54 protein-coding genes and 1 riboswitch (2 of these 55 only partly in view) are annotated in these 57,671 nt (G+C 42.2%); of the genes, 38 read left to right on the top strand and 16 right to left on the bottom strand.

All coding sequences use genetic code 11. The annotated features are described in order from the left end of the window. The 7 genes from J7E35_RS05280 to J7E35_RS05250 form a co-directional block, all read left to right on the top strand. Positions 1-2,848 carry the 3' portion of an efflux RND transporter permease subunit gene (locus J7E35_RS05280; RefSeq protein ID WP_214777606.1) on the top strand. It extends 422 nt beyond the left edge of the window, so only the last 2,848 of its 3,270 coding nucleotides appear in the window; its start codon lies beyond the left edge, outside the window; it ends in the stop codon at positions 2,846-2,848. A 241-nt stretch (positions 2,849-3,089) separates the two neighbouring features. Continuing rightward, entirely contained in the window at positions 3,090-4,187 is a 1,098-nt protein-coding gene (locus tag J7E35_RS05275) for an SDR family oxidoreductase (protein ID WP_214777604.1), read from the top strand. 25 nt (positions 4,188-4,212) lie between these two features. Further along, entirely contained in the window at positions 4,213-5,766 is a 1,554-nt protein-coding gene (locus J7E35_RS05270; protein WP_214777602.1) for an aldehyde dehydrogenase family protein, read from the top strand. A gap of 281 nt (positions 5,767-6,047) precedes the next feature. Next, on the top strand, positions 6,048-6,533 hold the full coding sequence (locus tag J7E35_RS05265) for a hypothetical protein (protein WP_214777595.1): 486 nt from the start codon (positions 6,048-6,050) through the stop codon (positions 6,531-6,533). Positions 6,534-6,881: 348 nt separating this feature from the next. Further along, positions 6,882-8,015: a DUF5667 domain-containing protein gene (locus J7E35_RS05260; protein WP_214777593.1), complete on the top strand. Its 1,134-nt coding sequence runs from the start codon at positions 6,882-6,884 to the stop codon at positions 8,013-8,015. A 108-nt stretch (positions 8,016-8,123) separates the two neighbouring features. Further along, positions 8,124-8,879 (top strand): RNA polymerase sigma factor SigI, encoded by a 756-nt coding sequence (gene sigI / locus J7E35_RS05255; RefSeq protein ID WP_483297649.1) that lies wholly within the window; start codon positions 8,124-8,126, stop codon positions 8,877-8,879. Continuing rightward, the gene (locus tag J7E35_RS05250) at positions 8,876-9,928 is read left to right on the top strand and encodes an anti-sigma factor domain-containing protein (protein WP_214777591.1); all 1,053 of its coding nucleotides are present in this window, start codon (positions 8,876-8,878) and stop codon (positions 9,926-9,928) included. Before sigI ends, J7E35_RS05250 begins: the two co-directional genes overlap by 4 nt. 98 nt (positions 9,929-10,026) lie before the next feature. On the opposite strand, the gene J7E35_RS05245 is transcribed toward J7E35_RS05250, so the two are convergent. Next, positions 10,027-10,227, bottom strand: coding sequence for an alpha/beta-type small acid-soluble spore protein (locus J7E35_RS05245; RefSeq protein ID WP_214777589.1), 201 nt, complete (start codon positions 10,225-10,227; stop codon positions 10,027-10,029). A gap of 297 nt (positions 10,228-10,524) precedes the next feature. On the opposite strand from J7E35_RS05245, the gene J7E35_RS05240 reads away from it, so the two are divergent. Then, a complete protein-coding gene (locus J7E35_RS05240) occupies positions 10,525-11,880 on the top strand; it encodes a TrkH family potassium uptake protein (RefSeq protein ID WP_214777587.1) in 1,356 nt (451 codons plus the stop codon). A 26-nt stretch (positions 11,881-11,906) separates the two neighbouring features. Here the strand turns inward: J7E35_RS05240 and J7E35_RS05235 are convergent, their stop codons facing one another. After that, complete coding sequence (locus tag J7E35_RS05235) at positions 11,907-12,254, bottom strand: DUF3905 domain-containing protein (RefSeq protein WP_214777585.1); 348 nt, start codon at positions 12,252-12,254, stop codon at positions 11,907-11,909. Positions 12,255-12,391: 137 nt separating this feature from the next. Between J7E35_RS05235 and J7E35_RS05230 the strand changes: the two genes are divergently transcribed. Next, a complete protein-coding gene (locus J7E35_RS05230) occupies positions 12,392-12,553 on the top strand; it encodes a hypothetical protein (RefSeq protein WP_214777583.1) in 162 nt (53 codons plus the stop codon). Then, complete coding sequence (locus J7E35_RS05225; protein ID WP_214777581.1) at positions 12,553-12,696, top strand: hypothetical protein; 144 nt, start codon at positions 12,553-12,555, stop codon at positions 12,694-12,696. Before J7E35_RS05230 ends, J7E35_RS05225 begins: the two co-directional genes overlap by 1 nt. Before the next feature lie 31 nt (positions 12,697-12,727). Here J7E35_RS05225 and J7E35_RS05220 read toward each other — a convergent pair whose 3' ends face one another. Further along, positions 12,728-14,488 (bottom strand): B12-binding domain-containing radical SAM protein, encoded by a 1,761-nt coding sequence (locus tag J7E35_RS05220; protein WP_214777579.1) that lies wholly within the window; start codon positions 14,486-14,488, stop codon positions 12,728-12,730. Between the two features lie 145 nt (positions 14,489-14,633). On the opposite strand from J7E35_RS05220, the gene J7E35_RS05215 reads away from it, so the two are divergent. Continuing rightward, complete coding sequence (locus J7E35_RS05215) at positions 14,634-14,897, top strand: hypothetical protein (protein WP_214777577.1); 264 nt, start codon at positions 14,634-14,636, stop codon at positions 14,895-14,897. A gap of 136 nt (positions 14,898-15,033) precedes the next feature. Here the strand turns inward: J7E35_RS05215 and J7E35_RS05210 are convergent, their stop codons facing one another. After that, the gene (locus J7E35_RS05210) at positions 15,034-16,080 is read right to left on the bottom strand and encodes an acyltransferase family protein (protein ID WP_214777574.1); all 1,047 of its coding nucleotides are present in this window, start codon (positions 16,078-16,080) and stop codon (positions 15,034-15,036) included. A 328-nt stretch (positions 16,081-16,408) separates the two neighbouring features. Between J7E35_RS05210 and J7E35_RS05205 the strand changes: the two genes are divergently transcribed. From J7E35_RS05205 to J7E35_RS05190, 4 genes are all read left to right on the top strand, one after another. Then, positions 16,409-17,422: a 2-oxoacid:acceptor oxidoreductase family protein gene (locus tag J7E35_RS05205; RefSeq protein ID WP_214777572.1), complete on the top strand. Its 1,014-nt coding sequence runs from the start codon at positions 16,409-16,411 to the stop codon at positions 17,420-17,422. Further along, the gene (locus tag J7E35_RS05200) at positions 17,422-19,716 is read left to right on the top strand and encodes a thiamine pyrophosphate-dependent enzyme (protein ID WP_214777570.1); all 2,295 of its coding nucleotides are present in this window, start codon (positions 17,422-17,424) and stop codon (positions 19,714-19,716) included. Before J7E35_RS05205 ends, J7E35_RS05200 begins: the two co-directional genes overlap by 1 nt. 168 nt (positions 19,717-19,884) lie before the next feature. Then, positions 19,885-21,468, top strand: coding sequence for a PAS domain-containing sensor histidine kinase (locus J7E35_RS05195; RefSeq protein ID WP_353049983.1), 1,584 nt, complete (start codon positions 19,885-19,887; stop codon positions 21,466-21,468). Positions 21,469-21,629: 161 nt separating this feature from the next. Beyond that, on the top strand, positions 21,630-22,214 hold the full coding sequence (locus J7E35_RS05190) for a DUF2087 domain-containing protein (protein ID WP_214777568.1): 585 nt from the start codon (positions 21,630-21,632) through the stop codon (positions 22,212-22,214). Between the two features lie 68 nt (positions 22,215-22,282). Here J7E35_RS05190 and J7E35_RS05185 read toward each other — a convergent pair whose 3' ends face one another. Then, positions 22,283-23,065 (bottom strand): carbon-nitrogen family hydrolase, encoded by a 783-nt coding sequence (locus J7E35_RS05185; protein ID WP_214777566.1) that lies wholly within the window; start codon positions 23,063-23,065, stop codon positions 22,283-22,285. Positions 23,066-23,191: 126 nt separating this feature from the next. Between J7E35_RS05185 and J7E35_RS05180 the strand changes: the two genes are divergently transcribed. From J7E35_RS05180 to J7E35_RS05135, 10 genes are all read left to right on the top strand, one after another. After that, positions 23,192-24,373 (top strand): pyridoxal phosphate-dependent aminotransferase, encoded by a 1,182-nt coding sequence (locus J7E35_RS05180; protein ID WP_214777564.1) that lies wholly within the window; start codon positions 23,192-23,194, stop codon positions 24,371-24,373. Between the two features lie 75 nt (positions 24,374-24,448). Beyond that, a riboswitch (SAM riboswitch) is annotated at positions 24,449-24,556 on the top strand. A gap of 94 nt (positions 24,557-24,650) precedes the next feature. Beyond that, positions 24,651-25,874, top strand: coding sequence for a 2,3-diketo-5-methylthiopentyl-1-phosphate enolase (mtnW, locus tag J7E35_RS05175; protein WP_214777749.1), 1,224 nt, complete (start codon positions 24,651-24,653; stop codon positions 25,872-25,874). Continuing rightward, positions 25,871-26,533 carry a 2-hydroxy-3-keto-5-methylthiopentenyl-1-phosphate phosphatase gene (locus J7E35_RS05170; protein ID WP_214777562.1) on the top strand — a complete coding sequence of 221 codons (663 nt, stop codon included), beginning with the start codon at positions 25,871-25,873 and terminating at the stop codon, positions 26,531-26,533. The genes mtnW and J7E35_RS05170 overlap by 4 nt, the downstream gene beginning before the upstream one ends. Next, positions 26,530-27,165, top strand: a complete 636-nt coding sequence (locus J7E35_RS05165; protein WP_214777560.1) for a methylthioribulose 1-phosphate dehydratase — start codon at positions 26,530-26,532, stop codon at positions 27,163-27,165. The genes J7E35_RS05170 and J7E35_RS05165 overlap by 4 nt, the downstream gene beginning before the upstream one ends. A gap of 63 nt (positions 27,166-27,228) precedes the next feature. Further along, entirely contained in the window at positions 27,229-27,762 is a 534-nt protein-coding gene (locus tag J7E35_RS05160) for a 1,2-dihydroxy-3-keto-5-methylthiopentene dioxygenase (RefSeq protein ID WP_214777558.1), read from the top strand. A 157-nt stretch (positions 27,763-27,919) separates the two neighbouring features. Further along, a complete protein-coding gene (locus tag J7E35_RS05155) occupies positions 27,920-28,165 on the top strand; it encodes an aspartyl-phosphate phosphatase Spo0E family protein (protein ID WP_353049982.1) in 246 nt (81 codons plus the stop codon). 694 nt (positions 28,166-28,859) lie between these two features. Next, entirely contained in the window at positions 28,860-29,687 is an 828-nt protein-coding gene (locus J7E35_RS05150) for an electron transfer flavoprotein subunit beta/FixA family protein (RefSeq protein ID WP_214777557.1), read from the top strand. Between the two features lie 26 nt (positions 29,688-29,713). Next, the gene (locus J7E35_RS05145) at positions 29,714-30,739 is read left to right on the top strand and encodes an electron transfer flavoprotein subunit alpha/FixB family protein (protein WP_214777555.1); all 1,026 of its coding nucleotides are present in this window, start codon (positions 29,714-29,716) and stop codon (positions 30,737-30,739) included. Further along, a complete protein-coding gene (locus J7E35_RS05140; RefSeq protein WP_214777553.1) occupies positions 30,732-32,027 on the top strand; it encodes an FAD-dependent oxidoreductase in 1,296 nt (431 codons plus the stop codon). The genes J7E35_RS05145 and J7E35_RS05140 overlap by 8 nt, the downstream gene beginning before the upstream one ends. Continuing rightward, positions 32,027-32,311 carry a ferredoxin family protein gene (locus J7E35_RS05135; protein ID WP_023615122.1) on the top strand — a complete coding sequence of 95 codons (285 nt, stop codon included), beginning with the start codon at positions 32,027-32,029 and terminating at the stop codon, positions 32,309-32,311. Before J7E35_RS05140 ends, J7E35_RS05135 begins: the two co-directional genes overlap by 1 nt. 465 nt (positions 32,312-32,776) lie before the next feature. Here J7E35_RS05135 and J7E35_RS05130 read toward each other — a convergent pair whose 3' ends face one another. Beyond that, positions 32,777-33,112 (bottom strand): hypothetical protein, encoded by a 336-nt coding sequence (locus J7E35_RS05130; protein ID WP_214777551.1) that lies wholly within the window; start codon positions 33,110-33,112, stop codon positions 32,777-32,779. Positions 33,113-33,327: 215 nt separating this feature from the next. Here J7E35_RS05130 and J7E35_RS05125 point away from each other — a divergent pair, with 215 nt between their 5' ends. Next, positions 33,328-33,855 (top strand): hemerythrin domain-containing protein, encoded by a 528-nt coding sequence (locus tag J7E35_RS05125; RefSeq protein ID WP_214777550.1) that lies wholly within the window; start codon positions 33,328-33,330, stop codon positions 33,853-33,855. A 101-nt stretch (positions 33,856-33,956) separates the two neighbouring features. Here J7E35_RS05125 and J7E35_RS05120 read toward each other — a convergent pair whose 3' ends face one another. After that, entirely contained in the window at positions 33,957-34,151 is a 195-nt protein-coding gene (locus J7E35_RS05120; protein WP_214777548.1) for a hypothetical protein, read from the bottom strand. A 103-nt stretch (positions 34,152-34,254) separates the two neighbouring features. Further along, positions 34,255-35,487: an MFS transporter gene (locus J7E35_RS05115; protein ID WP_214777546.1), complete on the bottom strand. Its 1,233-nt coding sequence runs from the start codon at positions 35,485-35,487 to the stop codon at positions 34,255-34,257. A 145-nt stretch (positions 35,488-35,632) separates the two neighbouring features. Between J7E35_RS05115 and J7E35_RS05110 the strand changes: the two genes are divergently transcribed. Beyond that, positions 35,633-36,625 carry a phosphotransferase enzyme family protein gene (locus tag J7E35_RS05110; RefSeq protein ID WP_214777544.1) on the top strand — a complete coding sequence of 331 codons (993 nt, stop codon included), beginning with the start codon at positions 35,633-35,635 and terminating at the stop codon, positions 36,623-36,625. Positions 36,626-36,686: 61 nt separating this feature from the next. Here the strand turns inward: J7E35_RS05110 and J7E35_RS05105 are convergent, their stop codons facing one another. Both J7E35_RS05105 and J7E35_RS05100 read right to left on the bottom strand, forming a co-directional pair. After that, entirely contained in the window at positions 36,687-37,418 is a 732-nt protein-coding gene (locus J7E35_RS05105; RefSeq protein WP_214777542.1) for a TPM domain-containing protein, read from the bottom strand. A gap of 2 nt (positions 37,419-37,420) precedes the next feature. Next, positions 37,421-37,990, bottom strand: coding sequence for a LemA family protein (locus tag J7E35_RS05100; protein ID WP_214777540.1), 570 nt, complete (start codon positions 37,988-37,990; stop codon positions 37,421-37,423). Positions 37,991-38,424: 434 nt separating this feature from the next. Between J7E35_RS05100 and J7E35_RS05095 the strand changes: the two genes are divergently transcribed. Further along, complete coding sequence (locus J7E35_RS05095; RefSeq protein WP_214777538.1) at positions 38,425-38,862, top strand: MarR family winged helix-turn-helix transcriptional regulator; 438 nt, start codon at positions 38,425-38,427, stop codon at positions 38,860-38,862. 144 nt (positions 38,863-39,006) lie between these two features. Continuing rightward, on the top strand, positions 39,007-40,701 hold the full coding sequence (locus J7E35_RS05090) for a M3 family oligoendopeptidase (protein ID WP_214777536.1): 1,695 nt from the start codon (positions 39,007-39,009) through the stop codon (positions 40,699-40,701). Positions 40,702-41,014: 313 nt separating this feature from the next. Here the strand turns inward: J7E35_RS05090 and J7E35_RS05085 are convergent, their stop codons facing one another. Next, a complete protein-coding gene (locus tag J7E35_RS05085; protein ID WP_214777534.1) occupies positions 41,015-44,041 on the bottom strand; it encodes an efflux RND transporter permease subunit in 3,027 nt (1,008 codons plus the stop codon). A 335-nt stretch (positions 44,042-44,376) separates the two neighbouring features. Then, complete coding sequence (locus J7E35_RS05080) at positions 44,377-46,533, bottom strand: ATP-dependent Clp protease ATP-binding subunit (RefSeq protein WP_214777532.1); 2,157 nt, start codon at positions 46,531-46,533, stop codon at positions 44,377-44,379. 228 nt (positions 46,534-46,761) lie between these two features. Here J7E35_RS05080 and J7E35_RS05075 point away from each other — a divergent pair, with 228 nt between their 5' ends. After that, positions 46,762-47,805 carry a YkvI family membrane protein gene (locus J7E35_RS05075; protein ID WP_214777530.1) on the top strand — a complete coding sequence of 348 codons (1,044 nt, stop codon included), beginning with the start codon at positions 46,762-46,764 and terminating at the stop codon, positions 47,803-47,805. A 260-nt stretch (positions 47,806-48,065) separates the two neighbouring features. On the opposite strand, the gene J7E35_RS05070 is transcribed toward J7E35_RS05075, so the two are convergent. After that, positions 48,066-48,725, bottom strand: coding sequence for a hypothetical protein (locus J7E35_RS05070; RefSeq protein ID WP_214777528.1), 660 nt, complete (start codon positions 48,723-48,725; stop codon positions 48,066-48,068). A gap of 188 nt (positions 48,726-48,913) precedes the next feature. Then, complete coding sequence (locus J7E35_RS05065; RefSeq protein WP_214777526.1) at positions 48,914-49,525, bottom strand: CPBP family intramembrane glutamic endopeptidase; 612 nt, start codon at positions 49,523-49,525, stop codon at positions 48,914-48,916. 126 nt (positions 49,526-49,651) lie between these two features. On the opposite strand from J7E35_RS05065, the gene J7E35_RS23190 reads away from it, so the two are divergent. Beyond that, positions 49,652-49,768, top strand: coding sequence for a DUF6254 family protein (locus tag J7E35_RS23190; RefSeq protein ID WP_251009445.1), 117 nt, complete (start codon positions 49,652-49,654; stop codon positions 49,766-49,768). 427 nt (positions 49,769-50,195) lie between these two features. Here the strand turns inward: J7E35_RS23190 and J7E35_RS05060 are convergent, their stop codons facing one another. Continuing rightward, the gene (locus tag J7E35_RS05060) at positions 50,196-50,384 is read right to left on the bottom strand and encodes a YkvS family protein (protein WP_192473581.1); all 189 of its coding nucleotides are present in this window, start codon (positions 50,382-50,384) and stop codon (positions 50,196-50,198) included. A gap of 295 nt (positions 50,385-50,679) precedes the next feature. Between J7E35_RS05060 and J7E35_RS05055 the strand changes: the two genes are divergently transcribed. The 7 genes from J7E35_RS05055 to ptsP all read left to right on the top strand — a co-directional run bounded on the left by J7E35_RS05055 (position 50,680) and on the right by ptsP (position 56,984). Further along, a complete protein-coding gene (locus tag J7E35_RS05055; RefSeq protein ID WP_192473582.1) occupies positions 50,680-50,874 on the top strand; it encodes a hypothetical protein in 195 nt (64 codons plus the stop codon). Between the two features lie 96 nt (positions 50,875-50,970). Continuing rightward, complete coding sequence (locus J7E35_RS05050) at positions 50,971-51,144, top strand: aspartyl-phosphate phosphatase Spo0E family protein (protein WP_251009444.1); 174 nt, start codon at positions 50,971-50,973, stop codon at positions 51,142-51,144. 146 nt (positions 51,145-51,290) lie between these two features. Beyond that, the gene (locus tag J7E35_RS05045; RefSeq protein WP_483297196.1) at positions 51,291-52,235 is read left to right on the top strand and encodes an AAA family ATPase; all 945 of its coding nucleotides are present in this window, start codon (positions 51,291-51,293) and stop codon (positions 52,233-52,235) included. Positions 52,236-52,239: 4 nt separating this feature from the next. After that, positions 52,240-53,436, top strand: a complete 1,197-nt coding sequence (locus J7E35_RS05040) for a DUF58 domain-containing protein (RefSeq protein ID WP_214777525.1) — start codon at positions 52,240-52,242, stop codon at positions 53,434-53,436. 95 nt (positions 53,437-53,531) lie between these two features. After that, positions 53,532-54,686: a hypothetical protein gene (locus J7E35_RS05035; protein ID WP_214777523.1), complete on the top strand. Its 1,155-nt coding sequence runs from the start codon at positions 53,532-53,534 to the stop codon at positions 54,684-54,686. A 316-nt stretch (positions 54,687-55,002) separates the two neighbouring features. Next, positions 55,003-55,269: a phosphocarrier protein HPr gene (locus tag J7E35_RS05030; protein WP_214777520.1), complete on the top strand. Its 267-nt coding sequence runs from the start codon at positions 55,003-55,005 to the stop codon at positions 55,267-55,269. Then, positions 55,269-56,984 (top strand): phosphoenolpyruvate--protein phosphotransferase, encoded by a 1,716-nt coding sequence (gene ptsP, locus J7E35_RS05025; protein ID WP_214777518.1) that lies wholly within the window; start codon positions 55,269-55,271, stop codon positions 56,982-56,984. The genes J7E35_RS05030 and ptsP overlap by 1 nt, the downstream gene beginning before the upstream one ends. A gap of 301 nt (positions 56,985-57,285) precedes the next feature. On the opposite strand, the gene J7E35_RS05020 is transcribed toward ptsP, so the two are convergent. Next, a protein-coding gene (locus J7E35_RS05020) for a GNAT family N-acetyltransferase (RefSeq protein ID WP_214777516.1) crosses the window boundary here: on the bottom strand, positions 57,286-57,671 show its 3' portion. Its footprint extends 280 nt past the window's final position; 386 of the gene's 666 nt are visible here — the last part of the coding sequence; its start codon lies beyond the right edge, outside the window; its stop codon occupies positions 57,286-57,288.

The following is a 57,671-nucleotide window of genomic DNA, read 5'->3' as shown; positions in this document are numbered from 1 at the left end:
AAGCTCTGACCAGGATGAAACTGCGCTGAGGGAGCTGGCGGAAGAGCTAGAACTGGAGCTAACCAAGGTAGACGGAGTCGCAAGCGTCAATTTATCCGGTACCTCAGTACGTGAAGTAAGGGTGGAGCTCGACCAGGATAAACTTAGAAACTATAAACTAAGCCAGTCTGATATTGTGGACCTGATCAGGGCTAACGATGTATCAATGCCTGGTGATACGATTTTGACAGACGGCAAAGAACTGACGACAAGAATCATCAGTAACCTGGATTCTTTAGATACATTAAAGAACCTGACAGTATTTAATAATCCCGTAACAAAGCAAAAGATCAAATTGGAGGATGTCGGAAAAGTTGAACTGAAGAAACAGGATGATAATACAATCACAAGGACGAACCAGTCTCCATCCGTCCTGCTGAGTGTCCTGCAGCAATCCGATGCCAATACTGCAGAAGTTTCTGAAGCTTTTCTAAAAGAGTTGGAGACCTTGCTTGAAAGGGATAAATACTCCGGGATAGAGTCGGAGGTACTCTTTGACCAGGGTGATTATATTAAAATGGCGATCGGCAATATTTCCAATTCCCTGATAGTCGGGGGATTGCTTGCGATGGCTGTCCTGTTTTTCTTCCTTAGAAATGTGAAGAGTCCGCTTATCATCGGCATTGCTATTCCGTATTCCGTTATCTTCACCTTCGTATTGATGTTCTTTGCAGATTTTACTTTGAATATCATGACGCTTGGAGGGCTTGCACTTGGAATAGGGATGCTCGTTGATAATGCCATCGTCGTCATCGAGAATATATACCGCCATCTTTCAATGGGCAAGGATCCTAAAACAGCGGCAAGGGATGGAGCTAAGGAAGTAGGAGCTGCCATTACTGCATCAACTTTGACGACTGTAGCAGTATTTTTGCCAGTTGTATTCATTTCAGGCATCATCGGAGAACTGTTCACTGAGTTCGCATTGACGATTTCATTCAGCTTGTTTGCATCGTTGGTGGTTGCGTTGACTGTTGTGCCAATGCTGGCAAGCAGGCTGTTGAAGGCTCCCAAGAAAAATCTTGAAGCGAGAAGACAGCGTTCAGGCTCAATGAGAGGGTTGGAAAAGTCGATCAGATGGGCGCTTCGCCATCGATTCATCGTCATTTTGGTAACTTTACTGATGCTTGCCGGAGGCGGTTATGGGGTGACAACTGTTGGTACCCAGTTTATTCCTCCTACGGATGAAGGGTTCTTCAGCATAAGGGTGAATCTTGAAAATGGAGCGGCTCTTTCCGAAACTCAAAAAGTCATGGCTGCACTTGAAGATAAATTGAAGGATGAAGAAGATGTCGATGTATATGTGAGTTTGGCAGGCACGACTCAAGAGGCTTCATTCAGAGGTACTACTAATGCAAATGTCGGTGAGCTGTATGTAAAGATGGATGAGCTTGAAGATCGGGAAATCAGTACCTTCCAGTTTGTCGATGATGTTAAAAAAGGGCTGGAACAGGCTGCGGAGAATGCAAACAGCAGTGCTGAACTGAGTTTTAATATGCAGTCCACTTCCGGGTCCGCTCCAAATACCCTGACCTTCAATGTTCGCGATTCCAGTAAAGAACGACTGAATGAGTCAGTCGAACGAATTTATGATTCCTTGAGAGAACTTGATGATGTCAATGAGCTCACTACAAGCCAGAATGACACAGTCGAGGAAATCCAGATTACTGTGGATAGGGAAAAGGCACTGGCACAGGGACTCGCACCAGCGCAAATTGCCATGATTGTCAATAACGTAACCCGGGGGGATATGGCGACACAAATGCCTGGAGAAGATGGTGAAATTCTTGGTGTGTATGTAGAGTATGATAGTGAAGTAACCAGGAATATCGATCAGCTGAAACAGTTGTTGATCAAGAAGCCAGATGGTAACTATGTCACTCTCGGCCAGGTTGCAAATATTGAAACTGGCAGCGGTCCTGTAAAAGTTCAGCGGATCAATCAACAGGGTGCAGTTGAATTCACGATGAAATACAAATCCTCAACGAATCTTGGTGATATATCCAAGAAGGTGGATGAGAAGATAGACGAGCTTGATTTACCAGAAGAAACAGAAGTCGTATTCAGCGGGGACAGAGAACTGCTCGAATCATCAATAGATGATCTTGTACTGGCTTTCGTTCTGGCTATAATCCTGATCTATCTCGTTATGGCTGCCCAGTTCGAGTCATTGAAGTATCCATTTGTCATCATGTTCACGGTTCCGCTGATGGTCATTGGTGTCGCACTGGCGCTGACGGCAACGAGAACACCAGTGAGCTTGACGGTGGTTATCGGAATCATTGTGCTTGCAGGTATCGTGGTTAATAATGCAATTGTAATCGTCGACTATATCAATCAGAAGAAAGAACGTGGTTTGATACCGCACGAAGCCATTGTCCTGTCGGTAAAAGATAGGGCACGTCCTATCCTGATGACGGCGCTGACGACGATTCTTGGGCTTCTCCCGCTTGCGCTCGGCGTCGGAGAAGGGACTGAAATCAATCAGCCAATGGGAATCACCGTCATTGGCGGCTTGATCAGCAGTACCTTCCTAACCCTGTTTGTCATTCCGGTAGTCTATAGTTTCTTTGACAAGGATTATCGGAGAAGAAATAAAATGTATGCTACCCCGGATGGGCACCTCGTCCCTGCCTATCTGCTGAAAGAACATACTGAATCAGATTATGAATCGGGAACGGAAGAGAGGCCGGCCACCTTCCAAAGGGGAAAATACACTAAAGAAGAAATGGCCGGTATGTTAGAAGAGCTCCTTCAACTCGTTAAAGAAGAAGAAGATTCAAATCAAGATTATAGAAGAAGAAGATAATCAAAGATGCCTGGCAGCTATTAGTCAGGCATCTTTTTATTGTACAAAAAACTAAAAATAATTTGGTTGTGGATCACCATATCTATTTCACATGAGGGAGAGAACTCTACGATAAACTGGGGAGCTTCCTAGATAGGCTGACCCCGTTAACCGTCGTATTTTTCAGAATAGTCAGCAAAGTCATTGCGGATGCCAGTGCTTATCGTTAAAATATAGCTAATGAACGTTGAGGAGGATACTCATGAAGTACGGTTACTTTTTTACAGGATTTCCTGGATTCATCAGTAATCAATTGATTCGAGAAATTTTGCGTCAAAATGATGGCAAAGGAAAATTTTATGTTTTAGTACTGCCAAATATGGTTGATAAGGCATTGATTGAGAGAACGGCAATCATTCGGGATTTTAGCCTGTCTGAAAGTCAGTTTGAGATTATCGAAGGGGACATCACGGCTTCTGGCCTGGCTATTGACCCAGACAAACAAGCTCAACTCGAGTTAGAAGGAACACATGTGTTCCACCTGGCAGCAATTTACGATCTCGCGGTCCCGAAGGAAATTGCCTATCGTGTGAATGTAGATGGAACAAGGAACGTAAATGATTGGGCGAAGACATTGAAAAATATCAAGCGATATACGTACTTCAGCACCGCTTTTGTTGCTAGCAAACGGGAAGGTATACTCTACGAGGATGAATTAATTAGGCCACCTGGTTTCAAAAACTATTATGAAGAGACAAAATATGAAGCAGAAGTGCTTGTAGATGCATTGAAATCTGAAATTCCGGTCACGATCATCCGGCCAGGGATTGTTAAGGGCCATTCAACAACAGGTGAGACCATCAAGTTTGATGGGCCGTATTTTATCATGAATTTTATCGATCGCCTTAGCTTCATGCCATTCTTGCCAAAGCTCGGCAGAGGCGATACTGTTGTCAATCTTGTACCCGTGGATTATATTATTGAGGCGACAACCTATTTGACATTTTCCGATAAAGGAGCAGGGAAAACCTATCATCTTACAGACCCTAAACCATATAAGGTCTCTGAGCTTTATGAAATGATGATGTTCGAATTATTGAAGAAGCAGCCAAAAGGTTCTGTACCATTGGCACTGGCAAAGGGAGGTCTCAACTTCCGGGTGCTCAGGAGGTATCTGGGAGTCGAAAAAGAAGCGCTTGACTATTTTACATGGAGGGGCAATTTCGACTCAACCCAGGCACAGGACGACCTGAAGGATTCCGGAATCAAATGCCCGGACTTCAAGGAAGGGATTGCCGCAATGGCGAACTTTTATCGAGAAAACAAACATAACCCTCAATATCAAATCAACATAGTGTAAAAACTCTATTTTTTTTGGCAGGTGAATGAACGTGCATTCAGTTGAAGAAGTACGAAAGATGTCTGTTGTGGCACCAGCGACAGGAAAGATTATTGCCGAAATTGAAGAGACGCCTGTCCATGAAGTTCCGTTTTTTTACCAGAAGGCGAAGGAGGGCTTTGGAAATTGGAGCGGCCTTACGATTTCTGAACGGACCCAATATTTAAGGAACCTGAAGCAGCTGATGGTTGATGAAATGGACCAGATTGCCAAAATCATTTCTGATGATACAGGCAAGGTGTTGACCGAGTCAATTGTGGCCGATATTATGCCGACACTTGACGCAATCGACCATATTATCAGGCATGCTGAAAAAGTTCTCAGCAGGAAGAGAGTGAAAACACCTTTATTGCTAATTGGCAAAAAGTCATTTATAGAATATATGCCCCGTGGTGTGGTGCTGGTAATATCTCCCTGGAATTACCCATTGCAGCTGGCGATGGTTCCGATGATCAGCGCCCTGGCTGGAGGCAATTCTGTCATTTTAAAACCTTCAGAAGTTACTCCGCTTGTTGGAAAATGCATAGAGGACTTGTTTCGTCGTTCAGGCTTTCTTGAAGGAGCAGTTCAGGTTGCTCATGGCGGCAAAGAGGTAGGTGCTGCTTTTACTGCGGGCAAACCAGACTATATCTTTTTTACAGGCTCTGTTCGTACAGGAAAAATCATCCAGCAGCAGGCTGCGAAGGATTTAATCCCAACAACTCTTGAGCTTGGCGGCAAGGACCCGATGATCGTATTTGAAGATGCTAACCTAGACAGGGCCGTGAAAGCAGCTGCCTGGGGTGCTTTTACAAACAGCGGCCAGGTTTGCATGAGTGCTGAGCGATTATATGCGCAAAAGTCTATATATGGCAAGTTTCTCGAAAAGTTGAAAAAAGAAGTTAATTCACTTCAGCAGGGGACAGATCTAGATTCTGATGTCGGGTCTATGACTTTTCCAGGCCAGAAAGAAGTGGTGAAGGCTCAACTGGACGAAGCGGTTGAAAGGGGGGCGAAATTGGAGACTGGGCTGAAGCCTTCTGATTGGGAGGGAGGCATGTTCCTCCCGCTGACAGTCATTACTGAAGTGAAGCAAGATATGAAGGTCATCCAGGAAGAATCTTTCGGTCCGTTGCTTCCGGTTGTCCCTTTTGATACGGAAGAAGAAGCGATTGACTATGCCAATGGAACCGTGTTTGGCCTGAATGCCAGTGTCTGGACCAGTGATAAAGCCAAGGCTCGCCGTGTCGCATCCAGACTGGTGTCTGGAGCTGTCGTCATCAATGATGTAATCATTACTGTGGCAAACCATGGCCTTCCTTTTGGAGGAACCAAGGAAAGCGGCATTGGCAGATACCATTCGGAGGCCGGATTGAGAATCTTTTGTCATGAAAAAGCAATCATGGAAGACATGGGTTTCATGAACTCGGAAATTCAATGGTACCCCTATAAAGGCAAATATCCTTTGTTCCTGAATTTATTCAAAAGCTATTTTGCCGACAAAAGAGATTGGCTTAATTTTGCTAAAAACTATATTGCCCTTTTAAAACGCAACAAATAATTTTCAGCCGTCCCGATTTTAGGGGCGGCTTTTTTTATGTTTTTGAAGTTTAACATAGGAGAAGTCAGGTTAACTTCTCCAAAAGTTTAGTTTCTGTGTTGGTATTGGATTGCGAAATAAATTTAACAAATAACTGGGAAAATGATAATTAGAAGAGCAATTTGGACAATATAAAACAAGTAGCAAGATGCGCAAGATGATGGAAGCGCGGATTTCTAAGTTGTCCTTTTACACCTTGGAAACATCAGCATTCATAATAGCACCAATAATATGACTAAAGGATGAAACATAACGTGGCGATAAAAAAGAAATTAACCAAACTAGAAGCGGTAATGTGGAGCATCGCACTTCCAGGGTTTGCCCAGCTGCTGAATGGAAACCTCATTAAGGGGATCTTCTTTGTCATACTTGAGTTCCTTGTTAACGTGAATAGTAATTTTAATAAAGGAATAATGTACAGCTTCCTTGGGGAGACAGAAAAGGCCATGTATGTCATCGACTATCAGTGGCTGATGTTTTACCCATGTTTATATATGTTCGCCATGTGGGATGCGTATAGGAGCGTTATGCCGGAAGACGAAAAAATAACCTTTTTGCCATTTGTATTTTCTGCCTATTTCGTAACTGTAGGTTTGATGATCTCACCAAAGGTTAAACTATTTGGTTTGTTTCCAGGACCTGTTTTCCTTCCAATGCTATTTGTGATCCCCGGAGTGCTCACCGGGTTTCTGATCAGGAGTTTATTACTTAAGCTTTATTACAACTAGAATTGATGGTTTCCTGATTACATACAAAAACCACTACTTGCCTGCGGTGATCATCTTTCTTTGTTGTAAACGGTCCATCAGATTGCCTATCATCCCCCATTTCCATTAACAGGTCATTGAGATTGAATGCGATAGGCTGTTGAGCCATCTATATTTGCCTCAGTTATATTTTTCAAACCTAAAATTCTTAGCAAATCCTCATATAACCATAATATTTTAATCCTTCAGTCAAGTTTTGGCTGAAGCTTTTTTATTTTTTTCTAAAAAACCCCCATACCATAGTAAGCGTAAACGTAACTTTGTAGTGATTAATGCGGCCGCTCCAAAAACTTATGAGGTGGATGACGAATGAAGAAACTTTCAAACCAAGAGATGAAAAAAATCGCTAAGAGTACATTGGCTCTGGTGCTTGCTGGAACATTTACATTTTCGCCAATTGCAATGGCGGAAGAGAACAATTCTGAGGTTGAGACTGTTGAACTGCAAAATGTCAGCCCGGAAGAGATTGAAGAATCAAAAACACAGGTCGATGAGCTTGAAGAGACGAATCCATCTTTGATTCCTGGGGACTTCTTCTATTTTGCAAAAGTTGCATTGGAGAAAATAAGGCTCGCTTTTACAATTGATAATGCTAAAGAAGCAGAATTGCTTGCTACATACGCAGCAGAACGTCTTCAAGAAGCAAGTGCGTTATTCGCTGAGGGAAAAGAAGAAGAAGCCCTTAAAGTGATCGAAGCTGCTGTAGAATACATGGAATCTTCACAGGAAATTGTAGATGAGGAAGGATCAAAGGAAGTTGCTGACTCAGAAGAAACCGGCACGGAAGATGGAGTTAGCTCTGATGAAGAAACAGAATCTGAAGAATTAACTGAAGATGGCGAAGAGCCTGCAGATGAAGTAATCGCTGAAGAGCCAAGTGACGAAGATGCAGAAGAAGGTTCAGAGATAGAAGAAGTTGTAAGCGAAGACCCTTTCGAAGAGATTGAAGGAATGCTCAGACAGAATATCGTAGCATTGAAAGCCGCTATGGAACATGTTGGCAATGACAATGCAAGAGCACAGCTTCAAAAGAACATTGACAAGACATACGCTAAGATGGCAAAGAAATTAGCTAAATTAGAAGATAAATATGCAGAGAAGCCTGTTGAGGAAGAAGAAGATACCCAAACAGCTGAGCCAGTAGAATTAGAACCAATAGCAGAGCCAGATCTTTTGCCTGCTGATGAAACACCTGCTGATGAGACAATGCCTGTAAATGACGACACAACTGTAGTACCAGTAGTATCGCCAAAAGCTGAAAAAGAAAAAGCTAAACAAGAGCGTAAAGCAGAAAAAGCTGCTGAAAAACAAGAGCGCAAGGAAGCTAAACAGCAAAAGAAAGAAGAAAAACAACAGGCAAAGCAGGACAAGAAAGTAGAAAAGAAGTCTAATCACCAGGGAAATAAGGGCAATGGCAACGGAAAAGGCAATGATCAAAACTAATGCAAATGAACAATAGACTCGAAAAGGTAGCCATGAGCGGCTATCTTTTCACTGCCTAACCACAAAAGCGTAATTGACAGACTGTGATATAATGTGGGGAGAAAAGAGGTGAGTCTATTGCTAAGTTTATTGTTCATGGCAAAGAAAAAGCGCAGGCCGCTGGAAGAAACCGTAGAAAAGATCCACCAGGGGGATGCTGCTTTAAGAGAAGAATTGATTGATTCTTACAAGCCATTTATCGCAAAGACTGTTTCGTCTGTCTGCAAGAGATACATACATGAGTCGGACGATGAATTTAGCATTGGCCTCATCGCTTTTAATGAGGCAATCCAGAAATATTCATCTGAAAAAGGCAATTCATTATTAAGCTTTGCAGAAGTCATGATCAAGCGCAGGGTAATTGATTACATCCGCCAGCAGAGCCGGAATCAAAACCTAAGTTTCCATATATCGAATGATCCGACTGAGGAAGAACAACAGAGGTCGACTATTGAAGATGAGCTTTCTCTCGATGATTTCAGGAAAAAGACAGAACAGGAACTGAGAAGAGAAGAGATCATCCAATTCCAAGGAGTATTAAAAGACTTTGATTTGTCTTTCCAGGATTTGCTCGAGCAGTCTCCTAAGCATGCAGATGCCCGTAAGAATGCTATGCTTGTTGCAAAATCAATGGTTGAGAACGAGGAACTAAAGAATTTGCTTTTAGATAAAAAACGGCTGCCAATCAAGCAATTGGAGGACATAGTCAACGTCAGCAGAAAAACCATAGAGAGAAACAGAAAATATATTATAGCAATTGCACTTATTTTAATTGGGGATTATGTATATTTAAAGGATTATATTAAAGGGGTGTTAGAGACATGAGAAAAGGGGTTATCCTTGAAATCAATGATCTTTACCTAACATTGTTGACCCCCGAAGGCGAGTTCTTACGGGCCCGAAAGCTTCAACAAGATTATCAGGTAGGAGAAGAAATTCATTTTTTTCCAGACACGCAAACCGTTAAACAGAAAAAATTTAATTTATCATTTTTAAATAGCTTTAAGACAAGGAGTATTGCGCTTGCAGCAGTATTTATGCTTGCGATGACTGCGCTTGTTCCTGCGTATCAAAACGGACAGGTTTACGCCTATATGTCCATCGATGTGAATCCAAGTATTGAACTGGCAGTCAATGATGATTTAAAGGTCCTTCGTTTGAAAGGGTATAATCCTGAAGGGGAAGAAATCATTGGGGAAATAAAAGACTGGAAAAAGAAGGATGCAGCGGTTGTTGCAGAAATGATCCTTGAGGAAATCGAGGAAGAGGGATTCTTTAAAGAAAAGAATGATGTTGTCATCGCAACGGTCCATAATCAAAAGGCAAATGAATCTGTTGATCAAAAATTAGAAAAAAAGATATCCGAAATAAAAAAATCAACACAAGATGAAGACCTGAATTTCAAGGTGATGGAAGCCACAAGTGAAGACAGGGAAAAGGCCCAAAAACAGGGTGTTACAACTGGTGTATACAAAGAAAAGCTAAAAGATGCACCAAAGCCTGCAGCAAAGCCGGTTGAAAAGGTTAAGAAAGCCACCCCAGAGCATGGAAAGAACAATCCTGCTCCAACAGTTGTTCCACAACCTGAAAAGAAGCACCCACCAGGTCAGGAAAAGAAGAAAGATCCTGAGTTTCCAAAAGAAAAACCAAACAATAAGGAAACACCTGCAACTGAGAAAAGCAAAGGGAATAAAAATTCTGGGTTGAACAGTAATGGCAAGGGCAGCAGCAAACAGGTTTATAAAGGCAATAGTAATGGTCAAGACCGACAACAACATAAAAATGAAAAAAGGTTTAACACACAGCAAGGCCCCAAGAGTGACAACAGGGGACAAGCAGGAAAAAGCAAAGACAATCCTGGCAGCAAAAAATAGTTAACAGTAAAAGTCCGGAATCCAATCCGGACTTTTTTCCATGTTCATATTCAATTATTTGAGTAGATAATGGATATCCAAACGTATCTTACAGTCATTTATTGCTGGTTTTGACCAGAGAGCTGTGACTGTGCTTGCTGAACAAGGCGTTTAGTGATTTCTCCTCCGACAGAGCCATTTGCTCTTGAAACTGTATCGGACCCAAGATTCACTCCGAATTCCTGAGCAATCTCATATTTAACCTGGTCCATGAACTGTTCAACGCCAGGAACCAGCAATTTATTTGAATTACGAGCCATCGTTATCAACTCCTCTGATAGTATGCAGAGAAAAATTTCTCTGTATAGATAGTTTGAACATTGCGGGTAAAATCATAAGTGGTAATCTTTTATCCTTTTGGATAATGTTTGCCGTGATTTTTTAACGGTCATCTCCTCTTTAGGTTTCTAATAACCAATTAGGAGTACTTGCAATAAATTAGAGTACAATTCTAAAGAAAGTAAGTTCCGGGAATAACTGTAGGGAAAGTACTTTATTAATCAGGTGATATTCTATATCATAAGTATGTAAACGAATCAGGCTGAAAGGAATCAATTATGTGGCAAAATTTTAGAAAGAACCTTGACAAACTAACACCTGCTCAAATAATTGTATCTTATTATTTAATTGCGGTGGCTGTATCAATGGGCCTGTTAAGTCTTCCAATTGCAATTCAACCCGATGCGAAATGGTCCTTGTTGGATGCGCTGTTCACCGCTGCAAGTGCAGTAAGTGTAACAGGCTTGACTGTCGTAACAACAAGTGAAACATTCACTGTACCAGGAATTTTTATTTTAATGTTTGTTTTGCAATTTGGCGGTATTGGAATAATGACGCTTGGCACATTTTTCTGGCTGATCCTAAGAAAAAAAATAGGATTAAGGGAACGCCAGTTGATAATGACGGACCAAAACCAAACGAGTATGGCTGGGCTTGTCAAATTGTTAAAAGAAATTTTATTTATTATCATATTGATTGAAATTATTGGATCATTAGTATTGGGAGTATACTTTCTTAAGTATTTCCCAACCTGGCAGGAAGCTTTCCTACAAGGGATGTTCGCTGCTGTAAGTGCAACAACCAATGCAGGATTTGATATAACGGGATCGTCTTTGATGCCCTTCGCTAATGACTATTTCATCCAAACCATCAATATTCTATTATTGACCTTAGGAGCAATAGGGTTCCCTGTATTAATTGAACTAAAGGGATACCTGCTAAGAAAGAATAAGAAAACTCCTTATTCTTTTTCGCTATATACAAAATTGACGTCCATTACGTTCTTCGGTTTGCTGTTCTTTGGGACTATTGCAATATTTGTATTAGAATATAATCATTTCTTTTCAAATAAGACGTGGCATGAATCATTCTTTTACTCATTATTCCAGTCAGCAACTACGAGGAATGGTGGCCTGGCTACTATGGATATAAATGATTTCTCCGAGCCAACGTTACTGTTACTGGTGGCATTGATGTTTATCGGCGCCTCTCCAAGTTCAGTGGGAGGCGGAATCAGGACAACTACTTTTGCACTTAATTTGCTGTTCCTTTATCACTTTGCTAGAGGACGAAGGTCTGTAAAGATATTTAACAGGGAAGTACACCAGGAAGATATCATAAAATCATTGGTTGTTTCTATTCTTGCCGTTTTTATTTGTTTTTTTGCCGTTGTCCTTTTGATGGTCACTGAAAATCAGCCTATTCTGGCAATTGTATTTGAAGTGGCATCTGCCTTTGGAACAACTGGGTTATCAATGGGAATTACCCCTGAGTTAACCTCAATAGGCAAAATCGTTATAATTGCCCTAATGTTCATTGGAAGGGTAGGTGTTATTTCTTTCCTATTCATAATAGGGGGAAAGGCTGAGAAGGAAAGCATCCGCTATCCGAAAGAACGGGTGATAATAGGATAAAAAAATCCGGGGAATCCCGGATTTTTTTAGTCCTGACCTTTGCTAACATCTTTTGTAGGGTGCATAAATGGATAGGCCTGCGGCTTTTTCTTTTCCTCAAGAAGCTCCCTGTTTTCAGCTGTGTTCCACCCTATATCATTCGTAGGGTGAACCCATTCATTGCCGGCCATGACTGCTGGATCGGTCTCGTCAGTCCAATTTTCAAGCGGTGAGTTTTCGGATGAGTAAAGACTGTCTCCAATGATAACTCCATGCTCATTCTTGAATGGAGCTTTCATTTCGATGCCTGTATCTTTAAAGCTAGGAGCATTTATTTGATGAGGCATGGTTTCGTCGATATCCAGTGGTTTTAACTCCCGGTCTTTTTTTGTCATAGCAGCTCCTCCTTTTTGAGCTTATTTTTTGCCTTATGCCGTATTTTATTAGATAGTTCCTTTTGTAAAATTAGGTAATCAAATCGGTACATAGCAAATCGCCGATTGAAAAAAATAGTAGCATGGAGGTGGTTAGAATGGCTAAACGGAAGGCAGAAAGAAATGCTTTGGCTAAATATACGAATACACCTAAGAAAAATCTTCAGGAAAGCGAATTTTCTGCAGAGTTTTCCCACGGGGAAGATCCAGGCAAATTTGCCAACAGAAATTCAAAGCAGGGCAGGAAAGGAAGATCGTGATGAAAAAGCATGAAGGTCGGCACCAAAAGCCAATGAACGTTGAGTTTGGCATGGAGTTTGGCGATATTAATGCTGGTAAGCTTTATGAGCTCCCTTTTAATAGCAAAAAGTTGAAAAATAAAGCAGATAAAGAATGTAAATAAAACTCTAGGTAAAGTAAAAAAGCCGGCTGTGTTAAGCCGGCTTTACATCTTTCATCTTAAAAGTGAAGAATTGAGGATGCTCCATTTTAGAATCAAAATAAACAAGCATGTAGGAAGAAGAAGGCTCAATTTCTCCATCTTCAATAAACTTCTCGAGATCTATGGTAATATCCTCAAGCAGTGTATGCTTATATAAATCTTTTTCACTAATGTTCAATTCGGAGTACTGATGACCAAGGGATTCAGGCTTATGGATAATGCCGCGGTATAATTCGGAACGCTCCTGTTTGTCCAGACTCAGTTCCCACCATGGCTTTCTAGGCTTGTATTTCATGCTGGCAAGATAATCATACTTCATCAGGCTTTCGATTGCTTCAAGATTATCTACACCTTTTTCCTGAAGAAAGCGGACCAGTCTTTTGAATAAGTCTTCGAGCTGATGGCCAATCCGGGACCAGCCTTTTGTCTCCCAATAAGAACCGAAATCCTGGAAGAAGTCAAATGGCGATGGGAATACTTTTGTAACCAGATATTCAATGGTACGATCCATCCGGTGGTCATTCCAATATTTCTCGAGTACATCTTCAACCTGCTTGATCTTGATGATGTCATTGAAATTAAGGACATTATTCCCAAGGATTTCATACGGTGAATGATCCATATACACGTAATCATGCTGTTCAGCTCTCAGTCTCAAACCCGTCCCTCTGAGCATCTTCAGGAAGCCAAGCTGTAATTCTTCAGGCCGCATGGCAAACACATCATTAAACGTTTTTTTGAACGAATGATAATCTTCTTCTGGCAAACCTGCAATTAAATCAAGGTGCTGGTCTATCTTGCCCCCTTCCTTGACCATTGTTACAGTACGCTTCAGCTTTTCAAAATTCTGTTTTCTCATGACCAGCTCATTTGTATAGTCATTAGTGGACTGGACGCCGATTTCGAAGCGGAACAACCCGGGAGGCGCATCCTCGTTCAGGAATTGAATGACCTCTGGGCGCATGATATCAGCAGTGATTTCAAATTGGAACACCGTCCCAGGAAGGTGCTCGTCAATCAGGAAACGGAACATTTCCATTGCGTAGCTGCGGCTGATATTGAACGTTCTGTCGACGAATTTGATTGTCTTCGCACCATTCGCCATTAAATAACGGATATCCTCCTTGACCTTCTCCCTGTCGAAGTAACGGACCCCAACTTCAATCGAGGAAAGACAAAACTGGCAGCTGAACGGGCATCCGCGGCTTGTTTCCAGATAAGTGACCCTTTTAGATAGATGGGGAAGGTCAGCTTCAAAACGATATGGAGAAGGAAGCTCTTTCAAATCCAGCTTATTGCGTTGGGGATTCATTTGGATGCTTTCGTGTTTTCGATAAGCTATGCCCGGTACTTCTGAAAAGTCAGCTCCAGAAGCTAGTGCAGAAAGAAGCTGCTTGAATGTCTGCTCACCTTCACCGATGACGATGAAATCAAACTCCGGCACTTCCTTCATCCATTCCTGTACGTCGTAAGTAACCTCTGGTCCCCCTGCAATGATTTTTATTTCAGGATTGATTTTTTTAATCATCTTGATGACTTTAATGGTTTCTTCAATATTCCAAATATAGCAGCTGAACCCAATAACATCAGGCTGCTTTTGAACTAAATCCGAGACAATATTGATTGCAGGGTCTTTGATTGTATATTCAACGAGCGTCACGTCAAACTCCGGCTGAGCATATGCCTTAAGGTACCTTATGGCGAGGTTTGTGTGTATATATTTCGCGTTAAGCGTTGTTAAAACTATTTTCATTGAAATAATCTCCTTTGTAAAAATCCAGCAGCAAATCAACTTTAAATTATATCTCAGTTTGGACAAAAAAGACAGGTGGAATGCAGTTGAAGAATAAGGAAAAGAGCCATTCTTGATGAATGGCTCTCAGGCGGTGACAAACTCGATGAAAATCGTGTTTGTTTACCGTCTTATTTTGGTTGGTGCTGAAATGGAGCTGTTGATTTCAGTTCCAGGCACTTCGCTTTCCGCGGGGAAGAATTTTGTAAAAGCCCAATTGCCGGCTTTTACAAAAAGCGAATTCTTCCTAGGGCTGCCGGTGAGCCTCCTCGGCGCTATACGCGCCTATGGGGTCTCCCGTTGCCCCATACTCCCACATGACTTTGAAGAGCTTCCTCGAACCTTCCCACGCACGATGGAAATGCGTTAGCATTTTCGGAGGAGTCTTCGTGCCTTGCGCATCAATCAACATGGAGAGAGCGATCTAAAAAAGGGCATAGAAAAAGAGACTGTTTGGTAATTTTATATACCTTTTAACAGTCTCTTTTTTCTACAATGCTATTTGTCTAATTACTCATCAGCTTCCTTCTATAGAACCTGAGGATGGCTGTTAACCGGGTTTTGAGTCGGTTGATCCCTGAGGTTTTGAATTCGATCAGCGGCTGTGCGATGGCTGCAGCGTACTTGCTGGACAACAGGAAGGTCAGCAGCAGTGCGATGACTGCCAGCAAAAGGATACGTTCAGGACTATGGAAGAAGTTCTGAACTTCGCTTTCACGGAAGGTTCGTACAAAAAATCCGTGCAGCAAGTAGACGTAAAGTGTATTCTTGCCAAGGTTTGTAAAGAAATATTGTTTCTTGGGAACGATGGTCAAGAAGCTGAACACCATCAGCAGACTTAATAGATAAAAGCCTAATCGAGTAAACATGCTTGATATTGAAGCTGCTTCCATTATTGAATAGGGCTTTGAGCCAAGGAGCCATTTGTAATCTACTTCCGGGTTGAACAAAAATCCTAAAAACACTACAGTGAAGGCCGCCAGTGCTCCAACTTTGAAGGCGGGCCTTGTCAATGTTTTTATGTGGTCCTTCGTTAAATGGTACCCGAGCAGGAACAATGGAAAGAAGACAAAAGTCCTCGAAAGGCTTAGATAGTTGGATATCCAGTCTACATACCCGACACCCAATCCCAATCCAAAAGCAATCAACAGTCCAACGGGTGCCTTAAGTTTTGAAAAACCAATCAGCATAAGGTTCCAGCAGAATAAGCTGATCAAAAACCATAGAGACCAATGAGGGTTCAATGGATCCATCGTAAAAGTAGACTTGCTGTAAAGGAAATAATAAAAAATAGAATAGATCAGCTGAAAAATAAAATATGGCAATATTAACTTTTTGGCAATTTTCATTACATAGCCTTTTTTATTGAAGCCTCTTGCAAAAAATCCCGAAACAAGGATAAAGGCCGGCATATGGAATGTATAAATGACTTTATAGATATTGTAAATCATTTCATTGTCTTCAATGAACGAGCGCAAAAGATGGCCAAATACGACGAAAAAAATCAAGATGAACTTGGCATTGTCAAAGTAGTAATCTCGCTGTTGTTTCATATTTCCTCCCTTAATTAGAGACCCCCAAAATACTAACCCTTTTTTACCCCTGTAAGGATAAAAACAAACCAGGCTATTTGCTCAAAATTAAGGAACAAGCTCCTAAAAAAGGAAAAAGTATTTCTGTACTATTACAATTCTATTTCTGTTATATAAAAGGTTTTTCATTATAGCATACGGCTTAAGTCTAATATTTTTGGGTGTGTTTCAAAAAAAAGTTCAAATGTTTGATATATGTCACAGCTTAATGATTGTAAAGTCTATAAAATTATTAATGGGGAATGTTTTAAAGTCAATTACCTTTATAACTAAATTGGGGAGGGAGATTATGTCTATCTTACCGAAAAAGAATGAATTGGGTTTTTATGAGATAAGGCTAGAGTCGATTGGAGGGCTAGGTGCAAACCTTGCTGGAAAGATGCTTGCGGAAGCAGGTGTTCTGGGCCTTGGATTAAACGGTTCTAACTTTTCTTCATATGGATCGGAGAAAAAAGGGTCGCCGGTGAAAAGCTTTGTCCGTTTCTGTGAACCAGATACTGAGATCCGGGTCCATAGTCCAATAGAAGAGCCGCATGTTGTCGGTGTATTCCATGAGGCACTTTATAAAATGGTCGATGTTGTCAGCGGCTTGCGCCCAGACGGGATCCTGCTGGTGAATTCGACGAGAGACTTTGACGAGATCAAAAAAGATCTTCATCTAGAGCATGGAACACTTGCGATTGTTGATGCACTTTCCATCGCCGTCGAGGAGAAAACGAAAGTAAATACTGCAATGCTTGGAGCGTTGTACCGCATTATTGATTTCCTGGATCCCGAAGCGATGAAAAATGTAATCCGCAAAACTTTTGAAAAGAAATATCCTCATTTAGTTGAGCCGAATATCAGAACGTTCGAGAGAGGCTACAATGACGTTCAATTTAAAACATACGCACCTGAAGAAGGAGCACTGGGCAAAGAATTTAAACGTCCAATGCCGCTGCTTGGATATGAAACACAGGAAATCGGCGGTGTGATTACGGCGCAGGCAAACAGCGTCCTCAAGGATTTAAGCGGTTCCAGACAGGGATTCCTGCCTCAATTCAATCAGCAGGAATGCATCAACTGCGCTGCATGTGATACTGCATGTCCTGATTATTGCTTTGTTTGGGAAGAAGGAGAGGACAAACGCGGCAGAAAGCAAATGTTCCTAAAGGGAATCGATTATCAATATTGCAAAGGCTGCCTGAAGTGTGTTGAGGCATGTCCTACTGCTGCGTTAAGCGAGCTGAGGGAAATGATTGGCTATGCTGAGGAGAATCAAGTGAAACATAATTATCCTTATGTGACTGGAGGGGTTTCTTAATGTCCGTTCTTGAAGAAAATGTGAAGGCAATGAGTACAGCAGAACAGGTGACAACCTTTGAATCCGGAAATGAAATGGCAGCAATGGCTGCAGCTCAGATCAATTATCATATCATGGGCTATTTCCCGATCACCCCTTCTACAGAAGTTGCACAGTATCTGGATATGATGAAATCCAGGGGAGAACATGATATCAAATTGATCCCTGCAGATGGAGAACATGGTTCAGCAGGCATCTGTTATGGAGCTGCAGCAACCGGAGCCCGCGTGTTCAACGCAACAAGCGCGAACGGTTTGATGTATATGCTTGAGCAGCTCCCGGTCCAATCCGGTACACGTTATCCGATGGTCTTGAACCTGGTGACTCGTTCAATCAGCGGTCCGCTTGATATCCGTGGTGACCATTCAGATTTGTATTTTGCGTTAAATACAGGATGGGTGATCCTGACCGCCAGGACACCACAGGCTGTCTACGATATGAACATCATGGCCCTGAAAATCGCAGAACACTCTGATGTGCGCCTGCCAGTCATGGTGGCTTATGATGGCTTCTTTACATCCCACCAAAAGCGCAAAGTGAACTATTTCAAGGATCGGGCTGTAGTCCAGCGATTTGTTGGCGAAGCACCGACTGAATATAATTTTGCCAGAGATCCAAAGAAGCCGTTGACAATCGGAGCCCACATGAATGGCGACGATTTGATCAACAACCACTTCCAGCAGTCAGAAGCAATGTACAGAGCGAAAGGTGTTTATAAAGAAGTGGCGGCAGAATATGCCAAACTATCAGGACGCAACTATGATATTCTAGACCTTTATCAAATGGAAGATGCAGACGTAGCGTTGTTCCTGTTGAACTCTGCGGCTGAATCTGCTAAGGATGTTGTAGACAGGCTTCGTGAGAAGGGAATCAAGGCTGGTGTCATCAGCCCTAATATCATCCGGCCATTCCCTGCACAGGAAATCAGGGAAGCTTTGAAGAATGTCAAATCACTTCTTGTTGGTGAGCGCGCAGATTCCTACGGCGGACATGGGCCAAACCTGACGCACGAAATTAAGTCCGCACTGCAGGAAGACAGGGAAAATGCGACAATCGTCCAGAGCAGGGTGTTTGGACTTGGCGGCAAAGACTTCTATGCAGATGATGCTGAAGCATTTTTCTCTATGGCAATTGACGCTATGGAAATAGGATATGCAGAAAGGCCGTTCGACTATTACGGACATGTTGCTGGCGATCCTGAAAAAGCGTTGAAGCAGGTCATTGAACCGCAGCATGGCGATGTCTATAATTCAGGACTGATCCAGGTAACAAGAGATGAAGAAAAGAATAAACTGAATGTCAAAATTTCGCCTTTAAGAGCCTTGACTACAAAGCCGAAACGAATTGCATCAGGTCACGGCGCGTGTCCAGGCTGCGGCATCTTCGGCGGACTGGAGCTATTCTTTAAAGGAATTGAAGGAGACCTGGTCATACTATTCCAAACGGGCTGTGCTTATGTTGTCACAACAGCGTATCCTCACACATCCCATAAGCAGACGACAATCCATAACCTGTTCCAGAATGGTGCAGCAACGTTATCAGGTACTCTCGAAGCATTCCTTGAACTGAAGCGCCGCGGTGAAATCGAAGTGTCTGCAGATGCAACCTTCGTAATGGTAACCGGCGATGGCGGTATGGATATCGGCATGGGGTCTGCTATCGGTACGGCACTACGCGGACACAAACTGATCATGCTTGAGTATGATAACGAAGGGTATATGAATACCGGCTCCCAGCTATCATACTCAACTCCTTTTGGCCACATGACGAGCACATCAAACGTCGGCAAGGCACAAAAGGGTAAAGCATTCCATCATAAGGATACTGCCCAGATCATGGCATCTACCAATATACCTTATGTGTTCACTGGAACGGAGGCCTTCCCGCAGGACCTTGTCAAGAAGGCTGCGAAGGCACAGTGGTATGCGCAAAATGTAGGTACAGTTTACGGTAAGCTTTTGATAACATGCCCGCTCAACTGGAAATCGGAAGACCGCTTTGGCCAGACAATTGTCGAAGCAGCTGTGAACTCGAACTTCTTCCCGTTATACGAAGTGGAACAAGGTATCACAAACATAACCTATGATCCTGAAGCAAAAAACAAGAAGATTCCATTAGCTGATTGGTTGAAATATATGGGGAAAACCAAGCATTTATTAAAAGAAGAAAATAAAAATATGCTTGTAGAATTTGAAGAAGAAGTCGAAAAAAGATGGCAGCGTCTGAAGGCTAAACATGAGAACGAATACCTATAAGAAACGAAGAGAAGCCATTAATTTGGCTTCTCTTTTTGTGTTACAAACTACTAAACGATGGTTGAAAAGAAAGCAGAATATCCAGGAAATAATCACGATTTTAAAGGGATTTTTACCATCCTTGTAGAAATTACTAGAAAAATGGGAATCCGACAAGGAGGCTTTCTGGTGAGTAGTGCTAACAAGGCAGATGAGATTAAAGCACTGAAGGAAAAAATAGCCGCTTTAGAACAAGAAAATTCCTCATTAATAGAGAGGATCAATAGCGATCAGAGAAAAGCATCCGACTCTTTTGTACATAAGGTCCCTGCAGAAGGCCCGGCAACAAATTTCGCTGATAGATTCAGTACGGACGAGGGTTTGCTGAAAAGCTTTTTCATGGATACATTGGATGGGATTGTGTTCTGGGGGAAATGTGGTCAAATCATTGCAGCTAATGAAGCAACCTGTAAGATTTTCGGGCTCACACAAGATGAATTGTTAAAACATAAAATAACGGACTTTATCTATAAAAAAGACGAGAAATATAGAGAGATGAAACAAACGATCAATGAAAAAGGTGCATTGCGTGAGGAAACTCTCTTTTTGCTCCCGAATGGGGAGAAAAGGATGCTTGAATTTACTGTAAAGCTCAATGCTGGCGATGGCTATCATATGACCATTGTCCGTGATGCAAGTGAGCGCTATTATATGGAACAGCGGCTGCGGAAAAGTGAAGAGCGCTTCAGGAATATTTTTGAAGGATCAATTGAGGGGATGATTCTTTGGGAGGAGGATTGCAAGCACTACGAGATTAATCCTTCAGGAAGGGCAAAACTCGAATTGAAGCCGGAAGACCTGAAAGAGGAAAACTTCCAGAAGCTGTTCATGAATCTCGGACTTTCCGAAGAATTGATCGATGAAAAAATCGAGGCATTGCTTCGTAAAGGGAGGCTGGACGGCAGGATTACCATTCCATATGAAGATGGCCGGATGAAGCATTTTGAATACAGTATCAAACGTCACTTGGTCGACAATTTGAATCTCATTGTGTTCAGGAACATCACTGAAAAAATAGAGATGGAAGCCCAGCTGCATAAGTCAGATACGCTTAATATGCTAGGGGAACTGGCAGCAGGCATTGCCCATGAAATCCGTAATCCAATGACCGCGCTAAAAGGGTTCATCCAGCTGCTCGAGAGCAGCTCGGGTGATGCTTATTCGCTATATTTCCAGGTAATCAAGACCGAACTGCAGAGGATTGATTCAATCATCAATGAGTTCCTGGTCTTGGCCAAACCGCAATCAATTAAATTTGAATATACCGATATTTCAAGAATCATGGATGAGACTGTGGCCCTTCTTAGCGCACAGGCGGTGCTCCATGATGTGCAAATCAAAACCGTTTATGACGATGATTTGCCGGAACTTATGTGTGAGCCTAATCAATTAAAAAAGGTCTTTATCAATATCATAAAAAACGCACTAGAAGTCATGTCAAAAGGGGGTTTTGTGACTGTGACTGTCAGTCAGGCTCCAGGGAACAGAATACATATCTGCATCAAGGATGAAGGCGAAGGAATCCCGGCCGATCAGATCAAAAAGCTTGGGAAACCTTTTTACACCACAAAGGAAAGAGGAACAGGGCTCGGTCTGATGGTGAGTTTCAAAATCATTGAAGAACACGGGGGTACAATCGAAATAGAGAGCGAAGTGGGGCACGGAACTATTTTTCATATTTATTTGCCAATAACCAAGGAAGCGTCTGATTGAAATCAATCAGGCGTTTTTCCATGGGTGGATGCGGTGCCATAAAAGGGGTCCATCCAGGAGAAATAAAAAATTCTCCAAATCCCCTTTAAATTTCGCAAAGAATGCTTTAATATTAGATGTATACCTAATTAGATGAATATTAAATTAAATGGAGTGTTTTTATGCAATTGGACAAAATTGTCGCCTTCCATAAAGCGATGGGAGACCCTACAAGGATCAGGATTGTGGCATTACTAGCGAACGGGCCGCTTCATGGCCAGGCGATTGCCGGAAAGCTGGGCCTTACTCCGCCAACAATCACACATCATATCAAGAAACTGCGGGATATCAATGTCATTGTTGAGCGCAGAGACAAAAATACAATTTATTTTCACCTTAATGAATCAGTAATCAAGCAACAGGCAAGGACGCTAGGCAGGTTAATCGAGAAAAAAGAAGGGAAGGTGGAAGCTATGATTGAACAAAATATCGAAAGGCAAAAGGTGATCGATAATTTCTTTACGAAAGACGGTAAATTAAAAAATATACCGGCACAACGGAAGAAGAGACTGATGGTATTTGAATACATGGTCCGAGGTTTGAAAGCCGGAAAAAAATATCCGGAAAAGGATCTGAACGAATATATCACGAAGTTCCACGAGGATTATGCGACAATCAGAAGAGAGTTCATCATCAATCATTACATGTATCGTGAAAATGGGATTTATGAATTGAACCCTGAAGAAATGTGGGCAAAACCTGAGTGATTTCCCTCTAGAACAGCATTAAAACCGCCCTAGGCATTGTCCCTGGGCGGTTTTTTAATTGATTGAATTTAATATAGTTCTGGCCTGCGATCCGTAAAGATAGGAATCTTGCTCCTTGCTTCCTTAACCTCGTCAAGCTCGATTTCCGCCAGGAGGATTTCCTCGCCTTCTCCACCTTCAGCGATCACTTCACCCCATGGGTTAATGACCAATGAATGGCCGGCGAAAGTATTGTTAGGGTCTGAACCAGCACGGTTGCAGGCTACTACAAAGCATTGGTTCTCGATTGCACGGGCGATGAGCAATGCCCGCCAGTGTTCCAACCTCTGGATTGGCCATTCAGCGACAACAAACATCGCTTCGACATCATGGAGTGCATGGGCACGGACCCATTCCGGGAACCGGATATCATAGCAGATCAGGCCGGCAAATTTGTGGCCATCCAAAGAGAACAACCCCTTTTCCTTCCCGGCAGCCAGATACAAATGCTCATCCATTAGCTTGAACAAGTGAAGCTTGCTGTAGGTTCCCGCATGTACTCCATTTTTATCAAATACAAGCAATGTATTTTCAATGCCTGATTCTGTTTTATTGGCAACAGAACCGCCTATGAAATGGGAGTTGTATTCCAAGGCAGCATCCTTGAAAAACGCTTTGGCTGCTTGTGCATCCTCTTCCGCAGTGTTTTTTAAATTATTCAGGTCATACCCTGTAGTCCAGAGCTCCGGAAGGATTATGATATCAGGTTTTTGAGAGTTTGCCTCTGCAATCAGTTTAGATGCGTTTTTGTAGTTTTGTGCAGGATCCCCAAAGGCAATATCCATTTGCAGGCATGCAATTTTAAATTTCATCCTTCATCACCGCCATACTTTCTGAAAATTATATCTTTACAAGTTACTCTTTACGTTATATCATTTGTGACTAGAATTTCAATTAAAATTTTGAAATAATAACATATTTTCTAAGCAGGTGAGAAGATGGAATTTCCACAATCAGATTTACTGAAAAGCCTGCCCAAGCAATTTTTTGCTTCACTGGTGCAAAAGGTGGGCGCTTATACAAAAAAAGGGGCAGACATAATAAATCTGGGGCAGGGGAACCCTGACCAGCCGACTCCACAGCACATTGTTGAAAGGTTGAAGCAAGCTGCGGATAATCCGGTTAACCATAAGTATTCGCCTTTCAGGGGTTTTCGCTCGTTAAAAGAAGCAGCAGCAGCGTTTTATAAAAGAGAATATGGGGTCGATCTTAATCCGGAAGAGGAAATTGCCATCCTATTCGGGGGTAAAGCCGGTCTCGTAGAAATACCTCAATGCCTGTTGAATCCTGGGGACACAATTCTCGTTCCAGATCCCGGCTATCCTGACTACTGGTCTGGAGTCGAGATTGCCAGGGCAAAGATGGTGACCATGCCACTCCGTGAAGAAAATGACTTTCTGCCTGATTATGATGAGTTAAGCTCAGATCAATTGGATAAAGCAAAGCTGATGTTCCTCAACTACCCAAATAATCCTACAGGTGCAGTGGCTGATAAAGAATTTTTTGATCAGACAATCGAGCTGGCACGTAAAAATGAAATTTGTGTAGTACACGATTTTGCTTATGGAGCGATTGGCTTTGACGGGAACCGCCCGCAAAGCTTTTTACAGTCCGAGGATGCAAGGGAAGTGGGGATCGAGATCTATACATTGTCAAAAACATATAATATGGCTGGATGGCGTGTTGGCTTTGCGGCAGGGAACAAGAGTGTAATAGCCGCAATCAACTTGCTCCAGGACCATATGTATGTCAGCTTGTTTGGTGCTGTGCAGGAAGCTGCAGCAGAAGCTTTGCTGGGATCGCAAGAATGCGTTGCTGAACTGAATGATTTATATGAATCTAGAAGAAACGTACTTATTGACGGTCTTACAAAAATTGGCTGGGAGGTGACTGCTCCAAAAGGCTCATTTTTTGCCTGGCTGAAGGTTCCAGAACCATTCACTTCAGTTGAATTCGCGGATTTCTTGCTGGAAAAAGCACACATAGCAGTTGCGCCAGGTGTAGGGTTTGGTGAGCATGGCGAGGGTTTTGTGAGGGTTGGCTTGCTGACTTCGGAAGAAAGATTGCATGAAGCAGTTGGCAGGATTGAAAGCTTGGAAATATTCAAAAAAAATAGTTGACATTGATTTACGAACCTGACATAATCCTAATTAACAAATTCACTTTAACCAATTAAATAACTTGATTAAATTATTTTCTTATCAAGAGCAGGCGGAGGGACGAGCCCGATGAAGCCCGGCAACCGATCCAGCATTTAGCTGGGCACGGTGCTAATTCTTGCAGCGAAAGCTGAAAGATGAGAAGAGTTTAGTGTATTTTCTAACCTCTTCTTTGTGAAGAGGTTTTTTTATGCCCAAAATAATAATGGGTCCACAAGTAATGAAAGGATTGATCCTCATGAGTGAAATTACAGCGACATATATAATCCATGATGCTAAACATAACCCGGAGATAAAAGCAGAGGGAATCGCGCTTGGGCTGACGGTAGGGTCCTGGACTGATTTGCCGGAACTGGATCAAAAACAATTGAGAAAACATAAGGGGAGAGTGGTTTCTGTTGAAGGTTCAAGTAAGGACAACAATTCAGAGACAGTGGCATCAATCAAAATCGCTTACCCTGCTCTCAATTTTTCTCCAGACCTGCCAGCCATTCTTACAACAGTTTTTGGAAAACTATCGCTTGATGGCAAGGTAAAACTTATCGATCTGGAATTTGGAGATGAATTAAAGAAAGACTTTCCGGGTCCGCGTTTTGGAATTGAAGGAATCAGGAGCAAGCTTGGTGTTTATGATCGTCCATTGCTAATGAGCATCTTCAAAGGTGTCATCGGACGTGATATGGACTTTCTGCTAAAACAGCTTAAAGAACAAAGCCTTGGTGGTGTTGATCTGATCAAGGACGATGAAATACTGTTTGAAAATGAGCTTACACCTTTTGAAAAAAGGATCGCTCTTGGTAAAGAGGTCCTTGAAGAAGTATATGAATCTACTGGGCACAGAACCTTATATGCTGCCAATCTAACAGGAAGAACCTTACAGTTGAAGGACAAAGCAAGAAAAGCGGCTGAACTTGGAGCCGACGCACTGTTGTTCAATGTGTTTGCCTATGGCCTGGATGTTTTACAGGAACTAAGGGAAGATGATGAAATCGGCATCCCAATCATGGCTCACCCTGCAGTAAGCGGTGCGCTGACATCGGCTGATGAATATGGTTTTTCACATTCTTTGCTTCTGGGAAAATTACTCCGCTATGCCGGGGCTGACTTCTCGCTGTTCCCGTCACCTTATGGAAGTGTGGCACTCGAAAAGCAGCAGGCGTTATCAATAGCCGAGGCACTGACTGCTGAGGATCAATTCACAAGGACATTCCCGGTTCCATCAGCAGGCATTCATCCTGGAATGGTACCGCTGCTTATAAAAGATTTCGGTGTGGATTCAATCATAAATGCTGGTGGAGGGGTCCATGGACATCCTCGTGGAGCACAGGGCGGCGGGAAGGCATTCAGACAGGCAATTGATACCGTACTTCAAGGAAAAACACTTGAAGAAGGCGCACTTGAGCATGATGAGTTGAAAGCTGCTATTGCTCTTTGGGGTTCGTCAGAGGCGGTGGCAAAGTGAGTCAGCCAGTGATTTTTTGTGACTTTGACGGAACAGTAACCGAAAAGGATAATATCATAGCGATCATGAAGGAATTCGCGCCTGATGGCTGGGATGAAATAAAAGAAGCGGTGCTTGACCGCAGTATTTCAATCAGGGAAGGAGTAGGGAAAATGTTTTCCCTCCTTCCGGTCTCCAAGAAGGAAGAAATTATTCAGTTTGCTAAAGAGAAGGCTAGGATCCGTCCGGGTTTTCAGGAGTTTCTTGATTTTGCCCATGAAGAAGGAATTCCTGTTTACATCGTCAGCGGCGGTATTGACTTTTTTCTCGAACCAATCATTGAACCATTCGGACCGATAACAGGCATCTACTGCAACGGTTCAGATTTTTCCGGCGAAACAATAAAAATTGAATGGCCAAACAGCTGCGATGATCAGTGTTCAAATGATTGCGGCTGCTGCAAACCAACAATCATGAGAAGATTAGAACAAAGCGATGCTTATAAAATCGTCATCGGGGATTCCGTAACAGATTTGGAAGCTGCCAAAAAAGCAGATCTTGTACTGGCTAGAGATTACTTGAAGGATAAATGCGAAGAGTGGGAAATCGCATATAGACCATTTGAAACGTTTTATGACTGTATTGAAGCTCTTAAAACTGAGACAGGGGTGAGAGGATGAGCATTTTAGAAGGTAAGTGGGAAGAATTGGCGGATGTAAAGACTGAACTGGCAGAGCGTGACTGGTTTATGGGAACGAGCGGCAACCTGGCGATCAAAGTGAACAACGAGCCGGTACAATTCCTTGTAACGGCAAGCGGGAAAGATAAGAGGAAAAGAACGGACGAGGACTTTTTGCTGGTTGACCAATTTGGCCGGCCGGTTGAGGATACCCATTTAAAGCCATCAGCTGAGACGCTGCTCCATGTTGAGGTATACAAAAGGACAAATGCTGGCTGCAGCCTCCATGTCCATACAATTGATAATAATGTCATCTCCGAGGTCTATGGAGACAGGGGCGAGGTGCAATTCCAGGGGCAGGAATTGATCAAGGCTTTCGATATTTGGGAGGAAGATGCTGTCCTTAAGATTCCGATAATTCCGAATTATGCACATATACCAACCCTGGCTAAAGCATTTTCAGAGCACGTTAAAGGGGATACAGGTGCGGTCTTGATCCGTAACCATGGAATCACTGTGTGGGGAAGGAACGCTTTTGAAGCAAAGAAAATTCTTGAGGCCACTGAATTTTTATTCCGCTACCAGTTAAGGCTGCTCGAACACAAACCATTCCAATTGTTCAAGGTGGTTTAACTCAGGATCATTAAAGCAGATTTCATTAAAAGATAAAAGACATTATAAAAGGGAGAGATTCACATGGCATATATTGTAAAACAAAGTACAAAGGAAAGAATCGTTGATGAGCAGCAGCTAGAAGCATTTCTGAACGCACAGGAAGTTATCTATGAAAAGTGGGATATCAATAAGCTGCCATCAAACCTTCAGGAGAAGTTCCTGTTGACCGACGAGGAAAAACAGCAAATCCTCGGCGCATTCCAAGCTGAGATTGAAGACATTTCAGAACGCAGAGGCTACAAGGCACAGGATGTCATTTCACTGTCAGACAATACACCGAATCTTGACCAGCTGCTTGCGAATTTTAAGCAGGAACATCATCATACAGATGATGAAGTAAGATTCATCGTAAGCGGTCATGGAGTGTTTGTCATCCAGGGTAATGACGGAGAATTTTTTGAAGTGTTCCTGAATCCTGGAGACTTGATTTCAGTCCCTGAAAATACACGTCATTATTTCACTCTTCAGGATGATCGCCAGGTAGTTGCGGTAAGAATTTTCGTGACAACTGAAGGCTGGGTGCCAATTTACGAAGAGGAAAAAGTCAGCCAGTAATCATAACGAACTGCAAACTTTGTCGAAGTAAATTTTTTTGGCCGTGAATATTGTCTTATTTTGCGAATCTATTTACATTGATCCTAGCATTTGCCATAATTCTTCAAGTAATCTATTTATTTTATTAAGCAATTAAAGTAGTAGAGGAGATATAGAAGTGTATCAATCGCAAAATGCTTTGTTGAAGGAAATTGATCGCGTTAGGGAATTGATGGTGGCTTCTGCACTGGAAACTGGATATACAAGTGCTGAAACAGTACGTCGCAGCCAGGAACTTGACACTCTGATTTACGAATATCAATCATTGTGCAGGGAGACGGAGCTGCAGCGGAAAAAAACAAGAATCCTTTTCAGACAGATGATCCTGCTTACAAAGAAACAATATATTTTATCACATGCATGATAACATTCAGACATATGGGGAAAATTAGCCACTGCCAATAAACCGGCGGTGGCTAAAATATTTTTATAAGAAAATCATGATAAAAATACAGATGATAAATGGATTACTCGAGGACAATTCATCTGGCAATTCTTGTAGGCGTTTGTGAAAAAATTTAACAATTTGCTCAAATTTTCACGATAATATATATTTGTGTGATTTTTATCATATTTTTATAGGCTTATTTTATATATTTTTAACATAGATAGCTTCTTATCATCAATCTGCTAACGCACCTCATCATTAACTTTCATTCATTTTACAGTTGACTCGATTATGTTTTTAATTGTTTTACCTCATTTTTCACCAAAGAATATTACCTATGTTATCTACTTTTTTAATTGTTGGTACTATGCATGTAATACGATTCATATATCGTACTACATAGCATTTTATTTATATAAGGCTGTGTGAAAAGTGACTAACATGTTTCGTCATAAAATAATGCACATAAGCCTTTATTACAGCTGTTTTCATCATACTCGTTTTCTGCAGGGTCTATAGCCAGCTGAACAGGAGGATTTTTCTTGGTATCAAAAATTCCTTCCTTATTAAATTTCCCTCATTTTAAAGAAAACGATTTTAAAACGAAAACAGCTAAAAGTAACCGCTTACAAATTAATAGTTTTACATTTTGAGGAGGGGAATAGAGAGAATGCACATTGTCGTATGTGTCAAGCAAGTGCCCGATACAAAAATCATCAAAATCAATCCTAAGACCAATACTCTGGACAGGCGAAGCGCACCAGCCATTTTGAATCCATATGATGCTCACGCTGTACAGGAAGCAGTCAAAATCAGGAATAAAACGGGAGGAACAATTTCGGTTCTTTCAATGGGACCGCCACAGGCTGTCGCTGTTATTAAAAAAAGTGTTGAAATTGGCGCAGACCGTGGATACCTGATCTCAGACAGAGCATTTGCTGGAGCAGATACCCTTGCTACAAGCTATGCACTCTCTAAAGCGCTTGAAAAAATTTCGAAGGATAATCCGATAGACTTGGTCATCTGTGGAAAGCATGCGATTGATGGTGATACAGGACAAGTAGGACCAGGGATTGCACGCAGGCTTGATATACCGCCAATCACGAATGTTATTGAAGTTTCCGAGGTTAATAAGGAAAAAAAATATGTTCACATCAAGCGTAAGCAAATCGATGGCTACGAGGTACTTGAATCGCAGCTTCCTTGCCTGCTGACTGTTGAAAAAGAGATTAATGACATAGAGTATGCACCGCTGCCAAATATGATCAATGCAGCTCGATATGAACCGGTCATCTGGTCAGTGAATGATCTTGAGGATGTTGACAAGACCCAATTGGGTTTAAAAGGATCTCCAACGATTGTCGGCAAGATGTTCAGCCCGCCAAAACTTGAAGGCGGAAAAAGGATTGAAGGCAATCCTGATTCTCAAGTTGAGCAGCTTATGGGCGTTTTAATGGAAAGAAAAGATTTATTGAAATTAAAAACAGCCAACTCTTGATTCGATTTTAAAGGGGGAATAGCAGGATGGAAGAAAACCAGGGAGTCTGGGTATTCATTGAAGTAAATGATGGGAAAATCGAAGGAGTTTCACTGGAATTGCTGGGTGCGGGAAGGAAGCTTGCAGACAAGCTGGAAGTTCCGCTTGCCGGAGTCATGCTAGGGGAAGGAGTCATGCCTTTAGCAAATGAAGTGATTTATGCTGGTGCAGATCAAGTGTATGTCGTGGACCATCCGGTTCTTAAAGATTATCGGACTGAGTCATATATGAAGGGTGTCTGTATACTGGCTGAAAAATATAAGCCGGAAATCTTCCTATATGGAGCAACACCAAATGGAAAAGACCTGGCGAGTGCAGTTGCAACGGATTTAAGTACCGGTTTGACAGCTGATACAACGATGCTCGATGTCGATGTTGAAAAAAGGCTGCTAGAAGCAAGCCGCCCTGCATTCGGCGGAAATATAATGGCCACGATCCTTTGTAAAAATCACAGGCCGCAAATGGCTACAGTACGCCCTAAGGTGATGAAAGCCCTCGAACTGGATGAAGACAGGAAGGGAGTCATCATCGAAGAAGTGTTAGAACTTCGCGAAGAGGATATGCGCACAAAAGTGCTTAAAATTGTGAAGGATGTAACAAAAAAAGCAAGCCTTGCCGAAGCCCATGTTATCGTGGCTGGCGGAAAAGGTTTAGGCGATATCCAGGGTTTCCAGCTAATTCATGAGTTAGCGGAAGTGATTGGTGCAAGTGTGGGAGGTACAAGAGATGTCGTTGAGGCAGGATGGCTGAAGCATGAGCAGCAAATTGGCCAGACTGGCGAGACCGTGACTCCGAAAATCTATTTTGCAATCGGTATTTCAGGGGCAATCCAGCATGTCGAGGGAATGAAAAACTCTGAGCTGATCATTGCCATCAATAAGGATCCGAACGCTCCTATATTCGATGTGGCCACATATGGCATTGTCGGGGATGCTATGGAAATTGTACCGAAACTGATCAAGCAGTTCAAAGAGCTCAGCAAAGAGAAGGGCGGGGAAATGAGCTATGTCTGAAAAATTTGATGTAATCGTCGTAGGAGCCGGCCCTGCTGGAACGTCATGTGCCTACAACTGTGCCAAAAACGGACTGAAAGTATTGTTGATAGAGCGCGGTGAATACCCAGGATCAAAGAACGTCATGGGCGGTGTTCTCTACCGTAAACAAATGGAGGATATCATTCCGGAGTTCTGGAAAGAAGCTCCTCTCGAAAGGCCGGTTGTTGAGCAGCGATTTTGGATGATGGATAAAGAATCGGTTGTCCAGTTTGGCTACAAAGGTCTCGAATGGGCGGCTGAACCATATAATAACTTTACAGTACTGCGTGCACAGTTTGACCAATGGTTCGCACAGAAAGCTGTCGAACAGGGTGCATTGTTGATTAATGAAACAGTTGTTACTGAATGCATCGTAGAAAATGGCAAGGTTATAGGGGTTCGTACCGATCGCCCTGATGGAGAGGCATTTGCGGATGTTGTCGTGCTTGCAGACGGCGTAAACTCCCTGCTTTCCAAGCAACTTGGCTTCCACAGGGAATTCCGCCCTGATGAAGTTGCCCTGACGGTTATGGAGGTCATCAATCTGCCGAAAGATAAAATCAATGATCGCTTCAATCTTGAAGGAAATCACGGAACTACGATTGAGATTTTCGGTGATTCAACACAAGGCAATCTTGGCACCGCCTTCCTTTATACAAACAAGGAAAGCTTGAACATCGGGGTAGGAACTACACTGTCAAGCATGATCAAAGCCAAATTGAAGCCATATGAGCTGCTTGATTATCTGAAAAAACATCCAATGGTTCGTCCTTATCTAGAGGGAGGGGAGTCAGCAGAGTACCTGGCCCACTTAATCCCTGAAGGAGGATTCAATTCCGTGCCAAGGGTTGCCGGAAACGGTGTGCTTGTAGTCGGGGATGCTGCCCAGCTGGTTAATGCCATTCACCGTGAGGGCTCGAACATGGCGATGGCTTCAGGCCAAATGGCTGCAGAAGCCATCGTTGAAGCCAAAAAAGACGGCGACTTCAGTGAGAGCAGCCTGAATCGCTATAAGGAAGCCTTGTTCGGAAGCTTCATCATTAAAGACCTTGAAAAATATAAGGATGCAGCACATACCTTTGAGACATACCCGCAGTATTTCAAGGAATATCTGCCAATGATGAACAAAGCAATGAGCAAATTCTTCACAGTAGATGGAACACCTAAGAGAGAGAAACAAAAGGAAATAATGCGAAGCGTTACGGCTGAAAAAGGAACCTTTAAGGTCATGCAAGACATCTATCGTGCCTGGAAGGCGGTGAAATAATGTCAACGACAAACATCGAGGAAAAACAATTTCTTTTAAGGTTTAAGTGTGACACAAAATCACATCTGACAGTTTTGGACCATGACGTCTGCATGACGCAGTGCCCTGACAAACTTTGTACCGTATTCTGCCCGGCTGAAGTGTACAAGTGGGAAGGGAAAAGGATGCAGGTAGGATATGAGGGCTGTCATGAATGCGGCAGCTGCCGGATCGGGTGCCCTTACCAGAATATCAAATGGGAATATCCAAAAGGCGGACACGGAATCGTATTCAGGCTTGCCTGATGATTAAGAAAAAAAAGCGCAAGCGCCAGGTTCAACCCCGACAAGCGCTGCCCGCCTATAACGCCACGTCCCCCTAAAACGCTAACGCTTCTCGCAAGATACTCGAGAAGCATATTCATGGATGAAAGCTGGCTAGGCGCTGGAGCTGGATTAAGACACCCAGATGCAGTTATCCACAGAAAAATGCTTTTAAAATTTCCTACACAACAGAAAGAGACAGGCGGATAGATTATCGCCGGTCTTTTTGTTGTTTTAGTATGCCTAATAATGAGTGAGAATGGAAGGGTAAATGAATGAAGCGGACTGGGAGAAGGAAAAGGAATATAAACAAACTGATGCGGATAAAAGAGAAATTACTCAACAAGCTAACCATCAACAATTGTTCTATATTCATCATATGTAAGTTAATTCACAAATGGGTTCAAAAAAAGGTGAAGCTCTCAAGAGAGGGATAAATGAGGGGGGTTAACTGATTTTTTCTTGCTGGCGCAATGCGTGAAGCTGATCACGGAGGATCTCTTTTTCTATATTTCGCGATGCCTCCACAGCATCATCAAAACGGTCATACAGAGTTGACGCATAAACTGGTTTGCCTGCATCATAAATTCCAGAGGAATCTGATTTGTATATAGCCACATTCCAATTGTAGAATTCACTGCCATCTTTCTGGTGCCCTTGAAGCCCAATCAGTAAATGGGTATGCAGCATGTCAGGATGGATGTCGAGGAAAGCCTTCCTGTCGCTAAGCCCTGCTGGCACAAGTGACTTTTGATAAAAATCCCGGTAAAAATTATTCTGCAAGGTAAAATCACTCCTTTTCCATTAAGCTATAACTTTATTATATGTAAGGGTTGATAATATTTGAAGGAGAATTGTTAAAATTTTTCGAAGTTTTAACAAAGTGTCATTTTTCCTTCACATTTTCTTAAATAAATCAAAATTGTGATGCCTATCACAACCGGGAATCCGATTGCTTTCTATAATCAAATTATAAAAGATATAGGAGGCCGATTGATATGACAGGTTGTATAAGCGGTATAAACCAAGATTCAAGTTTTACATTAAGTGCAGGTCTTCAGCAATTGAAAAATGAACATCCGCCATTATTGGAGAAGCTTGCGAATCTCTTGGATATTTCACTGAAAATTGAAGAAGGGGAGCAAATGGCGGAGAATTTCTCAAGGCTGAGAGAAAGGGTCATTGAGTTCCTTGCTGAGCTGGAGCCGCATTCGGATCGAGAGGAAGGCGTACTGTTTGAGATGATGGCAGCTTATATTGGAAGAGAAATGGGACCCATTGCGGTTATGGAATATGAACATGATCAGGCAAAACGATTCATTGGAACCTTCCTCCATAACACAAAGGATGGCACGACAGGTTTTACAAATGAGAAAATGATTGAAAATGCCCAGTTGATAAAAAATGCAAACTACACTTTAGTGAGCCATTTTGCTAAAGAAGAAAGCATTCTGTTCCCAATGGCGGAGAATATGTTCAGCGATGAAGAAAAGCAGGAGCTGGCAGAGCGTATTAAATTGATTTAATAGCATGCAACGTCTCTGTCCGCTCGGTAAGCAGACAATTCCGGTGAAATACAGCCTAAAAAAGGGTGAAGCCCTCAAAGCTTCACCCTTTCTGTATATAATTAAGCTTCTGTAATCGTAACAAGCTTAATGTCTTTTGTATCGAATTTATAAAAAACATTATCTTCTCCAGTGAACTCGATCAGCCCCTCTTGATCTTTCGCATCCTGGATGGCTTCTGAAATGTTTTCTACCTCGATTGGACGTGAAACTTTAAAATCTTTTTCAAAAAAATAGTTAATCTTAAATTTAGACATGTCGATCTCCCTTCTTTTTATCCTCACTTTCTTTTTTTCCTTAACAGAAGTATGTCTAAACATAAAAATGTAAATGGAATATTTTAATTTTCACTTCTGATGCTTAGTTGTTCCATTCAGCCAGCTTTTCATCTGTTGGAAGGAACATGGTCAGAATTCCAAGCAAGGGAAGGAATCCGACACAGATGATCATCAAGGACAATCCAATCAAGTCGGCAAGGTATCCTAGTCCGACAGAACCAATGGCACCCATACCGAATGCGAGACCTACTGTAAGGCCAGCCATCGTACCGATTTTACCCGGAACGAGCTCCTGGGCATATACAACAGTAACTGAAAAGCTCGACATCAGAATAAAACCGCTTACCGTCAGCAGAACAAACGCAATTGTATATGGCATAAATGGGATAATTGCGGACAATGGAGCAGTTGCAATCATAGAAAGAAATATGATGTTTTTCTTTCCAAAACGGTCTGCCAGCGGGCCTCCGAAAAAAGTACCGAACGCACCGGCAACAAGGAAAGCAAACAGGAATATTTGTGCCTCCGTAATCGAAAGGCCATATTTATCGATTGCATAAAACGCGTAAAAATTCGTCATGCCCGAAATATACCAGGACCGGGCAAAAATCAGAAATAGTATCAGAACGAGCGCCATTTTAATATTTTTTGAGATTCCCTTGCCGACTTGTACGCTTGCTTTCCTGGCTTTGGCGGCCAATTTTTCATAATCCAATCTACGGCTGTACCAGGCTGCGATATATAAGAGCAGACCAACGGCTATGGCCGCTACTAATGTAAACCAAACTGCTCCGAATTGACCGAGCGGTACGAGGATAAGTGCTGTAATCAGCGGGGCAAGTGCCTGCCCGGAATTGCCGCCGACCTGGTATATGGACTGTGCCAATCCCCTGCGCGGACCGGCTGCCATATAGGCTACACGGGAACCTTCAGGATGGAAAACAGCTGACCCAAGTCCAATGAATAAAACGGAAAGAATAACAAACTCAAAACTCGAAGCAAATGCAAGGCCAAGAACCCCAAACATTGTCGAGGTCAAACCCAGCGGCAGGGCATAAGGCACTGGCTTTTTGTCTGTTGCCATTCCAATCAAAGGCTGGAGGATGGAAGAGACAATATTCAAAGAAAAAGCGATCATCCCTAATTGGGTAAATGAAAGACCCATCGATTTTTCAAGGATCGGGAACATCGCGGGAATGACGGATTGAATAGAATCATTCAGTAAATGTACTAATCCAATGATGAAGAGTATTTTATACGCTGTATCATTTTGGTTCTGCGGTTTTGCTCTGACGGCGGCAGCTGATTGGCTCATGAGTGTCTCCTTCTGAAAAAAAATATTTCGGTTTCCTACATATCATTTTACAAAAAAAGTCACGAGATAAAAATAGCTTTTCTGCTGAAAAATATGTTCTAATATAATTTAGAAAATACAGATTATTACCGAGGGGGAAATTTGAATGGAAAAAGCCGTGAGTTCATTGATGAACCAGGAGATTTTAAATGATTTTCTGGATCGGTTTGGCTTGGAGAGGGAAGTGAAAAAACTTGGTGATTTTGAGAATTATGTTTTTGAAACATATAGAAATGGTCATCCATATATCATGCGGCTCACACACAGTTCCCACCGGAGCAAGGATGAGGTTTTATCCGAATTGGACTGGATAAGACATCTAAACAACCAAGGTCTGTCTGTTCCGGAAGTTTTCCCCTCCAAAAACGGACTTTTGGCAGAAGAAATTCTGGCAGAAGATAGAAGCGAATTTTATGGTTGTTTATTTGCTAAAGCGCCAGGTGCTGCAGTCAGTGTGCGGTCAGAAAAATTCAATGAAGAGTTGTTCGAAAAATGGGGAGAAACGACAGGAAGGATGCATCAAGCCACAAAATCTTATAAGCCATCTGAAGACATAAAAGCACGCAGCAGCTGGGATGAGGACGAACTTTTATCAGTTGAAAAATATTACCCTTCTGACGAGAGGGTATTAGTAGAAAACGCCAAAGAAGTGATTGCCGCAATTTCCGTGCTTCCGATAAATATGAATAATTACGGTATCATCCATACTGACATCCACTCAGGGAATTTTTTTTATGATGGAGAACAAATTCATGTTTTTGATTTTGATGATGCGAGTTACCACTGGTTCGCCTCAGATATCGCAATCCCTCTGTACTATTCTATCCTTTACCGGATCCCTGCCAGCGAGGAAGAAGAGCGAAACCGTTTTGGGAAAGTATTTCTGAATGCTTTTATCGAAGGGTATCAAAAAGCGAACCTGCTGCCAGACGGCTGGAAGAAACAAGTCCCATTGTTCCTGATGCTTCGTGATATTGTACTGTACGCAGTTCTCCATAAAAAAATCGCCCCAGAGGATAGGGACGAAAAATTGAAGGGTATGATGGATGAAATCGCAGTTAGGATTAGGAGCAAGCAGCCGATTGTGAATATTGGTTAACTAGAGTATCTTAGTATAGACAAAAAACACCAGAGCAATCGCGCTCTGGTATTTTGTCAATTTACCAACCACGGCTGGCACCGCCGCCTCCGGATGAACCGCCGCCGCCTCCTCGAGGTCCGCCGCCACCGCCGCCTCTCGATATAATCGAAAGCAGCAGGTAGGTTAGGGTCCCGCCGAAGAACATAAAATCGAGGACAATGACGCCAATTACGATGATGACGAGCAGCCATGATGGTATTGGCAGGTCTTGCTGCTGAACATCACGGGGTCCACTGCCGAATTCATTTGTACCTGATACCTCGTTGGCAAGCGCCTGATACGTATTCATGACAGCAAGGTTAGGCTGGCCATTTTGTAAATGTGGAATGGCATATTCATCAAGGATGCGTCCAGCTTTGCCATCAGGGACGATTCCTTCAAGTCCATATCCGACTTCAATCCTGATTTTCTTTTCCTGCATGGCTATCACTAGCAGAACGCCGTTATCATTTTCCTTCGTTCCAAGCCCGAATTTACGGTAAGCTTCGACAGAGTATTCCTCAATGCTTGACTCGCCGATTGAGTCTACAGTAAGGACAGCAATCTGAGAAGTAGTCTGATCGTCAATCGACCTTCCAATATTTTTTAACTGTATTTTCTCGTTTTCGCTTAAAACATTGGCGAAGTCCTGGACATATATATCCCCAACTGGTGCAGGTATCTCATTTTGTGCGGCGATTGCCCCGGTGGGAAGCAGCAATAGGAGGAAGCCAAGTATTGCCGCCAGGCCAGGGAACCTACTTATGCTCATCTTCAGCCTCCAAAGTCAACCTCGGGGGCTTCCTGTGCCCGAGGGTCCGCCTTGAAGTATTCCTTTTCGTCGAAACCTGTTATGTTAGCGATGAGTGCACCTGGGAATTGCTTTACTTTCCTGTTATAAACGGATACCTGATCATTGTAATCCTTTCTTGCCACAGCCAGTCTATTTTCCGTACCGGCAAGCTCATCCATCAACTGGGTGAACTGCCTATCCGCTTTCAGGTTTGGGTAGTTTTCAACAACGACAAGCAAGCGGCTTAAGGCACCGGACAATTCGGCATTAGCAGTTGCCTGTTCTTCCGGCGTATTCGCCCCTGCTAATGTTGCGCGAGCATCTGATATGGATTGGATTACTTCTTTTTCATGAGCTGCATATCCCTTGACCGAATTGACAAGGTTTGGGATGAGGTCAAGTCTACGCTGAAGCTGGTTCTCTACCTGGGCATATGCCTGATTGACATTCTCTTCCTCGGCAACGAAGTTATTATAGCTGCCAACTCCCATCATGATGAAAATTCCTAGTAAGACTAATAAACCAATGACAATTCCTAATCCTTTTTTCACTCTAGCCACTCCAAATTCTTAGTTGTTTGGTGATGCCCGTATTTTTCCCTCATTTGTGAGGGTTTTAAACTTATAGCTGAGGATATTCTCTTTTGCTTTGGCTCTTTCTCAAACTTTGTTGCTATTGACTACAAAATAAGATTGAATGACCTATGTTTCTTCAAAAAATTAAAGCTAATGATGAGAAAAGAGCTTGCACACTTAATTCGTACTACAAAATGGCTTTTGATCACGTTAAAATCGGCTTTAGGATTTTAACAACAATCTTTACGAAAACAGCCTTATGAAAACAGCCTTTGCTTTAGAGGAATGGTTCCTCTGGAAGGACTTTATTTAGTTTTTCAGATAAAATTAAGGGAAATACTGATAAAAACAACAAATTCAGATATACTCTAGTTATGGATTAGTCGTTTAAGGTAAAGGAATGAAATTGTATGAACAATGAGACAGAAAAATCTTTGAAGTTATTCATTGTATTGTCCAGAGCGTACAGGGCTGTCAATGAGAAGGTGAACAAGGTCATCCAAAGAAATGGACTGAACCCGACAGAATTTGCTGTTTTAGAGCTTTTATACCACAAAGGCGAACAGCCGTTGCAGCAAATAGGGGGAAAGATCCTGCTGGCAAGCGGCAGTATTACCTATGTAGTCGATAAGCTTGAAGAAAAAGGCTATTTAAATCGGGTAGCCTGTCCAAAAGATCGAAGAGTCACCTATGCGAAAATTTCCGATGATGGAAGAAAACTAATAGAAGAAATCTTTCCTGAACACAGCGCGTTGATCCACGAACTTATGGACAGCCTGAATGATGATGAAAAAGACTCAGCGATTGAGTTGCTAAAAAAGCTGGGCCTTTCTGTAAGCAAATATTAAAAACGGCATATGCCGTTTTTTTATTGTTTTTTTCAGAAAAACTTATGGAAAGTGCCAGGTATAAAAAGGGATAAAGGGAATATTCGTAGAATAGGAAAGGGATGGGGATAATACTTCCCTTATAAAGATAAAGGGGGCAATACCGTGAATTTCGAGCAATATACATATACTCGCCCGAATTTGGATGAAGTCACCGCCAAATTCGATAAACTGCTTGAACAATTTAAAAATGCTGGTTCTGTTGAGGAGCAAAGCACAGCCATGAATGGGATCAATGATTTGCGGAATGATGTTGGCACCATGTTCAACCTATGCTATATCCGCCATTCAATCGATACCGAGGATGAATTCTATAAGGAAGAACAGGATTTCCTGGATGAACTGGCGCCGCAGGTGGAGGGTTTGGTGACAAAATATTATGAAGCACTTGTTTCCTCTTCTTTTCGCGATGAACTTGAAGCCAAATGGGGACGACAGCTTTTCGCTCTTGCCGAAGCACAATTAAAGCAGTTTTCACAGGAGATCGTTCCTTTGATGCAAAAGGAAAATAAGCTTTCAACTGAATATACAAAGCTTGTTGCTTCTGCAAAAATCATGTTTGAAGGTGAAGAGCGAACCCTCGCGCAGCTTGATCCTTTCACCGAATCTAAAGATCGCGAAACAAGAAAGAAAGCAAGTGAAGCAAAATTTGCATTCTTTTCTGGGCATGGAGAAGAGTTTGACCGTATTTATGATGATCTTGTTAAAGTCAGGACAGAAATGGCCCATAAGCTTGGCTACAGCAACTTTGTAGAGCTGGCATACTACCGCATGTTCCGTACTGACTATGACAGCAGCATGGTAGCGGCATTCAGGGACCAGGTCCATAAATACATTGTTCCGGTCGCCTCGAAGCTTAAGGAACGTCAAAAGAATCGTATAGGAGTCGGGGAATTAAAGTACTATGATGAGCCATTCGATTTCAAAACCGGTAATGCCGCTCCAAAGGGAAGTCCTGAGTGGATCATTGAAAATGGACAGCAAATGTATGAGGAGCTATCTTCTGAGACAGGTGAATTTTTCCGCTACATGAATGAAAACAATCTGATGGACCTGGTCGCGAAGAAAGGGAAAGCAGGCGGAGGCTATTGCACATACATTGAAAATTATAAGTCACCATTCATCTTCTCAAATTTTAATGGAACTTCTGGTGATATCGATGTCCTGACACATGAAGCAGGCCATGCCTTCCAGGTATATTCAAGCCGTCATTTTGAGATTCCGGAATATAACTGGCCTACTTATGAGGCTTGTGAAATCCACTCGATGAGCATGGAATTCTTCACATGGCCATGGATGGAACTATTTTTCAAAGAGGATACTGATAAATATAAATTCTCGCATCTAAGCAGTGCGCTGCTATTCCTGCCATACGGAGTTTCTGTCGATGAATTCCAGCACTGGGTTTATGAGAATCCTGAAGCTACACCTGCAGAAAGAAAGCAGCAATGGCGTGAGATCGAGAAGAAGTATCTTCCGCATAAAGACTATGACGGAAACACTTATTTAGAAGCAGGCGGATTCTGGCAGCGACAAGGCCATATCTATAATTCACCTTTCTACTATATCGATTACACGCTTGCGCAGATTTGTGCTTTCCAATTCTGGAAGCGTTCAAGAGAAAACCAGGCAGAAGCATGGAAAGACTATGCTAACCTGTGCAAGCTGGGAGGAAGCATGGCTTTCACTGACCTAGTTAAGGAAGCAAACCTGATTTCTCCATTTGAAGAAGGATGCGTCCAGTCAGTAATTGGTGAAATCGAGAGCTGGCTTGATTCAGTTGACGACAGTAAGCTGTAAAAAAAGAATCGTGGCAATTTCAGGCTGCAGACAAACGATAAGAATCGGTTTGTCTGCAGTTTTTTATTTAATTTTTTAATTTTCATTAATGGATTCAGTATCATTCGTCCGAACGGTACCCTTATGGAGGCGGGAAAGCTTGCATAAGGGTACGATTCGACCGGAACGGTAGCCTTATGGAGGCGGGAAAGCTTGCACAAGGGTATCATTCGGCCGGAACGGTACCCTTATGAGAGTGGATATACTTGTAGAAGGGTATCTTTCAAATTTAAATCTTATTAAAAAAGCCCGCATCTTCATGCGGGCTTCATCATTATAAGCTGCGTTCTTTTTTCACCTGTCTGAAGAAAAAAACCTCATAAATAACAGGGATCAGGATCAACGTCAACAGGGTGGAGGAGGTGAGCCCTCCAATTACGGTTACTGCCAGCCCTTTTGAGATCAGGGTGCCAGATGAAGTAGTGAGAGCCAATGGAATCAATGCAGCGATCGTAGCAAAGGCCGTCATCAGGATTGGCCGCAGCCTCGTGATTCCTGCTTCAACAAGCGCCTCGCGGATAGGCATTCCTTTCTCTGTCCGGTTCTGGCCAATCCGGTCCACCATGACAATCGCATTGGTTGTAACAATCCCTATTAGCATCAGCAATCCAATCATGACGCTAACTGACATAGGTTCATCGGCAATCCATAGTCCAAGCAAGGAGCCGATTGGGACGAAAATCAAGGATGAGAGAATAATAATCGGAATCCTTGCCTGACCGAATGTGATCAGCATGGTCAAATACACAAGTCCGATGGCCACGATCATCGCAATTCCCAATTGTGTGAATGTTTCAACGGTCTCATCACTGCCGCCCCCGCCTTCAAGGGAAACATCATCAGGCAGTTCAATGTCATTTTGGACGCCATCTATAACGGCATTCGAAACAGCCCTGATATCATTTGAATCAATTTGTGCTGAAACGCGGGCGAATATCTTGCCATCTAATTTTTGGATCGAAGTGAATGCCTCCGTTTCAGTGATACTGGCTATTTCAGTGATCGGGACTGGTCCCTGTTGTGTGAAGATCACCGTATTCTTGAGATCCTCTATTGTTTCGGATTTTTCATCATAGGTTATGGAAACACGTCGTTCTTCACCGCCCAGTTTCATTAAACCAGCGTCTACGGGCTTCGTTTTATCAGTTATGGTACCAAGAACCTGGAACCCGGAAACCCCTAATTGAGCAGACTTTTCAGGGTCGATATCTACAATCACTTGCTTTTGTTTCTCAGAAAAATTGTTGGATACATATTTTAGGTCTTCCTGCTTCATCATGTAATCTTCTACCCTGGCAGCCGCGTCCTGCAAGACAGCCAAATCAGTAGAGTACAAGTCAATGTTGACATTATTATTAGATGGCGGACCGCCTGTGGATTGTTCCTGGATACCGATTTTGGCATCTGGCTCTATTGATAGAACGATATTTTCCATTTCTTTTTCTAGCTCAGGTATAAACTCGGAAACACTTACGCCATCTCCCAGACTGATAAAATAGTTCGCCTGGTTTTGTCGTTTGAGGCCGGTTTGGAAGTCCCGGCTGCCGATTCCAACGGTAACATCATTAATTTCTGTTTGTTCTGCGAACATGTTTTCGACCTTCAAAGATACTTCATTCGTTTTATCAAGTGAAGTAGAAGAAGGCAGCTGGAAAGTAGCCACCAGCAGTTTTTGCTCCTCGTTAGGAATGAACGTGAAACCAAGGCCTTTGACAAGGAATCCTGAACCCGCAAGCAGGGCAATCGAGAGGATGATGACTAGTGCCTTATGGTTCAATGACCATTTGATTGAAGGTGCATAGGCTTTTTGGAGCGCACCTTCTTTTTCTTCCTTAGGAACCTTCTTGAATGAGAATTTTGCCAGGATCGGGACGATTGTGACGGCTACGATTAATGATGCTAGCAAGGAAAAAACAATAGTCAAAGCGAATGGCAAAAAGAATTCCCCGGTAATTCCCCCGACAAGTCCTAACGGCAGGAATACAACAACCGTGGTTATGGTTGAGGATGTGATCGCCTTCAGAATTTCCTTAGTGGAATCCTGAATCAAATCATCTGTCATGTCTTTATTCGCTTTCCGGACTCTCCGGAAGATGTTCTCAATAACGACGATACTATCATCGACTACCCGGCCAACTGCTACTGCCATACCGCCAAGTGTCATGATGTTCAATGAAATATCAAGCTGGTTTAAAAAGATCGACGAAATCAATAACGAAAGCGGAATCGACACAATCGCAATGATTGTCGCCCTGAAGTTCCTGAGGAAGATCAGTACGGCGATCGAAGCAAACAGGGCTCCAAGCAAGCCTTCCTTAACCAAGGTATTGACCGACTTTTCAATTCCTTCTGCAGAATCGAAACCAATCGCGTATTCAAGCCGGTCGTCATAGCTGTTTATAACTGCCAGAACCTTCTCGGCAACTTCAACCGTATTGGCATCCTGCTTTTTCGTAATTGCCATCGATAAAGATTCTTTTTCATTGTAGCGGGTGATTTCCGGTTTCTCGGTTGCAACCTTAATTGAGGCAATATCCCCCAGTTTAACTTGCGGTGCATTAGGGGCGAATTTTGACTGCATCACCAGGTTTTCGAGTTCATTGATTTCTTCAATTTTTTCCTGGACCCTTACCGGCACTTGGATTTCGTTTTCATTCAAGTTGCCAGCTGGAAAGCTGAATTTTTTGGCATTGATACTTTCTTTAATTTCATTCAGGCTAAGCGCAAACTGGGCAGCCTTTTCCTGATCAACAGTAATCTGGAGGATCTCCTCAGTCATACCGCCAACTGAGACACTGTTGATTCCCTGGATTTTATTCAGTTCAGGGATAATTTCATCGTTCACAAGCTTTTCGAGGTCTTGATCTCCTTTTGCGAACAGAGAAATATTGAAAATTGGGAATGTGCCAAATGAAAAGCGGTTGACATTTGCTTCTACATTTTCAGGAAGTCCTGCCTCCTTGATGAAGGAATTGACCTGCTGTTCAGCATCATCCAATTCAGTATCGAAAGGGAATTCAAGATTGATGATTGCGATGCTTTCATAGGAAGAGCTCTGGATTTTCTTGAGTCCATCAATTCCTTTGAATTTAGTTTCCAGTTTTTCTGTCACTTGTTCATTGATATCCTGAGGCGATGCTCCCGGATAAATGACTTCAACAGAAAGCTGCGGGAACTCGATATTCGGCAGTAAGTCGACCTTCAGGCGAGTGAAGGAATACAGGCCTCCGAGTATTAACAAAAAGGAAATGATAAATACAGCAAAAGCATTTTTGAGACTGAATCTTGTGAGAAACCCCATAATTTTACCTCATTTCATTGGAAAAAGTTATGCTCTTATTCTATATGTCTTCTATGTATATTTCATTTTTAAACTGCTAAAATTATTATATATTTTCTTCTTGATTGGTCCGCGAGAACAACTAAACAAACACGGTTAACAAGTCTCTTTTAACGGGACGCTAGACTGATCATGTTAAAAAGTATAGAGGCAACCAAAGCTGTCAAGAAAATCACGTTTCCTTTAAGAGTTGTGCCATAGATCCAAAAACCGCTCTGCTGCCCACCAGGCAGCAAAGCGGTTTAACAGAAGATGAAAAAAAGAAGGTTCGGATCTGCTCCGAACCTTCGAGGTCGTTATTTTCGCTTAATCATGATTGCGTCATTTTCGATGACTGCTTTCAGTTCTACTGCACCCGGGTCTTCAAGGATGAAGTCGGCAATGGAGTCCTCGAGCTGCTGCTGGATGGAGCGGCGAAGAGGGCGTGCGCCAAATGCAGGATGGTATCCCAGCTCTGCAAGCTTATCCTTTACTTCATCCTCGACTTCAAGAGTGATGTTCTGCTCCGAAAGTGTATCCTTAAGTTCAGAAAGCATTAAGTCAACAATTTGAAGTAAATGTTCTTTTTCAAGTGCCTTGAACTCGATGATGCTGTCGAATCGGTTCAGGAATTCTGGCTTAAAGAAGCCTCCCAATGAATCCAGGATACTTGATTCGTTGACAGCTGTGCTCTGATCGAATCCTACTTTGATTGTTTTGTGACCGGCTCCGGCATTGCTTGTCATGATGATGACTGTGTCCTTGAAGCTTACAGTACGGCCCTGGCTGTCAGTCAGGCGGCCATCTTCAAGGATTTGCAGGAACATATGCTGGACGTCTGGATGTGCCTTCTCGATTTCATCCAGCAGAATAATGCTGTAAGGATTCCGCCTTATTTTTTCGGTCAGCTGGCCCGCTTCGTCGTGGCCTACATAACCAGGAGGTGATCCAATCAGCTTGGACACACTGTGCTTTTCCATATATTCACTCATGTCCAGTCTAACCATGGCATCTTTAGTGCCAAACAGCTCTTCTGCCAGCGTCTTTGTCAATTCTGTCTTACCGACACCAGTTGGTCCGACGAATAGGAAGGATCCAATCGGACGGTTTTTAGATTTCAGGCCTGCACGGCTGCGGCGGATTGCCTTGGCTACTCTCTGGACGGCATCTACTTGTCCGATTACCCTGCCATTAAGGTTTCCGACAAGATTCTTCATCCTTACTTGCTCGTCCTCCTGGAGTTTACCTACCGGAATTCCCGTCTTCTTTTCGATGATTTCCTGGATATGATGGACAGTGACCAAAGGACGTGCCGTATTGCCATTTTCATTTAATGCCTTTTCAAGCCTGGATTCCTCATCACGAAGCTTTGCAGCTGTTTCATAGTCTTCCTGTTTCAGGGCCTCTTCCTTTTCCTTTGCGATTTCAGCAAGGCGGTTTTCAGCATCGCTTTTATTTGTATAATCAGAAACAAGGTTAAGCTTAGAGCCAGCTTCGTCCATTAAATCAATCGCTTTGTCAGGAAGGAAACGATCCTGGATATAACGGTGTGAAAGCTGTACACATGCCTTGATTGTTTCTTCCGAAAAGGATACCTGATGGAAATCTTCGTACTTCGACTGAATTCCCTTCAGGATTTCCACAGCCTCGTCCACTGTCGGTTCCAATACATGTACTGGCTGGAAGCGTCTTTCGAGCGCCGCATCCTTTTCAATTTTGCGATATTCCTTCAGAGTTGTTGCACCGACTACTTGGAGCTCACCGCGGGCGAGTGCTGGCTTCAGGATATTGCCGGCATCCATTGATCCTTCAGCAGACCCTGCACCAACAAGCTGGTGAATTTCATCAATAAACAGAATGATATTTTTGCGAGCCTGTAATTCAGAAATGAGCTGTTTCATTCTTTCCTCGAATTGCCCGCGGATACCTGTGTTCGAAACCATTGAAGCGACATCTAACAAATAGACTTCCTTGCTTTTCAGCTTATCCGGCACATCGCCTTCAACAATCTTAAGAGCGAGTCCTTCAGCGATGGCAGTCTTACCTACGCCTGGTTCGCCAATCAGCACAGGATTATTTTTATTCCTTCTATTTAAAATCTCGATGACTCGTTTTACTTCTTCGTCTCGTCCTATTACCGGGTCAATCAAACCGGTTTTTGCGATTTGGGTGAGGTTTCTCCCAAATTGATCGATGAAGCCATTTCCACCGCCAGCAGTTTTCGCAGCACCAGATGAATGGTTATGATCAGGGTTTTGATTATTCATATTGCCTGAAAACTGTTTGAACATATCATTAAAAGGCGAGCCTCCAAAGTCTTGAAAACCAGGCATCTGGCTGCCAAAGGAAGCACCTAATCTTTCTTTTTCTTTTTTGTAGCAATCTTCGCAGAGCATTAAATGCTTCTGATTACCGTTTAAATTTACTCTCAATTGGATATTAGCGTTTTTCTCATGGCAATTTTGGCAAAGCATTTAAATTCCTCCTTCAAAAAGTTAATTCTTATATATGATCAATTATAATCATTCTTGACTTTGACTAACTTTGATCAATTTAACTTTATTATACTTTGACCTTTTTTGACTTTCAAGATATTTGCCTATGGTAATTTTTAGTAGAGATTGTGTTTAATTACCTTTTAAAAAAAGCTCGTCATGGTTTGTCTATCCTGACATATATTGAGAAGGAGGGAGGGGAACGCTTTGAAGACAAACTGGGGTGCTGCCTTTCAAATCGCTGCTGTTTATGTCGGTACTGTTGTGGGAGCCGGCTTTGCGACAGGGAGGGAAATCGTCGAATTCTTTTCCCGCTTTGGACTTTTTGGATTAATTGGTGTTTTCATGGCGGGATATATTCTTACATATATGGGTGCAAAATTGATGCGCATCGCAGCGGCGATCGGTGCCCATTCATACGAAGAAATGAATGTTCATTTATTTGGGAAGTTTTTTGGCAGAATCATCAATATTATGATGCTGTTTATGCTGCTTGGAGTTTGTGCCGTTATGTTATCAGGTGCAGGGGCAGTTTTTGAAGAGCAGCTTGGAATGACTAAGTCCCTGGGGATCTTTGTCACGATTGCACTGTCACTTGCCGTCATGGTTGTCGGCTTAAAGGGCGTCTTTGCTGTGAACACTTTTGTCGTGCCGATGATGATCTTGTTCAGTCTGATCTTATTCTTCCTGTCAGTTAAATTGCCTGGATTTATTGAACAGGTCGTTTTTATTCCATATGCAGAGGATGGCTGGAAGGCTGTGATCGGACCATTTTCATATACAGCGCTGAACCTGTCGCTTGCCCAGGCAGTCCTGGTTCCTGTAGCAGCCGAGATGAAAGACGATCATACTGTAAAATGGGGTGGAATCCTGGGCGGGATAGCACTTACCTTAATTTTGCTTTCAAGCCATTTGACTTTAATTATGCTGCCTGGATTCGAAACATTTGAGATTCCGATGGCTGTTGTAATGAAACAGCTTGCTGCTGGTCTATACTGGATTTTTGTCTTGATTGTATATGGGGAAATTTTCACCTCGGTAATTGGTAATATTTTTGGTCTGGAAAGGCAAATTCAAAAGTATATCAAGCTGCCAAGCCTGCTTGTCGTCTCACTGCTCTTTTTAATTTGTTATTTCATCAGCTTGATTGATTATGGAACGCTGCTTTCCATCCTTTATCCGGTTTTTGGCTACATCAGTTTAATTTTTATTGTCTTGTTATGGATGAAACCAGTTAATGTGAATAAATAAAAGGCTCTTTTTTCAAACTTTGTTGCTATTGACTACCAAATAGGGTTGAATGGCCTATTTTCTTCGCAAAGTTGACTCTTATGTGAGAAAAGAGCATTCACACTTAATACCGACCAGCAAAATGCCTTATATTACGTTAAAATCGGATTTAGGATTTTAACAACAATCTTTACGAAAACAGTCAAATAAAAAAGAAGGGGAACTGCCCCTTCTTTTTATGATGAGAATGTATAATTACACTTCGATTAACTTATCTTGTATTATTTATTCTCTTTCATAATGGTCTTGGCCATTTCTAAGAATGCACTGCGGTGGTCTGCACCTTCTTTTGTGAATAAAGTAAGCTTTAATGGTTGTTCTTCATTTTTAATTAAATACGTAGTTACGACGTCTGATTCATTTTTGGTTTCCATTGCCCATGCATTGTTGAAGAATGGATCTTCAGGTGTTTGTGCTTCATTCACTTCAGCACCGACAGCAGCTAGCTGTGCTTTGGAATTCTCTTCGACTAAGGCCCATTCTGCGTCATTTGGAATCAGTTCTATCCTCATGAATACACTGTCGTCCTCAGTCCACATCAGAACGTCTTTGTTGGGTTCTTCTGCTGATAATTCATATTCAGGCAGAACATACATAGAGTAGTTTTGATTGTCATTGTGTTTTAAGAAAGCAGTCTGTTCTTTTTGTTCGCCATCCACTGTATAGGCAATATTTTGCTCCATTACCCGGATTAAGCCCTCTTCGTTATTATTATTTTCCTGATCTGTTGTCTGCTGGTTTTCTTCATTTTTTTCAGGCGCAGCAGCCGGCTGGGCTGCAGGTGCCTTATCTGTCGACTTCGATTCTTCCGGAGAGCCGCAGCCTGCAATGATAATGGTTGACAATCCGATAATTGCTAAAGGTTTTACTAATTTGTTCATTTCTAAATGCCCCCTGTTATTTCATATGGTGATTTCTACATTTTTAGACGGAATAGAATAACGAAAGTTACAATACTTTGTCGCATTTACAAAATACCATGGACAGGCAAATTGGACAATAATGAAAATGACCCATGAGCCAGAGTTGGCATGGGTCATTTTTAGGGTAATATCTGTTGAGGTAATCACTAGTTAAGTGGAAGAAAAACAAATAATAATAAATCAAATACGATATGGGAGACTATAACAAGCGGCATGCTCCGTTTCCATGCGTATAAAATACTCCAGGCCAGTCCAGCAATTATTGCGGCTAAAACCAAAATAAACTCACCAGAATAGAGGTGGACAGAAGAATATAATAAAACAGAAAAACTAATCGACATTTTCACACTAAAGTATTTGCTAAGTCGTTTTTGGATAAATCCTCGCCAAAAGATTTCTTCGCCGGGAGCCAGGATTAACACCAGGACAAGGTAATGCCAGAATAAATCAGGTGAGAATCTGTTGTACAGACGCGAGATTTGATTGGCGAAAGGCAAATTTAACAACTCGATCAGGAAGCTTCCAAGCCAAAAGAGGCCAAATAAACCAAGACCCGAAGCAATCCCAAGCGTTAAGTAAGAAAGTGTTGAAGTGTTGTCCTCGATTTCTTCGTGTATGATGGAATAACTGATCAGAACCAGCATCGAAGCTGTGAATATATACCAGAATACGTTTTTATCTTCGAAGGTAAAAAACATAAGAAGATGCGCGATCAAAACCCCACTAATCAGTCTGCGATCCGCCATCCAATTCTTCATTCTACATAAACCCCTTTCCAGAAACAAAATTTATTGTACCAAATAATTCATTAAAATTGTAAGGAAATGATTTCTTTCAGTTGGGGAATAGTAATATTGCACGAAGATTTGATTGGAGGGAAGGTCATGTCAGAATCAAAGCGCGAGAGAGAGCGTAATTGGACTGTGCGCAAGCAGGATCAGCACCCGCATGGAAAAGTAAAGTCATTTAAAGAACTTGCAGGTAAGGAAACTAAAAGATAAAACAGAAAAAGCAGCTCAGGCTGCTTTGGGTATCTTTATAATAAAGTGAAAAATATTACACTAGAACAGTGTCTAGCTCCAGCGCCTAGCCAGTTTTCATCCTTGAAACTGCTTCCTCGAGTATCTTACGAGAAGCGTTAGCTTTGAGAAGCTCGAGACGCTTGTCTAGTGCCGCCTCCTAGAAACTCCAAAACTTCAACTCCGACGGCAGAAGCAAAAAGCGCTTCTGCCGTCGGAGTCTCCAGTCTCTGCGTTTCTGGACAGTCGGCTATACTTTTCGATTTTGGTCCTGACAATGAAGTCAAAGAACAACTTCTCTGTTCGGCCCTCTAAGGCACAGGACGTGTAAACCCGCCAGCCACACGATGTGGCGTTTTAGGCGGGCAGCGCTTGTCGGGGGTGAGCAAGCCGCTTGCGTATTTCTAGGTTAGTAGGCTGCATCTTTAACAATTTTATAGTTTTTATGATTGATGACAGTGCGTTGATCGAGCTCCAGATCCCGGAAATTGTTCATATATGTCAAATCAACAATTACTGAGTTTTCATTTACCTTCTCTACGACACCTTGCAGTCCTTCTTTGAATTCGATTACATTTCCAACTTCGGCTTTCTTCAAATAAACTCGCTCCTTCGTTATATTTCGAATTACTAACATTTTGCCTTAATTTTTAACTAGCGTAAAGGAAAATTCGCATTAAATTTGAATGTTCACGAAATTTTCATTTTATAAAAGTTAGAAAATTCAATTTATATAACCTATTATATAAAATAATTACATTTCCATCCAGAAAAAAATAATTATGTTACCATTTCATTCCCTTCCTACCAATCAAGAAACATGACAGATGAATTTGCAAATTCATCACTAGAAGATAAAATAGTCATAGTATAAGAAACTCGAGGTGGTTCACTTGGATAAAGAACAGGCTATTAGAATGCTGGAAAGTTTAAAAAATAAAGAAGTAGAGGAAATCTTTGTCGCTAAACAGGATTTCATGGAATTTCGCGAATTTCTGGTGAAAAGGGAGGATTTCAAACATTTCAGGGGAATCGCTCAAAGGGGCGGAGATGTCATCTTTACATATATAGATGAGGCGAGGAGCTAAATAACAAAGAAAAAGTGGTCCGTCACTGTAAATTTTACTATCCCTATTTGTGGAATAGTAGTAAAATATTAACATGTACTGGTGAGGTGATCGCTGATGGAAACATTTTCTCCTGAAAGGCTAATGGAAGAAATCGAACTCAAACGGAGAGAAATGATTTCAGCCGCGAAGGAAACAGGTTTTCTAAGCGTACAGACTATTTCAGCAAGCCAGGAGCTGGATAAACTCTTAAATGTAGTTCAGGAAGAACGGTTCTTTTTAACAAAGTAAATTTATTGGGAGCACTTAAAAAAAAGTGCTCCTTTTTATTTGGATAAAAATGGTTGTAAATTCACATTTTTATTTCCTGATGGTAAACTTTTCATAAGTCTTTCAATCGTAACCAATAGAACATTCACAATAGGGGGAACAAATGGATGGAAATGGCAAATAAACTAGAGCAGCTAAAAATTGAAATAGGTAAAAATGTGGTCGGACGGGACGATGAAATAGAGTTGATGGTGATTGCCCTTTTGAATAATGGCCATATTCTTATGGAAAGTGTACCAGGGACGGGGAAAACATTGCTTGCTAAAACATTTGCACGTGCAATAAGCGGACATTTCTCGAGGGTTCAGTTTACACCTGATGTATTGCCTAGTGATATTACAGGAATCCAGTTTTTTAATCCTAAACTTCAGGAGTTCGAATTAAAACCAGGTCCAATTGTCACCAATATTCTGCTTGCAGATGAAATCAATCGCGCTACCCCTAGGACTCAATCCAGCTTGCTTGAGGCGATGGAAGAACACCAGGTTACAATTGACGGCCACACTATCCCCTTGAAAACGCCCTTCCTTGTAATCGCAACCCAGAATCCAGTGGAATCACAGCAGGGGACATTCCAGCTTCCGGTCGCGCAGATGGATCGCTTCTTTATTAAGTTATCCCTCGGGTATCCAGAAGTGAATGAAGAGAGAGAAATGATCAAGAAACATAGGTTTGGAACATCAGCCAAGGAAGTCAAACCGATTATTAGTGAAGAGGATATCAATTCATTGAAACAGGAAATCATGAATGTGAAGTTAACTGAGGTTGTTGAAGATTATCTATTACAGATTGTACGAAAAACAAGGAACCATGCTTCGATCGAGCTAGGAATCAGTCCGAGGGGGACGCTTGCATTAGTAAAGGCTGCCCAAGGGAGGGCGCTGATTAAGGGTCGAGATTATGTGGTACCGAATGATGTAAAAGAGATGGCTCCCTTCGTGTTAGGACACAGAATTTATTTATCTGCGGAGTCATCGCTGACAATGACTCCCGAAAAAGTAGTCGAAGAGTTGCTGGAATCCATTCCTCTCCCTGTTGAAGTTGAGGTTTAAGCCCATGCAATGGAAAAAAATCGTTATCGAGGACCGCTTTCTATCCATATTGGCTTTTCTCGGGATTCTATTACTGATCGCAAGCTTTTACATAAATTCCTGGCTGATGTTCGGAGTCGGCATGATGATCCTATTTATCGCTGGAGGGAATTCCTATTATCTGAAGCATATAGGAGAAGGCTTGTTTTTTGATAATGAACGTAAACGGAATCGCTTCTTTATCGGGGACAAAGGAGAGTGGAGCCTGCAATTTCACAATCAAGGTCTTCCAATCATGAAAGGGAATCTCTCCATTTATTTTGATAGTGCAGTTGTACCTGTTACGGGCGAGTATCATATTCATTCTTCTAGAGTCGATATAAGCCTGCCGTTTTCGGTTGGACAGCGAGAAAGGATTAATATCAAAGTTCCATTTGCCGCAGAAAAGCGAGGATTATCAAAGATAAGGAAAATGGAGCTCAACATCCCTCATTTCTTTGGTTTCGGAGATACAATTCTTGAGTTCTCCGACGTTATCAATATCGAGGCGCTCGTCTATCCTCAAACTATTTCGGTGAAAAATTTGGATAAGCATAAGTCAATTAAGCCAGGCCAGAATCCATCATTCTTTTCACTATTTGAAGACAATATGGGACCAATAGGTACAAGGGATTACCTCCCGACAGACAGCTTTAACAGGATTAATTGGAAAGCAAGTGCCAGGAAAATGATTTTGCAGACGAAGGAATATGAACGAATTAATGAAGCAGGTGCCGTATTGTTCATTAATATTTCAGATGGTTTTTCAGTTACTGGCAAGCTGGAATTTTTGATGAGCAGTACAGCGGAAATGGCTTACTTCTTTAACCGAAGAAATATTCCCTTCTCGCTATGCATGAATATAAGGTCTGCTGGATTTACTCCATTTACCTACCTGCCATTGGGGTCTGGAAAGGACCACTTGCAAAAGCTGCTTGACCTGCTGGCTATTGCCGATTTTCATTCCCCAACGATTCCATATGAACAGCTGCTGTTCTTTTACAAGCGGCATTTGCCGATTGCGCCGACCATGATCCATGCAGGAATCCGTACAAGAGGAGCAGATGCCTATATACAGGAATGGACACATGCGGGCGTACAGTTATTCGAGCTAAAAACGCATAATGAACATGCATTACTGGAACCGATGAACATTATTTTAAAGGATGTGGCGAGCAAATGAAAAGCCGTGTCTTAAATGTTTTTTTTCGCTTTTTTATAGAGTGGACTTTTGTAAGCCTGATTCTGGTGGTATTTCATTTATTATCATCACAACGAATGCCATTGTTTTCAACTATGATAATAGCCGCTGCAGCCTCCATTCTCTTCACGTTTTTATTGGTGCTGAAGCCACGTCTAGCGAAGCCTTTTTATCTTCTTGTAGTTATGCCGCTTCTCTTTGTTGCAGGCAATTTGAGCAATCTTGAGAACTTTTATACAGGGATTATGGCAATATTCATTTTTTGGAGAGTACTTAAGTTTCACCAGGATTCAACGAGTCAATCAGAAAGTGTCTGGCTTGTTCTCACCTTTTTGATTGGGGTATTCCTTTCGCCGCTTGCTTATTTTTATGGCGGCTCATACTTGATCCAAATTGTATTCCTTCTTCTCTTCCAGCTGCTGTTTATATTGTCAGGGCAATTTTTGCTAAAGTGGATTGATATCGAACAGGCCTTGAAAAAGAGATTTGCAGCCACCTACTCGAAGCTGCTGGGGATTATTCTGCTCCTTGTTGCGGTATTAACTTTCGGAAGAGGAATATTAAAAGACATTTTCTTTTTTGTACTGCAATTGGCAGGATGGACGCTTTCCATGCTGCTGTATCCCTTTTTTGCATGGATTGGTTCTGCGGATATGCAGGCCAGAGCCAACAAAGTATTTTCTGAAAATCTGCTCAATATGGAAAATGAAACATCAATTAAGCAGGCCAGGCAGGTTTTCGACCCGGATTTTTGGGGACCTATTCTTTTCGCTGCCCTGATTGGCATTGGATTTTATTTCATTTATAAAAAAACCAGTCTTTTCAGCAGGCAGAAGGAGGAAGAAGCAGCAGAAGCAGGATTTATAATCACTGCCCATATCGAAGGGGCAAATAGCGTAGAGTTTACAAGGAGGCAGAAAGCGGCCCCTGAAAACAATATAAGGAAGGAAATCTTTCAGCTTGAAAAATATGCCCAGAAAAAGGAACTGGGCCGGCTTAACCATGAAGATGTCAAAGAATGGTTCGACAGGCTTAGCATACAATATGACCGACGGACAATCCAGACGTATGAAAAGGTCAGGTACGGTGAGCAGCTGGACGAAAAATCGGATGGCTGGTTCAAAGACGAAATAAAGAAGGTAAAAAAGCAAATCAATGCATTGGAAAAATTAAAGAAGGAAGAGAGCAAAAAAAGTTTGAAGGAAAACTTTAAACACCTTTTCAGACGTTAAAATACTTTTTGTCACAATTTCGATAAAATGAAAACGTTTTACTGAAAAAAATGACTCTAAACCTTTAAAAATCAATGTTTTTTCATTGTCTATGACTATGCAAAATGCTATTCTTTTGTGTGGGATGCCAATCCAAACTTCTTCGGAAATGATTGGAAACAATATATGGTGTGAAAGAACAATACAAATGGGTAAAATACAAATATCATTTTGGCTAGGCCTGAGTTTTGACCTTTCGCTGAATTGAACCATTTAGTTTGGAAAGGCATCATGTATGGTCATCTTAATTATCTATTTAAAAGGAGAATGATATAGTATGGTACAAAAACAATTCAAGGTTGTTGCTGAAACAGGAATCCACGCACGCCCTGCTACGATGCTGGTACAGGCTGCAAGCAAGTTCGATTCAGAAGTACACATAGAATATAAAGAAAAAAAGGTTAACCTTAAGTCAATCATGGGTGTAATGTCATTAGGTATCGGCCAGGGAGCAGAAATCACGATCATTGCTGAAGGAAGCGATGAGCAAGACGCTCTTAATACTTTAGAAGAAACTTTGAAAAAAGAAGGTTTAGCTGAATAATGGGCTTTCTCCAGGGAATTGCCGCTTCAAACGGCATTGCGATCGCCAAAGCCTATAAGCTGGTAGAACCGGACTTTTCTTTTGAAAAAAAAACAATAGACGCTCCCGCTGAAGAAATTGCCCGTTTTCAGTCAGCGCTTCAGACAGCAAAAGTTGAGCTGGAAAAAATCCGCGATCATGCGGGAACTGCTTTAGGAGCTGATAAAGCAGCGATTTTTGATGCTCACCTTCTAGTATTGAGCGATCCAGAATTGATTTCACCCATCGAAGACAAAATCAAAACGGAAAATGTTAATGCAGAGCTTGCATTAAAAGAAACAGCTGATATGTTCATCAGCATGTTCGAATCCATGGACAATGAATATATGAAAGAACGGGCGGCAGATATCCGTGACGTCACAAAACGGGTGTTAGCCCATCTGTTAGGTATCCAGATTCCTAATCCTAGCATGATTGCTGAAGAAGTAGTCATCGTGGCGGAAGATTTGACTCCTTCAGATACTGCTCAATTGAATCGCCAGTTTGTAAAAGGATTTACAACGAACATCGGCGGCCGTACCTCCCATTCAGCAATCATGGCTCGTTCAATGGAAATTCCGGCAGTTGTAGGCACAAAGGCAGCTACAGAAGAAATCAACAACGGGGATCTCGTCGTTGTTGACGGATTGAAGGGCGAAGTTCACTTCAATCCAACTCCTGAAGTGCTTGAAGCTTATAAGAAGATTCAAGAAGATTTCGAGAAGCAAAAAGCTGAATGGGCTAAACTTGTTAACGAAAAGTCTGTAACAGCTGATGGCCATCATGTTGAACTTGCAGCTAATATCGGTACACCTAAAGATTTGAAGGGCGTAGTTGAAAATGGCGGCGAGGGTGTAGGTCTTTACCGTACAGAGTTCCTTTATATGGACAGGGACCAGCTTCCTACTGAAGAGGAACAATATACAGCATATAAGGCAGTGCTTGAAGGAATGGAAGGCAAACCAGTCGTGGTCCGTACTCTTGATATCGGCGGAGACAAAGAGCTTCCATACTTGAACCTGCCTAAAGAAATGAATCCTTTCCTTGGCTTCAGGGCAATCCGCCTGTGCCTTGAGGAAGTGGATATTTTCCGTACGCAGCTGCGCGCTCTTTTGCGAGCTAGTGTTCATGGAAACCTGAAAGTTATGTTCCCGATGATCGCTACTCTGAACGAGTTCAGGGAAGCGAAAGCAATGCTTGAAGAAGAAAAAGCAAGATTGATCCAGGAAGGCGTCGAGGTTGCTGACCATATCGAGCTCGGCATCATGGTTGAAATTCCTTCTACTGCAGTCCTTGCAGATCAGTTTGCGAAGGAAGTAGACTTCTTCAGCATCGGAACAAATGACTTGATTCAATACACGATGGCAGCGGACAGGATGAACCAGCAAGTATCATACTTATATCAGCCATACAACCCATCCATTCTTCGTCTCGTAAAAATGGTCATTGATGCAGCTCATCAAGAAGGTAAATGGGCTGGAATGTGCGGAGAAATGGCCGGTGACGAAACGGCAATTCCAATTCTGCTTGGACTTGGCCTTGACGAGTTCTCGATGAGTGCCTCTTCAATCCTGAAAGCACGCTCATTGATCAGAAACTTAAACAAAGCCGATATGGAAAAGCTGGCTTCAAATGTGTTGAACATGAGTACGACTGAAGAAGTGGTTGAAGCAGTAAACCAAGCTATTTCTTTGTAACGTAATTGTAATATAAAAAATGTTTTACGCTATATAGGGCGGGTATAAATGAGTAAGCACTTTGGTTAGACTTTAATTAAGCTAATCATTCTCATTTTCCCCCAGATTTGGCCGGCTGTTTATCAGCCGGCATTTTTTTGTTTAAGTCTTTTAAATGTCAAAAGAAAGAGTAACTTCAGACAGGTTTGCAGGGAAAAGCAGAAAAGCTGTCAGAAGAAGGAGCAGCTTCAGACAGGTTCAGAAGTCTTGATAGCGAACCTCTTTTGGCAAAGAATAAAAAAAGCTGCCGGATAGGCAGCGTCTAAGCTTTAAAGGGGTTTTTCCATTCCATCAGCATCCCGTAATTCAATGACTCTTCGTCCTCAAGATAATTTGCTACTGGTTTGACCGGTGTACGTCCGCAGCGCAGCAGAAAGGAAACGACTGGATCCTTCAATTCACCTTTAAGTACCTTTTCTACATACTGGTCAATGGACAAGTCTGCGGAATGCAAGTGGTATCCTGGCATCCTTCCGCCGCCCAAAAGTCTTTCAAGATCTAATTGCACGACCGTCTCATACATAGATTGCATCATCCATTTACCAAGACCAAGTTTGCGGTAAGCCGGACTTATGCAAATATCGACAATGTAAAGAGTATTGCCTTCCGGATCATGATTCCTTATATAGCCGTTATCGGTTATTTCTT

It is taken from the genome of Bacillus sp. ISL-45, from assembly GCF_018613195.1.
Taxonomy (GTDB): Bacteria; Bacillota; Bacilli; order Bacillales; family Cytobacillaceae; genus Mesobacillus.
Note: the sequence above shows the minus strand (reverse complement) of the source record. Positions and strands in the feature narration are given on the sequence as shown.

What these genes read in the sequence shown, in the direction of transcription:
- J7E35_RS05275 (WP_214777604.1), top strand. Translation starts at nt 3,090, where the DNA reads ATGAAGTACGGTTACTTTTTTACAGGATTTCCTGGATTCATCAGTAAT.
- J7E35_RS05270 (WP_214777602.1), top strand. Translation starts at nt 4,213, where the DNA reads ATGAACGTGCATTCAGTTGAAGAAGTACGAAAGATGTCTGTTGTGGCA.
- J7E35_RS05265 (WP_214777595.1), top strand. Translation starts at nt 6,048, where the DNA reads ATGAAACATAACGTGGCGATAAAAAAGAAATTAACCAAACTAGAAGCG.
- J7E35_RS05260 (WP_214777593.1), top strand. Translation starts at nt 6,882, where the DNA reads ATGAAGAAACTTTCAAACCAAGAGATGAAAAAAATCGCTAAGAGTACA.
- J7E35_RS05250 (WP_214777591.1), top strand. Translation starts at nt 8,876, where the DNA reads ATGAGAAAAGGGGTTATCCTTGAAATCAATGATCTTTACCTAACATTG.
- J7E35_RS05245 (WP_214777589.1), bottom strand. Translation starts at nt 10,227, where the DNA reads ATGGCTCGTAATTCAAATAAATTGCTGGTTCCTGGCGTTGAACAGTTC.
- J7E35_RS05240 (WP_214777587.1), top strand. Translation starts at nt 10,525, where the DNA reads ATGTGGCAAAATTTTAGAAAGAACCTTGACAAACTAACACCTGCTCAA.
- J7E35_RS05235 (WP_214777585.1), bottom strand. Translation starts at nt 12,254, where the DNA reads ATGACAAAAAAAGACCGGGAGTTAAAACCACTGGATATCGACGAAACC.
- J7E35_RS05230 (WP_214777583.1), top strand. Translation starts at nt 12,392, where the DNA reads ATGGCTAAACGGAAGGCAGAAAGAAATGCTTTGGCTAAATATACGAAT.
- J7E35_RS05225 (WP_214777581.1), top strand. Translation starts at nt 12,553, where the DNA reads ATGAAAAAGCATGAAGGTCGGCACCAAAAGCCAATGAACGTTGAGTTT.
- J7E35_RS05220 (WP_214777579.1), bottom strand. Translation starts at nt 14,488, where the DNA reads ATGAAAATAGTTTTAACAACGCTTAACGCGAAATATATACACACAAAC.
- J7E35_RS05215 (WP_214777577.1), top strand. Translation starts at nt 14,634, where the DNA reads ATGAAAATCGTGTTTGTTTACCGTCTTATTTTGGTTGGTGCTGAAATG.
- J7E35_RS05210 (WP_214777574.1), bottom strand. Translation starts at nt 16,080, where the DNA reads ATGAAACAACAGCGAGATTACTACTTTGACAATGCCAAGTTCATCTTG.
- J7E35_RS05205 (WP_214777572.1), top strand. Translation starts at nt 16,409, where the DNA reads ATGTCTATCTTACCGAAAAAGAATGAATTGGGTTTTTATGAGATAAGG.
- J7E35_RS05200 (WP_214777570.1), top strand. Translation starts at nt 17,422, where the DNA reads ATGTCCGTTCTTGAAGAAAATGTGAAGGCAATGAGTACAGCAGAACAG.
- J7E35_RS05190 (WP_214777568.1), top strand. Translation starts at nt 21,630, where the DNA reads ATGCAATTGGACAAAATTGTCGCCTTCCATAAAGCGATGGGAGACCCT.
- J7E35_RS05185 (WP_214777566.1), bottom strand. Translation starts at nt 23,065, where the DNA reads ATGAAATTTAAAATTGCATGCCTGCAAATGGATATTGCCTTTGGGGAT.
- J7E35_RS05180 (WP_214777564.1), top strand. Translation starts at nt 23,192, where the DNA reads ATGGAATTTCCACAATCAGATTTACTGAAAAGCCTGCCCAAGCAATTT.
- mtnW (WP_214777749.1), top strand. Translation starts at nt 24,651, where the DNA reads ATGAGTGAAATTACAGCGACATATATAATCCATGATGCTAAACATAAC.
- J7E35_RS05165 (WP_214777560.1), top strand. Translation starts at nt 26,530, where the DNA reads ATGAGCATTTTAGAAGGTAAGTGGGAAGAATTGGCGGATGTAAAGACT.
- J7E35_RS05160 (WP_214777558.1), top strand. Translation starts at nt 27,229, where the DNA reads ATGGCATATATTGTAAAACAAAGTACAAAGGAAAGAATCGTTGATGAG.
- J7E35_RS05150 (WP_214777557.1), top strand. Translation starts at nt 28,860, where the DNA reads ATGCACATTGTCGTATGTGTCAAGCAAGTGCCCGATACAAAAATCATC.
- J7E35_RS05145 (WP_214777555.1), top strand. Translation starts at nt 29,714, where the DNA reads ATGGAAGAAAACCAGGGAGTCTGGGTATTCATTGAAGTAAATGATGGG.
- J7E35_RS05140 (WP_214777553.1), top strand. Translation starts at nt 30,732, where the DNA reads ATGTCTGAAAAATTTGATGTAATCGTCGTAGGAGCCGGCCCTGCTGGA.
- J7E35_RS05135 (WP_023615122.1), top strand. Translation starts at nt 32,027, where the DNA reads ATGTCAACGACAAACATCGAGGAAAAACAATTTCTTTTAAGGTTTAAG.
- J7E35_RS05125 (WP_214777550.1), top strand. Translation starts at nt 33,328, where the DNA reads ATGACAGGTTGTATAAGCGGTATAAACCAAGATTCAAGTTTTACATTA.
- J7E35_RS05120 (WP_214777548.1), bottom strand. Translation starts at nt 34,151, where the DNA reads ATGTCTAAATTTAAGATTAACTATTTTTTTGAAAAAGATTTTAAAGTT.
- J7E35_RS05115 (WP_214777546.1), bottom strand. Translation starts at nt 35,487, where the DNA reads ATGAGCCAATCAGCTGCCGCCGTCAGAGCAAAACCGCAGAACCAAAAT.
- J7E35_RS05110 (WP_214777544.1), top strand. Translation starts at nt 35,633, where the DNA reads ATGGAAAAAGCCGTGAGTTCATTGATGAACCAGGAGATTTTAAATGAT.
- J7E35_RS05105 (WP_214777542.1), bottom strand. Translation starts at nt 37,418, where the DNA reads ATGAGCATAAGTAGGTTCCCTGGCCTGGCGGCAATACTTGGCTTCCTC.
- J7E35_RS05095 (WP_214777538.1), top strand. Translation starts at nt 38,425, where the DNA reads ATGAACAATGAGACAGAAAAATCTTTGAAGTTATTCATTGTATTGTCC.
- J7E35_RS05085 (WP_214777534.1), bottom strand. Translation starts at nt 44,041, where the DNA reads ATGGGGTTTCTCACAAGATTCAGTCTCAAAAATGCTTTTGCTGTATTT.
- J7E35_RS05080 (WP_214777532.1), bottom strand. Translation starts at nt 46,533, where the DNA reads ATGCTTTGCCAAAATTGCCATGAGAAAAACGCTAATATCCAATTGAGA.
- J7E35_RS05070 (WP_214777528.1), bottom strand. Translation starts at nt 48,725, where the DNA reads ATGAACAAATTAGTAAAACCTTTAGCAATTATCGGATTGTCAACCATT.
- J7E35_RS05065 (WP_214777526.1), bottom strand. Translation starts at nt 49,525, where the DNA reads ATGAAGAATTGGATGGCGGATCGCAGACTGATTAGTGGGGTTTTGATC.
- J7E35_RS23190 (WP_251009445.1), top strand. Translation starts at nt 49,652, where the DNA reads ATGTCAGAATCAAAGCGCGAGAGAGAGCGTAATTGGACTGTGCGCAAG.
- J7E35_RS05050 (WP_251009444.1), top strand. Translation starts at nt 50,971, where the DNA reads ATGGAAACATTTTCTCCTGAAAGGCTAATGGAAGAAATCGAACTCAAA.
- J7E35_RS05045 (WP_483297196.1), top strand. Translation starts at nt 51,291, where the DNA reads ATGGAAATGGCAAATAAACTAGAGCAGCTAAAAATTGAAATAGGTAAA.
- J7E35_RS05040 (WP_214777525.1), top strand. Translation starts at nt 52,240, where the DNA reads ATGCAATGGAAAAAAATCGTTATCGAGGACCGCTTTCTATCCATATTG.
- J7E35_RS05035 (WP_214777523.1), top strand. Translation starts at nt 53,532, where the DNA reads ATGCCATTGTTTTCAACTATGATAATAGCCGCTGCAGCCTCCATTCTC.
- J7E35_RS05030 (WP_214777520.1), top strand. Translation starts at nt 55,003, where the DNA reads ATGGTACAAAAACAATTCAAGGTTGTTGCTGAAACAGGAATCCACGCA.
- ptsP (WP_214777518.1), top strand. Translation starts at nt 55,269, where the DNA reads ATGGGCTTTCTCCAGGGAATTGCCGCTTCAAACGGCATTGCGATCGCC.